Source organism: Flavonifractor sp. An82 (assembly GCF_002159265.1).
Lineage (GTDB): Bacteria > Bacillota > Clostridia > Oscillospirales > Oscillospiraceae > Flavonifractor.
In genome coordinates, this window is the sequence record NZ_NFHG01000012.1 from 56,552 (window position 1) to 105,192 (window position 48,641).

Annotated in this window: 53 protein-coding genes and 3 tRNA genes (1 of these 56 cut by a window edge); 23 read left to right on the top strand and 33 right to left on the bottom strand. The window is 61.4% G+C overall.

Annotation, left to right across the window (positions count from 1 at the left end):
- Positions 1-1,089: the 3' portion of a cation:proton antiporter gene (locus B5G34_RS12235; protein WP_087337823.1), read on the top strand. It extends 90 nt beyond the left edge of the window; 1,089 of the gene's 1,179 nt are visible here — the last part of the coding sequence; its start codon lies beyond the left edge, outside the window; it ends in the stop codon at positions 1,087-1,089.
- A gap of 40 nt (positions 1,090-1,129) precedes the next feature.
- On the opposite strand, the gene B5G34_RS12240 is transcribed toward B5G34_RS12235, so the two are convergent.
- Entirely contained in the window at positions 1,130-1,336 is a 207-nt protein-coding gene (locus tag B5G34_RS12240; protein WP_087337826.1) for a DUF896 domain-containing protein, read from the bottom strand.
- A complete protein-coding gene (locus B5G34_RS12245) occupies positions 1,336-2,127 on the bottom strand; it encodes a YlmH/Sll1252 family protein (protein WP_087337829.1) in 792 nt (263 codons plus the stop codon). The genes B5G34_RS12240 and B5G34_RS12245 overlap by 1 nt, the downstream gene beginning before the upstream one ends.
- Positions 2,128-2,241: 114 nt before the next feature.
- Here B5G34_RS12245 and B5G34_RS12250 point away from each other — a divergent pair, with 114 nt between their 5' ends.
- The 4 genes from B5G34_RS12250 (at position 2,242) to B5G34_RS12265 (ending at position 4,764) form a co-directional block, all read left to right on the top strand.
- Entirely contained in the window at positions 2,242-2,886 is a 645-nt protein-coding gene (locus B5G34_RS12250; protein ID WP_242957026.1) for a hypothetical protein, read from the top strand.
- Positions 2,880-3,158, top strand: coding sequence for a DUF1294 domain-containing protein (locus tag B5G34_RS12255; protein ID WP_343286573.1), 279 nt, complete (start codon positions 2,880-2,882; stop codon positions 3,156-3,158). Before B5G34_RS12250 ends, B5G34_RS12255 begins: the two co-directional genes overlap by 7 nt.
- 113 nt (positions 3,159-3,271) lie before the next feature.
- Entirely contained in the window at positions 3,272-3,760 is a 489-nt protein-coding gene (locus B5G34_RS12260; RefSeq protein WP_087337832.1) for an RNA polymerase sigma factor, read from the top strand.
- On the top strand, positions 3,757-4,764 hold the full coding sequence (locus tag B5G34_RS12265; protein WP_087337836.1) for a DUF4179 domain-containing protein: 1,008 nt from the start codon (positions 3,757-3,759) through the stop codon (positions 4,762-4,764). The genes B5G34_RS12260 and B5G34_RS12265 overlap by 4 nt, the downstream gene beginning before the upstream one ends.
- Before the next feature lie 36 nt (positions 4,765-4,800).
- On the opposite strand, the gene obgE is transcribed toward B5G34_RS12265, so the two are convergent.
- The 10 genes from obgE to B5G34_RS12315 form a co-directional block, all read right to left on the bottom strand.
- Complete coding sequence (gene obgE / locus B5G34_RS12270) at positions 4,801-6,081, bottom strand: GTPase ObgE (protein WP_087337838.1); 1,281 nt, start codon at positions 6,079-6,081, stop codon at positions 4,801-4,803.
- Positions 6,082-6,340: 259 nt separating this feature from the next.
- A complete protein-coding gene (rpmA, locus tag B5G34_RS12275) occupies positions 6,341-6,625 on the bottom strand; it encodes a 50S ribosomal protein L27 (protein ID WP_087330657.1) in 285 nt (94 codons plus the stop codon).
- A 51-nt stretch (positions 6,626-6,676) separates the two neighbouring features.
- Positions 6,677-7,009, bottom strand: coding sequence for a ribosomal-processing cysteine protease Prp (locus B5G34_RS12280; RefSeq protein WP_087337841.1), 333 nt, complete (start codon positions 7,007-7,009; stop codon positions 6,677-6,679).
- 1 nt (position 7,010) lies between these two features.
- Positions 7,011-7,322, bottom strand: coding sequence for a 50S ribosomal protein L21 (rplU, locus tag B5G34_RS12285; RefSeq protein WP_087337843.1), 312 nt, complete (start codon positions 7,320-7,322; stop codon positions 7,011-7,013).
- Between the two features lie 165 nt (positions 7,323-7,487).
- Positions 7,488-8,510, bottom strand: a complete 1,023-nt coding sequence (locus tag B5G34_RS12290; protein WP_087337846.1) for a putative glycoside hydrolase — start codon at positions 8,508-8,510, stop codon at positions 7,488-7,490.
- Between the two features lie 31 nt (positions 8,511-8,541).
- Positions 8,542-8,982: a MarR family transcriptional regulator gene (locus B5G34_RS12295; RefSeq protein WP_087337849.1), complete on the bottom strand. Its 441-nt coding sequence runs from the start codon at positions 8,980-8,982 to the stop codon at positions 8,542-8,544.
- A gap of 43 nt (positions 8,983-9,025) precedes the next feature.
- Entirely contained in the window at positions 9,026-9,640 is a 615-nt protein-coding gene (locus B5G34_RS12300) for an S-layer homology domain-containing protein (RefSeq protein WP_087337852.1), read from the bottom strand.
- A gap of 254 nt (positions 9,641-9,894) precedes the next feature.
- A complete protein-coding gene (locus tag B5G34_RS12305; protein ID WP_087337855.1) occupies positions 9,895-10,164 on the bottom strand; it encodes a pro-sigmaK processing inhibitor BofA family protein in 270 nt (89 codons plus the stop codon).
- Positions 10,165-10,219: 55 nt separating this feature from the next.
- On the bottom strand, positions 10,220-10,474 hold the full coding sequence (locus B5G34_RS12310) for a DUF2508 family protein (RefSeq protein WP_087337858.1): 255 nt from the start codon (positions 10,472-10,474) through the stop codon (positions 10,220-10,222).
- Positions 10,475-10,792: 318 nt separating this feature from the next.
- Positions 10,793-13,423, bottom strand: a complete 2,631-nt coding sequence (locus B5G34_RS12315) for a cation-translocating P-type ATPase (protein ID WP_087337862.1) — start codon at positions 13,421-13,423, stop codon at positions 10,793-10,795.
- A 335-nt stretch (positions 13,424-13,758) separates the two neighbouring features.
- Here B5G34_RS12315 and B5G34_RS12320 point away from each other — a divergent pair, with 335 nt between their 5' ends.
- Both B5G34_RS12320 and B5G34_RS12325 read left to right on the top strand, forming a co-directional pair.
- Positions 13,759-14,202: a hypothetical protein gene (locus B5G34_RS12320; protein ID WP_204245949.1), complete on the top strand. Its 444-nt coding sequence runs from the start codon at positions 13,759-13,761 to the stop codon at positions 14,200-14,202.
- The gene (locus B5G34_RS12325; protein WP_087337865.1) at positions 14,195-14,947 is read left to right on the top strand and encodes a 4Fe-4S binding protein; all 753 of its coding nucleotides are present in this window, start codon (positions 14,195-14,197) and stop codon (positions 14,945-14,947) included. The genes B5G34_RS12320 and B5G34_RS12325 overlap by 8 nt, the downstream gene beginning before the upstream one ends.
- A gap of 61 nt (positions 14,948-15,008) precedes the next feature.
- Here B5G34_RS12325 and B5G34_RS12330 read toward each other — a convergent pair whose 3' ends face one another.
- The 5 genes from B5G34_RS12330 to B5G34_RS12350 all read right to left on the bottom strand — a co-directional run bounded on the left by B5G34_RS12330 (position 15,009) and on the right by B5G34_RS12350 (position 17,964).
- Entirely contained in the window at positions 15,009-15,761 is a 753-nt protein-coding gene (locus tag B5G34_RS12330) for an exodeoxyribonuclease III (protein WP_087337868.1), read from the bottom strand.
- Positions 15,758-15,997 carry a permease of phosphate ABC transporter gene (locus B5G34_RS12335; RefSeq protein WP_087337871.1) on the bottom strand — a complete coding sequence of 80 codons (240 nt, stop codon included), beginning with the start codon at positions 15,995-15,997 and terminating at the stop codon, positions 15,758-15,760. Before B5G34_RS12335 ends, B5G34_RS12330 begins: the two co-directional genes overlap by 4 nt.
- Positions 15,994-16,449, bottom strand: coding sequence for a methylated-DNA--[protein]-cysteine S-methyltransferase (locus tag B5G34_RS12340; RefSeq protein WP_087337874.1), 456 nt, complete (start codon positions 16,447-16,449; stop codon positions 15,994-15,996). The genes B5G34_RS12335 and B5G34_RS12340 overlap by 4 nt, the downstream gene beginning before the upstream one ends.
- A gap of 1 nt (position 16,450) precedes the next feature.
- Positions 16,451-17,050: a transcriptional repressor LexA gene (gene lexA, locus B5G34_RS12345; RefSeq protein WP_087337877.1), complete on the bottom strand. Its 600-nt coding sequence runs from the start codon at positions 17,048-17,050 to the stop codon at positions 16,451-16,453.
- A gap of 83 nt (positions 17,051-17,133) precedes the next feature.
- Positions 17,134-17,964 carry a MerR family transcriptional regulator gene (locus tag B5G34_RS12350; RefSeq protein ID WP_087337880.1) on the bottom strand — a complete coding sequence of 277 codons (831 nt, stop codon included), beginning with the start codon at positions 17,962-17,964 and terminating at the stop codon, positions 17,134-17,136.
- Between the two features lie 93 nt (positions 17,965-18,057).
- Here B5G34_RS12350 and B5G34_RS12355 point away from each other — a divergent pair, with 93 nt between their 5' ends.
- On the top strand, positions 18,058-19,398 hold the full coding sequence (locus B5G34_RS12355; protein ID WP_087337881.1) for an MATE family efflux transporter: 1,341 nt from the start codon (positions 18,058-18,060) through the stop codon (positions 19,396-19,398).
- A gap of 45 nt (positions 19,399-19,443) precedes the next feature.
- Here B5G34_RS12355 and B5G34_RS12360 read toward each other — a convergent pair whose 3' ends face one another.
- The 3 genes from B5G34_RS12360 to B5G34_RS12370 are packed head-to-tail and all read right to left on the bottom strand — an operon-like array spanning position 19,444 to position 22,981.
- Positions 19,444-21,039 carry an MBL fold metallo-hydrolase gene (locus B5G34_RS12360; RefSeq protein WP_087337884.1) on the bottom strand — a complete coding sequence of 532 codons (1,596 nt, stop codon included), beginning with the start codon at positions 21,037-21,039 and terminating at the stop codon, positions 19,444-19,446.
- Positions 21,036-22,628, bottom strand: coding sequence for a recombinase family protein (locus B5G34_RS12365; protein WP_087337887.1), 1,593 nt, complete (start codon positions 22,626-22,628; stop codon positions 21,036-21,038). The genes B5G34_RS12360 and B5G34_RS12365 overlap by 4 nt, the downstream gene beginning before the upstream one ends.
- Complete coding sequence (locus tag B5G34_RS12370; RefSeq protein WP_087337890.1) at positions 22,625-22,981, bottom strand: helix-turn-helix transcriptional regulator; 357 nt, start codon at positions 22,979-22,981, stop codon at positions 22,625-22,627. Before B5G34_RS12370 ends, B5G34_RS12365 begins: the two co-directional genes overlap by 4 nt.
- Positions 22,982-23,603: 622 nt before the next feature.
- On the opposite strand from B5G34_RS12370, the gene B5G34_RS12375 reads away from it, so the two are divergent.
- Positions 23,604-24,824, top strand: a complete 1,221-nt coding sequence (locus B5G34_RS12375) for an S-layer homology domain-containing protein (protein ID WP_087337892.1) — start codon at positions 23,604-23,606, stop codon at positions 24,822-24,824.
- Here the strand turns inward: B5G34_RS12375 and B5G34_RS18800 are convergent.
- Positions 24,821-24,997, bottom strand: coding sequence for a hypothetical protein (locus B5G34_RS18800; protein ID WP_162609483.1), 177 nt, complete (start codon positions 24,995-24,997; stop codon positions 24,821-24,823). The two genes, B5G34_RS12375 and B5G34_RS18800, sit on opposite strands and share 4 nt — an antisense overlap.
- A 441-nt stretch (positions 24,998-25,438) precedes the next feature.
- On the opposite strand from B5G34_RS18800, the gene B5G34_RS12385 reads away from it, so the two are divergent.
- The 5 genes from B5G34_RS12385 (at position 25,439) to B5G34_RS18940 (ending at position 29,078) form a co-directional block, all read left to right on the top strand.
- On the top strand, positions 25,439-25,837 hold the full coding sequence (locus tag B5G34_RS12385; protein ID WP_087337898.1) for a hypothetical protein: 399 nt from the start codon (positions 25,439-25,441) through the stop codon (positions 25,835-25,837).
- Complete coding sequence (locus B5G34_RS12390) at positions 25,834-27,189, top strand: hypothetical protein (RefSeq protein ID WP_087337901.1); 1,356 nt, start codon at positions 25,834-25,836, stop codon at positions 27,187-27,189. Before B5G34_RS12385 ends, B5G34_RS12390 begins: the two co-directional genes overlap by 4 nt.
- 74 nt (positions 27,190-27,263) lie before the next feature.
- Positions 27,264-28,481: a replication initiation factor domain-containing protein gene (locus B5G34_RS12395; protein WP_087337904.1), complete on the top strand. Its 1,218-nt coding sequence runs from the start codon at positions 27,264-27,266 to the stop codon at positions 28,479-28,481.
- 12 nt (positions 28,482-28,493) lie between these two features.
- The gene (locus B5G34_RS12400; RefSeq protein ID WP_087337907.1) at positions 28,494-28,862 is read left to right on the top strand and encodes a DUF4313 domain-containing protein; all 369 of its coding nucleotides are present in this window, start codon (positions 28,494-28,496) and stop codon (positions 28,860-28,862) included.
- A gap of 39 nt (positions 28,863-28,901) precedes the next feature.
- Entirely contained in the window at positions 28,902-29,078 is a 177-nt protein-coding gene (locus B5G34_RS18940) for a hypothetical protein (protein ID WP_204245950.1), read from the top strand.
- A 122-nt stretch (positions 29,079-29,200) separates the two neighbouring features.
- Here B5G34_RS18940 and B5G34_RS12405 read toward each other — a convergent pair.
- The 4 genes from B5G34_RS12405 to vanR all read right to left on the bottom strand — a co-directional run bounded on the left by B5G34_RS12405 (position 29,201) and on the right by vanR (position 30,291).
- Positions 29,201-29,276 (bottom strand) — tRNA-Val (locus B5G34_RS12405).
- A 4-nt stretch (positions 29,277-29,280) separates the two neighbouring features.
- Positions 29,281-29,355: transfer RNA gene (locus tag B5G34_RS12410), tRNA-Glu, on the bottom strand.
- A gap of 69 nt (positions 29,356-29,424) precedes the next feature.
- Positions 29,425-29,501 (bottom strand) — tRNA-Met (locus tag B5G34_RS12415).
- Between the two features lie 97 nt (positions 29,502-29,598).
- Entirely contained in the window at positions 29,599-30,291 is a 693-nt protein-coding gene (gene vanR / locus B5G34_RS12420) for a VanR-ABDEGLN family response regulator transcription factor (RefSeq protein WP_087337910.1), read from the bottom strand.
- 179 nt (positions 30,292-30,470) lie between these two features.
- On the opposite strand from vanR, the gene B5G34_RS12425 reads away from it, so the two are divergent.
- The 4 genes from B5G34_RS12425 to B5G34_RS12440 are packed head-to-tail and all read left to right on the top strand — an operon-like array spanning position 30,471 to position 33,866.
- Positions 30,471-30,956, top strand: a complete 486-nt coding sequence (locus B5G34_RS12425; protein WP_087337913.1) for a SprT-like domain-containing protein — start codon at positions 30,471-30,473, stop codon at positions 30,954-30,956.
- Positions 30,957-30,964: 8 nt separating this feature from the next.
- The gene (locus B5G34_RS12430) at positions 30,965-32,029 is read left to right on the top strand and encodes a lysylphosphatidylglycerol synthase transmembrane domain-containing protein (protein ID WP_087337916.1); all 1,065 of its coding nucleotides are present in this window, start codon (positions 30,965-30,967) and stop codon (positions 32,027-32,029) included.
- Positions 32,026-33,165 carry a HAMP domain-containing sensor histidine kinase gene (locus B5G34_RS19415; RefSeq protein WP_275532298.1) on the top strand — a complete coding sequence of 380 codons (1,140 nt, stop codon included), beginning with the start codon at positions 32,026-32,028 and terminating at the stop codon, positions 33,163-33,165. The genes B5G34_RS12430 and B5G34_RS19415 overlap by 4 nt, the downstream gene beginning before the upstream one ends.
- Positions 33,162-33,866: a GNAT family N-acetyltransferase gene (locus B5G34_RS12440; protein ID WP_087337919.1), complete on the top strand. Its 705-nt coding sequence runs from the start codon at positions 33,162-33,164 to the stop codon at positions 33,864-33,866. Before B5G34_RS19415 ends, B5G34_RS12440 begins: the two co-directional genes overlap by 4 nt.
- Before the next feature lie 56 nt (positions 33,867-33,922).
- On the opposite strand, the gene lepB (B5G34_RS12445) is transcribed toward B5G34_RS12440, so the two are convergent.
- From lepB (B5G34_RS12445) to B5G34_RS12465, 5 genes are all read right to left on the bottom strand, one after another.
- Positions 33,923-34,486: a signal peptidase I gene (gene lepB / locus B5G34_RS12445; RefSeq protein WP_242957027.1), complete on the bottom strand. Its 564-nt coding sequence runs from the start codon at positions 34,484-34,486 to the stop codon at positions 33,923-33,925.
- A 120-nt stretch (positions 34,487-34,606) separates the two neighbouring features.
- Positions 34,607-35,194, bottom strand: a complete 588-nt coding sequence (gene lepB, locus B5G34_RS12450; protein ID WP_087337921.1) for a signal peptidase I — start codon at positions 35,192-35,194, stop codon at positions 34,607-34,609.
- Between the two features lie 74 nt (positions 35,195-35,268).
- Entirely contained in the window at positions 35,269-37,473 is a 2,205-nt protein-coding gene (locus B5G34_RS19420) for an AAA family ATPase (protein ID WP_087337925.1), read from the bottom strand.
- Positions 37,470-38,552 carry a DNA repair exonuclease gene (locus tag B5G34_RS12460; protein ID WP_087337928.1) on the bottom strand — a complete coding sequence of 361 codons (1,083 nt, stop codon included), beginning with the start codon at positions 38,550-38,552 and terminating at the stop codon, positions 37,470-37,472. Before B5G34_RS12460 ends, B5G34_RS19420 begins: the two co-directional genes overlap by 4 nt.
- Before the next feature lie 42 nt (positions 38,553-38,594).
- Positions 38,595-39,377, bottom strand: a complete 783-nt coding sequence (locus B5G34_RS12465) for a TIGR00282 family metallophosphoesterase (protein ID WP_087337931.1) — start codon at positions 39,375-39,377, stop codon at positions 38,595-38,597.
- Positions 39,378-39,550: 173 nt separating this feature from the next.
- Here B5G34_RS12465 and B5G34_RS12470 point away from each other — a divergent pair, with 173 nt between their 5' ends.
- Positions 39,551-40,795: a serine hydrolase domain-containing protein gene (locus B5G34_RS12470; protein ID WP_140397251.1), complete on the top strand. Its 1,245-nt coding sequence runs from the start codon at positions 39,551-39,553 to the stop codon at positions 40,793-40,795.
- 12 nt (positions 40,796-40,807) lie between these two features.
- Positions 40,808-42,019 (top strand): CapA family protein, encoded by a 1,212-nt coding sequence (locus B5G34_RS12475; RefSeq protein ID WP_087337937.1) that lies wholly within the window; start codon positions 40,808-40,810, stop codon positions 42,017-42,019.
- A gap of 41 nt (positions 42,020-42,060) precedes the next feature.
- Here B5G34_RS12475 and B5G34_RS12480 read toward each other — a convergent pair whose 3' ends face one another.
- The gene (locus B5G34_RS12480; protein ID WP_087337940.1) at positions 42,061-43,218 is read right to left on the bottom strand and encodes a stage II sporulation protein P; all 1,158 of its coding nucleotides are present in this window, start codon (positions 43,216-43,218) and stop codon (positions 42,061-42,063) included.
- A gap of 195 nt (positions 43,219-43,413) precedes the next feature.
- On the opposite strand from B5G34_RS12480, the gene B5G34_RS12485 reads away from it, so the two are divergent.
- The 3 genes from B5G34_RS12485 (at position 43,414) to B5G34_RS12495 (ending at position 46,307) form a co-directional block, all read left to right on the top strand.
- Positions 43,414-43,896 (top strand): MarR family winged helix-turn-helix transcriptional regulator, encoded by a 483-nt coding sequence (locus tag B5G34_RS12485; protein ID WP_087337943.1) that lies wholly within the window; start codon positions 43,414-43,416, stop codon positions 43,894-43,896.
- Positions 43,897-43,904: 8 nt separating this feature from the next.
- Positions 43,905-44,774: a DegV family protein gene (locus B5G34_RS12490; RefSeq protein ID WP_087337946.1), complete on the top strand. Its 870-nt coding sequence runs from the start codon at positions 43,905-43,907 to the stop codon at positions 44,772-44,774.
- Positions 44,775-44,978: 204 nt separating this feature from the next.
- A complete protein-coding gene (locus B5G34_RS12495; RefSeq protein ID WP_087337949.1) occupies positions 44,979-46,307 on the top strand; it encodes a trypsin-like peptidase domain-containing protein in 1,329 nt (442 codons plus the stop codon).
- A 115-nt stretch (positions 46,308-46,422) separates the two neighbouring features.
- On the opposite strand, the gene B5G34_RS12500 is transcribed toward B5G34_RS12495, so the two are convergent.
- Together B5G34_RS12500 and B5G34_RS18945 are read right to left on the bottom strand one after the other, a co-directional pair.
- Positions 46,423-48,147: a peptide ABC transporter substrate-binding protein gene (locus tag B5G34_RS12500; protein WP_087337952.1), complete on the bottom strand. Its 1,725-nt coding sequence runs from the start codon at positions 48,145-48,147 to the stop codon at positions 46,423-46,425.
- 189 nt (positions 48,148-48,336) lie between these two features.
- A partial coding sequence (locus B5G34_RS18945) for a hypothetical protein (RefSeq protein ID WP_204245951.1) occupies positions 48,337-48,641 on the bottom strand: 305 nt, incomplete at its 5' end.

Genomic DNA, 48,641 nt, shown 5'->3' on the forward strand with positions numbered 1-48,641 from the left:
CTGCTGGCAGGCATCCTGCTGGGACCCTGTGTGCTCAATGTGCTCTCCCCCAGCCTGCTGGACATCTCCGCCGACCTGCGGCAGCTGGCTCTGGTCATCATCCTCACCCGGGCGGGCCTGAGTCTGGATGTGGACGATCTGCGCCGGGCGGGACGGCCCGCCATTCTCATGTGCTTCCTGCCCGCCACCTTTGAGATGCTGGGCATGGTGATCCTGGCCCCCCGGCTGCTGGGGGTGAGCACCCTGGACGCCGCCATCATGGGGGCAGTGGTGGGGGCGGTATCCCCCGCCGTTATCGTACCCCGGATGCTGAAATTGATGGAGGAGGGCTACGGCACCGCCAAGGGCATTCCCCAGATGGTGCTGGCTGGCGCCTCGGTGGACGACGTGTTCGTCATCGTCCTCTTCACCTCCTTCACCGGCATGGCCCAGGGCGGCTCCTTCTCCCCCGCCGCTCTGGCAGGAGTGCCGGTGTCCATCGTGCTGGGAGCCGCCTTCGGCCTGCTCATCGGCTTTGTGCTGGCCAGGTTTTTTGAAAGGTTCCATATGCGGGACTCGGTGAAGGTGGTCATCCTGCTGGCCCTGGCCTTCCTGCTGGTGGCCCTGGAGGATGTGATCCCGGTGCCCTTCTCCGGCCTGCTGGCAGTGCTGGGGGCCGGCCTGGGCCTGCGGCGCTGGCGGCTGGTGGTGGCCCAGCGGCTCACCGCCAAGTTCGGCAAGCTGTGGGTGGCCGCTGAGATCATCCTCTTCGTACTGGTGGGCGCGGAAGTGGATCTCCACTATGCCGCCGCTGCCGGTCTGGCCGCCCTGGCCACCGTACTGGGGGTGCTGTGCTTCCGGGCCCTGGGTGTGCTGCTCTGCGTGGCAGGCAGCAAACTCACCCGTTCTGAGCGGTTCTTTGCCGTGCTGGCCTACCTGCCCAAGGCCACCGTCCAGGCTGCCATTGGCGGCGTGCCCCTGGCCATGGGCCTGGGCTGCGGCCAGATCGTGCTCACCGTGGCGGTCATCGCCATTCTGGTTACCGCACCCCTGGGGGCCTTCGCCATTGACTTCTCCTATAAAAAGCTGCTTACCAAAGAAACACGATAACACCCAAAGAAAAACGCCTGCCCTTCCGGCAGGCGTTTTTTCAGGGCTTCTTGCCCAGCTTGTGCTTGGTACCGTCGGGCTCCACCACGTAGGTGTTCTCCAGCTGAGCCACCAGGTTGTTCCGGTAGGCGGCAATATACTCCTGCCGCAGCAGGTCCCGCTCCACCATCTCCTCGGGGGTCAGCCCCTCCTCGCTTTTGGCCTTTTTGGCCAGCTCGTTGATACGGGCAATCTTTTTCTCATCCATTATACATATCGCTCCAGTAAAATCATGATTCGCCCCTTTTTGGACGGGCCGCCCACCTCTTTGAGGACACATTTGCCCAGACCCCGGCAGCTCATTACATCCCCTGACCCCACGGGGCGGTCTGGCTTGAGGCACTCCCGGTGGTTGAGCTGGAATCTCCCCGAGGCGATCAGGTCGGCGGCTTTGCCCCGGGACAGGGAAAACCCGGCGGCGGCCACCGCATCCAGCCGCAGGGAGCTGACGGTGTCCCGAATGGGTTTCACCTTCACCTCCGGGGGTTTCAGGTCGGCCAGCTCCATGGCCGATGTTTTCAGCCGCACCCGGCCCGCCTGGTCCAGGTTCAGTACCAGAAAGTCGGCCACGTCCGCCAGGGCCAGGATGTGGCACTCCCCCTCCCCCACCAGCAGGTCCCCGATCTTCTCCCGGTCCAGACCCAGGCCCAGGATGGAGCCCAGAAAGTCCCGGTGACTCAGGGTGCCGTTAGACCAGGTACAGCGGACGGCCCGGATGGGGCAGTCGCTCTCCAGCCACAGGTCCTCCTCCTGCCAGTCGGGGAGAAAGGCGCACACCGTCCGCTCCGCTCCCTCAAACCCGCCGAAAAACAGGTGCCGGGGGTGTCCGCTGGCATTGAGCAGGTTTTCCACACTGACTCGCTCCTGTGGGGATAAAAAGCCGGTATGGCCGGGGACCGACCGGTTGCGGGCCAGCTCCAGCTTATCCATGGCCCGGGCCAGCAGCCGCCGCTCCTCCCCGTCCCGGGCCAGCTTGTTCAGCAGTTCGGTTTTGGTCATATCCTTCCTCCTGTTGTCCTCTCAGGATAACACAGTTTTTCCCCTCTGGCAACTGCCGCCCGCTTGACAATGATGCTATACTGATACTAATCGTTGTAAAAGGGAGGTGGGTCCATGCCCACACAGATTCTCCACCCGGAGCGGCTGGACCTGACCGGCCCCGGCGGGACCCTGTGCCACGGGGCGGACCAGGACTGGTTCCCCGATCCCTGGCAGCGGCGGGCGGGGTGCGGCCCCACCACCGCATCCCTCATCTTCCACTATCTTGCCCGGCAGCGCTCCGAGTTTTCCCCACTCCGGCCTGAGATGGGGACAGAGTGGACGGATTTTCTGGAGCATATGTGCCGGGTGTGGGAGTACGTCACCCCCCGGAGCCACGGTCTTAACCGTCCGGAGTACATGGTGGAGGGCATGGCGGCCTACGGCAAGGCCGTGGGGGTGCCGCTGACCCCCACCCTCTTCTCCTTCCCCTCCGCCCGCACCAAGCGCCCCCCCTGGGAGGGGCTGCGGGCCTTTGTGGCCGCCGGGCTGGAGACTGACTGCCCCATGGCCTTCCTCAACCTGGACAACGGCAAGATCAAACAGCTGGACCGTTGGCACTGGGTCACCCTCATCGGCCTGGAGGGGGACACCGCCTCCATCGTGGACAACGGCAACACCTTCACCATGGACCTCAGGCTGTGGTACGCCACCACCAAGACCCGTGGCGGCTTTGTGTGCGCCCTGGGGGCGGGAGAGGAGTTTGCATCATCATGCTGAAATGGTTGGCTTTATGGGTCCTCTTCTGGAGCATTCTGGACTATGTGCTCATGGGAATCGACAAGTGGAAGGCAAGGCGGGAGCGCTGGCGGGTCCCCGAGAAGACCTTCTTCCTGGTGGACCTGCTGGGGGGCACTTTGGGGGCCATTCTGGGTATGTACGCCTTCCACCACAAGACCCGCCACTGGTACTTCAAGTGGGGCCTGCCCGCCATCCTCGTGGCCCAGATCGCCCTGGGCGGGTGGCTGTACTGGCACTTTTTCCTGGCATAACATACGGGAGCCTCCGGCTTCCGTATTTTTTTGCCCGAATGAAGAATCCGGCGTTCCTCAATCGTATTCTGGTTGAAAGCGCTTTTCAATCCCACGGAAAGGACGTGACAGCCATGCCACCCATACCGGACCGGGCGGAGGCCCAGCGGCTGGTGGATACCTATTCCGATCTGATCCTCCGGCTGAGCTACACCTATCTGGGCAGCACTGCCGACGCCCAGGACATCTGCCAGACTGTATTTCTCAAGCTGCTCCAGGCCCCCCGGGCCTTTGACAGCTTGGAGCATGAGCGGGCCTTCCTCATCCGCACCGCCGTCAACCTGTGCAAAGACCAGCTGAAAAGCCGGTGGCGGCGCACTACGGTGACCCTGGACGCGGCGGAGCACGTGCCCGCTCCCCAGCCGGAGGAGGGCACCCTGCTGGCAGCTCTGGAACTGCTGCCCCCCAAATACCGCACGGTCATCTACCTCTATTATTACGAGGGCTACTCCGCCAGGGAGATCGCTGCTCTGATGGGGGAAAAGCCGGCCACCGTCTTTACCCGGCTGGACCGGGGGCGGCAGAAGCTGCGGACCTATCTGGAACAGGAGGAACTGACATGAAGCAGTATAAAGATACCATGGACGAACTCCGGTTCACCCCGGAGCAGAAGGCCCATATGGTGGACCGGCTGATGGAGTGTGCTCAGGCCTCTCCCCGGCGGCCCCACACCTTCCGCCGTGTAGCGGTGGTGGGGGAGCGCTTCTCCGCCCTCTTCGGCCCCGCTACCCAGACCGAGGTCATCGACCAGATCGGCTACCCCATCGGGGCCTCGGCCACCAACCACGGCATCACCATCACCGCCGACGCCATTGTTGGAGACACCTACTCCTATGCCATCGTCTATTCCATCTCCCGGGAGGACGGGCAGCCCCTGGTGAGCCAGGAGACGCTGGACGGCAGCGAGGAATATGAGGGCCGCCTGCCTCTCTCCTTTGAGGACTACGACCTGCGGCCCACCGGCCCCCTGGCCTTCCTGTCCTCCGGAGGGGGCGGAGGCTTCTCCCACTTCTACGACGCCGACCCCGCCGACAACACCATCCAGTTTGTGACCTTCTGGACCTCCGACACCCCCATCCGCTCGGGCAAGGTGAGCACCACCTTCCGGGGGCTCTATGACACCACCGACAGCTATGCCAACAAGACCCTGCTGGCGGAGGGCCCCTGGACCCTGGACTTTACCATGGACTTTGAGGACTCCTCCATCGCCCTCCCCGCCGGGCAGGCGATCCAGGTGAGCGGCATGGACGCCACCCTGGACAGCGTTACCCTCTCCCCCCTGTCCATCATGGTGGAGTACACCGTCCATCAGGAGGTGCCGGAGACGGCGCGGAAAAGCGGCCAGACGGACAAGACAAATGATCCCTACGCCGCCTTCCGGGACCTGCCGGTAACCATCTCCTACACCGACGGCTCCACCCTGGAGGTCAAGAGCGCCACTACCAGCGTGGGCTCGGGCAGCGGCCAGGCTAAATGCACCATAGGTATGATTTTCGACTCCATCCGCCCCCTGGATGAGGTGGCCTCGGTCACCGTGGGGGATGTGGTCATCCCTGTCAGCCAATAAGCAAAACCGGGTCCACCCAAGGCGGACCCGGTTTCTTTATCGCTGGTACTCGAACTCCAGGTTGTACAGGGACACGATATCCCCGTCGTGGATGCCCATTTCCTCCAGCCGGTCGAAGAGGCCGGACTGGCGGAGCATCTTGTCGAACCAGTTGCGGGACTCGTAGTCCCCGAAGTTGACGTTGGCCATGAGCCGCTGGAGCCAGGGGCCCTCCACGATCCAGGTGTCGTCCTCGTGGATGATGTTGAGGGGCTCGGACATATCCACCTCCAGGGGCCGCTCCACATAGGTGGGCTCGTACACCGTGATGGGGGGCAGGTGCTCCAGCTCCCGGGCGGCGGCGAACATGAGCTCCCGGGTGCCCAGCTGGGCGGCGGCGGAGATCTCATAGAAGGGCATGCCCAGCCCCTCCACGTGGGCCTTCAGGGCCTCCAGACCGGTGCGGTCAGCGGCGATATCCACCTTGTTGCCCGCCACGATCATGGGCCGGGAGGCCAGATCGGGGCCGTACTGCTTCAGCTCCTCCTGGATGGCCTTGAAATCCTCCACCGGGTCACGGCCCTCGCAGCCGGACACGTCCACCACATGGATGAGCAGGCGGCAGCGGTCAATGTGCCGCAAAAAGTCGTGGCCCAGACCGGCGCCGTCGGAGGCACCCTCAATGATGCCGGGGATGTCGGCCAGCACGAAGGACACGCCTTCGTCCACGTACACCACGCCCAGGTTGGGGAAGAGGGTGGTGAAGTGGTAGTTGGCGATCTTGGGCCGGGCCTTGGATACTACGGAGAGCAGGGTGGACTTGCCCACGTTGGGGAAGCCCACCAGGCCCACGTCGGCCAGCAGCTTCAGCTCCAGGATGACCTGCCGCTCCTGGCCGGGCAGGCCCGCCTTGGCGAAGCGGGGCACCTGACGGGTGGGGGTGGCAAAGTGCTTGTTGCCCCAGCCGCCGTTGCCGCCCTTGGCCAGCACGAAGCGGTCGGTCTCCGACATGTCGCAGATGATCTCCTGGGTCTCGGCGTCCCGCACCACGGTGCCCCGGGGCACCTTGATGATCATATCCTCGCCGTCCTTGCCGGAGCAGCGCTTGCCCTGGCCATCCATCCCGTTGCCCGCCACATACTTGCGCTTGTAGCGGAAGTCCATCAGGGTGGACATGTGGGGGTTGATCTCCAGGATCACGTTGCCCCCCCGGCCGCCGTCGCCGCCGTCCGGTCCGCCGGCGGCCACGTACTTCTCCCGGTGGAAGGCCACCGCGCCGTTGCCGCCGTTGCCCGCCTTGACGGTGATGCGGGCGGTATCTACAAAGGGTGCTGCCATAAAAACCTCCTTCGTCTGGCCTTGCGGCCCATCATCTTTCCAATAGAAAAGCCTCGAACGGGTTCCCGTCCGAGGCTTATGATACCCATAATTACTGGGCGATCTCCACGATAACACGCCTGGCCAAAGCTTTGCTTTGGCGGAAAGGCATCGCCTTTCCTACAGGCGTTGCCTGTGGGGCGTGTTGTCGCAACGCTGGTGCTCGCCGTCATACGGCGAGCTACACGGCGCTGCCGTGGGCAGTAAACTGCCCCGCAGTTTACTGCTCCAGCGTTACGATAGAGACCTGCTTGCGGTCCTTGCCCAGGCGCTCAAACTTCACGCGGCCGCTCTTGAGGGCGAACAGGGTGTCGTCGCTGCCCTTGCCCACGTTGACGCCGGGATGGATATGGGTGCCCCGCTGGCGAACCAGGATGTTGCCGGCCAGAACGAACTGACCGTCGCCCCGCTTCACGCCCAGACGCTTGGCCTCGGAATCGCGGCCGTTACGGGTGGAGCCCACGCCCTTCTTATGGGCGAAGAACTGAATACCGATGTTCAGCATGGTGTCACACCTCCAAACTTGTGTGTTAAAAAGGTTCGCCGTACCGGGAGGTCAGTCCTCCTCCAGTACGAGAATATTTTCAGGATATTCCTCATGCAGGCTGGCAAAATGGACCATGAGGGCGGTCAGAAGAGTCTGACAGGTGCTCTCGGTGGTCTCGCTGAGCCCGCCGGGGATGCGCAGGGTGATGGACGCGTCGTGCTCCTTCACCTTTACCGAGGCGCCCAGGCCCAGTACGTCGTTGACGGCGCACTCGGTCAGGCGGACGGCACTGGTGACGGCGGCGCAGACGATGTCGCTCCCCGCTTCGGCGTAACCGCTGTGGCCCTTCACGGTGAAGCCCACGATGCGGTCCCCCTCCATGTGAAAAGAGACGGTAGTCATCTTACAGGGAGATGGCGCCGATGGTCACCTTGGTGTAGGGCTGACGATGGCCCTGACGCTTGCGGTAACCCTTCTTGGGCTTGTACTTGAAGACCAGGATCTTCTTGCCCTTGCCGTTCTTCACCACGGAAGCGGCCACCTTGGCGCCCTCCACCACGGGAGTGCCCACGGTGATCTTGTCCCCGTCGATGACAGCCAGCACCTTGTCAAAGGTCACGTTGTCGCCGGCCTCGTTGGGCAGCTTCTCGATGAAGAGGGTATCGCCCTCGGCCACCTTATACTGCTTACCGCCGGTCTCGATGATTGCGTGCATTACGTTTTCAACTCCTTCATTACGGGCTCGCTGTCGGGGGAGGGCCGAAGCGTGACGTCACATCAGTCACGTCGGTCACTTGGGTTCCCATTCAAAGCGGCTCTAGTAGTATATCAGTCAACATTTTGAAAGTCAAGGCTTTTTTGAACTTTTTTCGTCGTTTTCTCAGCTCAGTACCGCCCAACTGCCGGTATCCGTCCCCTGGGCCACAATGGGCACGATCTCCAGGCCCTCGATGGTGGGAATTGTCTCCCCCTCGGGCACCTGGACATAGACCTTGTCGGCATACTGCTTCAGCAGGTCCAGGGTGAGGCCGCTGCCGTCGGAGCCGCCGTTCAGCACACTGAGGCTGGTCACCACCGACACCTTCACCGCCGGGTACTGCTCCATGGTCTGGTCCAGGGTCTGGAAGAAGGTCTCCATGGTCTGGGTCAGGGTATCGGGATCATAGTTGCTGTCGCTCTTGATATAGCTGACGGTGCCCCGGGTGGGGAAGCCGCAGTTGTCCAGCAGAAGCTCGTCAAAGCCCAGCCCGGCCAGCTCGCCGCACACCTGAGCCACATAGGTCCGCACCGATTCCACCGCCGGGCTGCTCCAGCGGATGCTCTCGTCGTCCCGCCAGTTGCCCGAATTGCTGTGGATGCCCAGCGCCCGGTTGTTCCAGGGCAGGGTGTTGTCCCGGAAGCAGGAGAGCCAGGCCACGGTGTACAGCTCGCCCCCGTTAAGGGTCTGGATGGCCTCGTTGATACCCTCCTGCTCCGAGGAGGTGTCCAGGGTGGTCTGGGACTGGTAGCCCAGAGCGCCGTCCGTTCCCTTCATGGAGAAGATGGCGGCGGTACCGCCGTTGCTGTCCACCTGGCTCTGGGCGGTACCGTCGGTGAGGGCAGCAGCAGGCAGCAGCACGCCCCGGAAGTCCGCCTCCGGCTCAGGGGTATTGGTGGGACTGGGAGAGGGCGTGGTAAGTTGGAGGGGGGTGGTATCCTCCGGCGGGTCGGGCTCCTCCCCCTTGCCCTGGAAGAAGGGCAGTTCCACCCGCACGCCGTCGGATGTATAGTGGATGTAGGGCTCCAGAAACAGCAGGGCCGCCACCGCCAGCACCAGCAGGCACAGCAGTACCCCGATGAGAATTTTCAGCGCGGTCCGGCCGCGGCTGCGCCCATGATAGGGGTCGTAACCATACCTCCTCACAGCAGGACACCTCTCCTCTTCCTTATCATTGTCAGTTTCCCTTCTCTTCCTCCACTCGGCTCAGGGCCTCGTCCAGCTTCTGCAGGGCGGTGGCCACCAGCTTCCGGTCCTCCTCCGTCATATGCTCCATCAGGGTGGAGAAGTAGCTGCGCACATCGGTGGCGGCCTTGTCCCGCAGGGCGGTATACTTCTCGGTGGCGCTGACGTAGATCACCCGCCGGTCGGTCTCGCTGCGCTGGCGCTTGGCCAGCCCCAGCTTCTCCAGCCGGTCCACAATGCCGGACACCGTGCTGTTGGCGCTGCCGGTGCGCTCGGCCAGGGTACTGATGGGCACCGGCCCATCCTCCCCCAGCACCGTGAGCACCATGGCCTGGGGGAAGGTCAGATCCATCCGGCCGTAATGGCTGCGAAACTGCTGGGACACGTGCTGGGTGACCCGGAGGTAGGATACGAAGAGGTTGCCTTTTTCCATGTGGGGGTTCTCCTTTCTATAGCCCGCGCCGGAAACGGCCCGGTCAACCCATGGCCTGGGTATTCATCCGCTGCAAAATCACCGCCAGCTGGGCCCGGGTGGTGGTGCCCTTGGGGGAGAGCTTGCCGTCGGCGCCCTCCAGCCAGCCCATGCCGATGGCGTGGGCCACGCCCTCCTTGGCCCAGGATGCCACCTGGTCGGCGTCGCTGTACAGATTCAGGGACCCCTCCGCCAGGGTCTGGCCCTTGTATTCATCGTAGCGGGTGAGGATCACCGCCAGCTCCTGCCGGGTCACCACGCCGTCACTGAAGGTCCCCTTGTCGGTGCCGTTGATGATCTTGGCCTCGCAGGCCCAGTCGGCAGCCTCGCCGTACCAGCTGTCGGCGGGCACATCGGGGAAGTGGCCCCGCTGGGCTGGGGCGGGCTGGCCCTCCATCCGCCACAGCACCACGGCCACGGTGGAACGAGTGACGGTGGTGTTGGGGGCAAAGAGGGTATCGCTGACGCCGGTCATCAGGCCCTGGTCCACCACTTCCTGTACCGCCGATTCATACCAGGAGCCCTGGGCCACATCGGTAAATTCCGCCGCGGAGGCGGGCAGCGCCAGTCCGGCGCACAAGGTCAAGGCGCAGAGCAGCGCCGCGCAGTTGCGTTTCAAATCAGGTCCACTCCTTACTGTTTCTCTATGGGCCGCTGCCGGGCCTATGCTGCCGGCAGATGTTTTTATGGAATTGGGCGGCTGACGCCGCAGGAATAAATCGCATCGCGGTTTATTCAGCAGGCATTATTTTACGATACGTATTTTAAAAAACTATGAACACAAATGGACCCAATTACAAATTATTCCCCACGCGCCCCCTTTTTCCCCACAAAAAAGGAGCGCCGCCCCTGGGGGCGGCGCTCCTCGGCGTCCTATACGGCCAGCATCCACTCCAGGGCCACCAGCAGGCCGAAGCCCGGCGCGCCCAGCACCCCCAGCACCAGGGCGTTGGTCAGGTTGACCCCCAAATGGAGCCCCAGGGCGCCCCCTGCCCAGCTCAGGACGTAGAGCACCCCCAGGCCCACGCCGGTCCGGGCCGCCAGACGGCCCAGCCAGCCCAGGGGCCTGCGCAGCACCGCCAGCAGCAGCACCAAAAATAATCCCCCCGCCACCCAGGGCAGGGCATTGAGCAGTGGTTCCACCGCCGCCACCTCCTTGTTCCTGTGCCAGAACCTTGGCGGCGGGGTCTGTGCCCCCTTATCCGGTGCGGGCGGTCTCCTCCCCGTCCAGCTCCTTCACCTGCCGCAGCAGGTAGGTATAGCGGGACTGGAGGGCGTTGATCTCAAAGACAAAGGATTCAATGAGATCCGGGTCACAGGCATCGTTAAATCCCTGATAGGCCTGGGCGATGAGGGCGCGGGTCTGGGACAGTCCCTCCAGCAGCACGCTGCGGGTCCTCTCCCGTTCCCCGGCCCGCCGGCGCAGGCTGAAGCGCTTGACGGCTTCCGGCATATGCTCTCCTCCTTGCTCCGGACTCTTTCCGGTTTTATCCTATGTCCAGTTTGGGCAGGTATGCCTGATTTTATACCGGTTTTTTCCTGACATAGGGCACACAGGGAGGGACATACTAGAAGCGGACCGGATGTCCGATTGGTTCCGCATCTCCTTTTAAGCCGGTGCCGGGTGAGCTCACCCTCTGGCGAAAGGCGAAAGGAGCGGGAACTATGAGACCCCCGATCCTGCAAGGGGCGCGGTGGAAACACCGCGCCCCGGTTTTATGCGCAAAAAACGGGCGTGCCGCAGCAGGCACGCCCGTTTTTGCATGGGAAATCAATCCTTGCCCTTTTTCAGGTCGGCAATAATCTTGACAACCTGGATTACCAGGGTAGGCAGGAAGGCCAGGCCCACGATCTGCCCCAGATTGATCAGGCCAAAGGCGGGGGAGACCATGAACAGGTTCTTGAGACCGGGGGTGAAGAGCACCAGCATCAGCAGCACCACACCGGCAAAGAAGGCGCCGACGGAGGCCTTGTTGGTGGAGAACTTCAGCTTGAAAATGGACTGGTCGCCCCGGCAGTTGAAGCCGTGGAAGAGACGGGCCAGGGTGAGGGTGGCGAAGGCCATGGTAGAGGCCAGCATGGCGTCGCCCCCCTGGTAGCCCAGGTAGAAGGCGGTCATGGTAGCGATGGCGATGAGCAGACCCTGTCCGCCGATGCGGGAGAGCAGGGACTTGTTGAGGATGGGCTCCTTGGGGTCTCTGGGCTTCTGGTCCAGCAGGCCCTTGCGGGCAGGCTCCACGCCGATGGCGATGGCGGGCAGGGAGTCGGTGAGCAGGTTGATGAACAGCAGGTGCACCGGCTGGAAGGGCACCGGCAGAGCCAGCAGGGAGGCATACAGCACGCAGAAGATACCGGCGGTATTGCCGGAGAGCAAGAACTGGATGGCGTTTCTGATGTTGGCGTACACGCTGCGGCCGTTGACCACCGCCCGGACGATGGTGGCAAAGTTGTCGTCGGCCAGAATCATGGAGGCGGCGTCCTTGGACACCTCGGTACCGGTGATGCCCATAGCCACGCCGATGTCCGCTTTCTTCAGGGCGGGGGCGTCATTGACGCCGTCGCCGGTCATGGACACGATATTGCCCCTCCGCTGCCAGGCGTTGACGATGCGGATCTTGTGCTCGGGAGACACCCGGGCGTACACCGAGATTTTAGCCAGCCGCTGGTCCAGGTCGGCGTCGGTCATCTGGTCCAGCTCCAGGCCGGACACCGCCTCGTCCCCGTCCTGGAAGATGCCCAGCTGGCGGGCGATGGCGGAGGCGGTGACCTTGTGGTCGCCGGTAATCATGATGGTGCGGATGCCGCCCCGCTTGGCGTCGGCCACCGCCTGGATGGCCTCGGGCCGGGGCGGGTCGATCATGGAAATGAGGCCGATGAAGGTGAAGTCCTTCTCATCCTCCAGGGTGAGGGGCCGGACAGCGTCCATCTCCCGGTAGGCAAAGGCCAGCACCCGCAGGCCCTCCATGGACAGCTCCATGTTGACCCGGGCGATCTCCTCCTTGCGCTCGGGGGTCATCTCCACCTTGCCCTGGCGGGTGAGCAGCCACTTGGATCGATCCAGCAGCACGTCGATGGCGCCCTTGGTGAAGAGGGTGGGGGTGCCGTCGATGTCATGGAGGGTACTCATCAGCTTGCGGTCGGAGTCAAAGGCCAGTTCTCCCAGCCGGGGATGCTGGGAGCGGTAGGCTTCCTCGTCCACGCCGAATTTCTCGCCCAGCATGACCAGGGCCACCTCGGTGGGGTCGCCAATGGCAGAGCCGGTCTCCTCGTTGTTGGTGGCATCGCTGGCCAGCAGGGCGGCCTTCAGCAGCAGCCGCTGCACGTCGTTGACCAGCTCCAGGTCGTCTCCCTCCAGCAGGGAGCCGTCGGCGTACACCTTCTGGGGGGTCATCTTGTTCTGGGTCAGGGTGCCCGTCTTATCCGAGCAGATGACGGAAACGCTTCCCAGGCTCTCCACCGCCTTCAGGTCCTTAATGATGGCGTTCTGTTTGGCCATCTTCTGGGTGCCCATAGCCAGCACGATGGTGACGATGGAGGAGAGGGCCTCGGGGATGGCGGCCACCGCCAGGGCCACGGCGAACATCAGGGAGTCCAGTATCTCCATGCCGGTGCGGAACACCGACAGGGCGAACACCACGGCGCAGATGGCCATAATCACGATGGCCAGCTTGGCGGAGAAGCTGTCCAGGCTCTGCTGCAGGGGGGTCTTGCGCTGCTGGGTCTGGTTCATGAGGGAGGCGATCTTGCCCAGCTCGGTATTCATGCCGGTGGCGGTGACCAGCACGGTGGCTCGTCCGTAGGTCACCAGGGAGCCGGAGAACACCATGTTTTTCTGGTCGCCCAGGGCCACCTGGTCGGCGTCGATGACGTCGGCGGTCTTGTCTACCCCCTCGCTCTCGCCGGTGAGGGAGGACTCATTGACCTTGAGGGAGAAGTTCTCCAGTACCCGGCCGTCGGCCACCACCATGTCGCCGGCCTCCAGCAGCACGATGTCGCCGGGGACCACGTCGGCGGAGGGGATCTCCAGCCGCACACCGCCCCGCAGCACCTTGGCGGAGGGGGAGGACATGGCCTTCAGACTCTCCAGGGACTTTTCCGCCTTCAGGTACTGGACGGTACCCAGCACGGCGTTCAGGATAAGCACGGCGAAAATAACGATGGTGCTCTCCACATTCTCCGACAGGGCGGAGATGACAGCGGCCACGATCAGGATGATCACCAGCAGATCCTTAAACTGCTCGGCAAACACCTGGGCCACCGACTTCTTCTTACCCTCGGAGAGCTTGTTGGGGCCGTACTGCTCCCGCCGGCGGCCGGCCTCCCGGTCGCTGAGGCCTTCCATCCCGGCCTGCTGGGCATCCAGCGCCTGCCGGACCGTTTTTCGGTAATAAGACTCTGTCATAATCGTTCCTTCCCTTCCAGTTTACATTCCGGCGAAGGGTAAAAGAAAAAAGACCCTTCGCCAACCGCCGGAAATTCCTCGGCAGTTGTCGAAAAGTCTTGTTACCCATGGGGTGCATACCGCCAGGCCGGCAGACCGGACCGTGATGTTGACGGTATGGCTTTGAACTACTCCCTTTTCAACTGCGGCCATCATAGCACAGTTTGACCGGCAAGTCAATCTCATTTTGGTAGCATATCCAAATTCTCCGGGGTCTATGCATGGGCGGCGTTGACGCAGGCAGGGCAATCCGTTATAATTTGTGCAGATTACCATTTGGAAAGGGGCTGCCCCATATGAAAGGGAGCGTCGTCAAATTTCTCCTCAAGTCCGCCTGGGTCCTGGAGATGCTCATCGCTCTGTTCATCCTGCTGGTCACCGTGGTACAGATGGTGCTGACCGCAAACGACTCCCTCCACTATCTGTCTCTGGGGGAATTTAGTCTCAATGAGTTCTTCGCCAGCACGCTGAACATCGTGGTGGGTCTGGAGTTTATCAAGATGCTGGTGCTCCACACCCCCCGGGCCGTTACCGACGTGCTCCTCTTCGCCATCGCCCGTCAGCTGGTGGTGACCCACTCCACCTCTATGGACACCCTGCTGGGCGTGGCGGCAGTGGCCCTCATTTTCGTCATCAAGAAGTTCCTGCTCTCCAAGGAGGACTGCACCCCGCCGCCGGACATTCTGGGCCGTTTTTTGGGCGGGCACAGTGCGCAAAAGGAGGAAACACACCATGAATGAGCCCCATTGGATCTCCGCCGTCTTCAGTCCCACCGGCGGCACCGCCGCTGTGGCCAAGGCCGTCACCGGCGGCATGGGACAGGTGGTGGACCTGTCCCATCCTGTTCCGGAGACTCCCGTACCTGACAATGCCGTTCTGCTGGCCGCCGCCCCGGTGTTCGGCGGACGCATCCCCGCCGTAGCCCTGGAGCGACTGGCCGCCCTGAAGGGCTCCGGCCCCGCGGTGGTCCTGGCGGTCTACGGCAACCGGGCCTGGGAGGACGCCCTGCTGGAGCTGAAGGACGCCCTGACCGCCGGCGGCTTCCAGGTGGTGGCCGCCGCCGCCTTTGTGGCACAGCACTCCATCGCCCCCACCATCGCCCAGGGCCGCCCGGACAGCGCCGACCTGGAGCAGGCCGCCGCCTTTGGCAGGGCGGTGCTGGACAAGCTGGCCGGACCTGATTCCTTGTCTCCAGTGAGTGTGCCGGGGAATGTCCCCTACAAGGACTGGAAGGGGGTCCCCTTCCACCCCGCCGCCGGGGAAAGCTGCATCTCCTGCGCCGTATGCGCCGCCCGGTGCCCGGTGGGGGCCATCCCCACAGGGCAGCCCAACCAGACCGACCCGGACCGGTGCATCACCTGTATGCGCTGTGTATCGGTGTGCCCCCGGGGTGCCCGGACCATCCCCGCTCCCGCCCTCCAGGCCACCACCGCCATGCTGGAGGAGAAGGCGGGCACCCCCCGTCAGCCCGAGCTGTTTCTCTGAAAACCAGAAAACTCCCCGTATTTTCCGCTCAGAAAATACGGGGAGTTTTTTATTTTGGGCTTTACGCCAAGTCCAGCTCCACCGGGCAGTGGTCACTGCCGGTGACGTCGGCATGGATGATCTGATCCTTTACCCGGGGCATCAGCCGCTCCGACACGATAAAGTAGTCGATGCGCCACCCCGCGTTGTTCTTCCGGGCGTTGAAGCGGTAGCTCCACCAGGTATAGGCCCCGGTCTTGTCCGGGTAGAGGACCCGGAAGCTGTCGGCAAAACCACTGCCCAGCAGGGCGGTCATTTTCTCCCGCTCCTGGTCGGAGAAGCCGGCGTTGCCCCGGTTGCTCTTGGGGTTTTTCAGGTCGATCTCCTCATGGGCCACGTTCAGATCGCCGCACAGCACCACCGGCTTCTTCTGATCCAGGGCCATCAGGTAGGCGCGGAAGTCGTCCTCCCACTGCATCCGGTAGTCGATGCGGGCCAGCTCGTTCTGGGCGTTGGGGGTATAGCAGCACACCAGATAGAAGTCCTCATACTCCGCCGTGATGACCCGGCCCTCGGTGTCGTGCTCCGGGATGCCCAGGCCGCAGGTCACAGACAGGGGCTCGGTTTTGGTGATGAGGGCGGTACCGGAGTAGCCCTTCTTCTCGGCACTGTTCCAGTAGATGTGGTAGCCGGGCAGGTCCAGCTCGATCTGGTGGGGCTGGAGCTTAGTCTCCTGCAGGCAGAAGGCATCGGCGTCCATGGCGTTGAAAAAGTCCAGGAAGCCCTTGCCCAGACAGGCCCGCAGGCCGTTGACGTTCCAGGTGATCAGCTTCATGCGTCAGTCTCCTCTTTCCCCCAGGAAATGAGATGGGGGAGAAATTTCAGCATAATGGGTATATAGGTGGCCACAAAGACGGCCACCGCCCCCAGGGCGGCCCACTTCCGCACCCGTTTTGGGGCGGCCAGACCCAGCATAATGCCGGCGGCACACAGGCACAGCTTCACCAGGGCCATATCCTTCCAGTTCATCCTGGCGATATAGGAGTCGGCGGCGGAAAACAGCTTTTTCATACGATTCCCTCCAGTCGCAGCAGCCACTCTTTTAATTCCAGCCCGCCCCCGTAGCCGGTGAGGGTCCCGTTGGCCCCCACCACCCGGTGGCAGGGCAGCAGAATGGGCAGGGGATTGCGGTGATTGGCCTGGCCCACCGCCCGGCTCCCCTTGGGGCAGCCCACCCGGCGGGCCAGTTCGCCATAGGTGATGGTCTGGCCGTAGGGGATATCCGAGAGGGCGGACCACACCTTCCGCTGAAAGGGGGTACCCACAGGGACCAGGGGCAGGTCAAAGGTCTGCCGCTTTCCCTCAAAATATTCCAGCAGTTCCTTCCGGCCCCGGGTCAGCAGCGGGGTTTCCTTCCCCGCAGGCTTCATGGGGCAGTTGGGCAGGTACAGGGCGGTGAGGCCCTCTTCCGTCCCCTCCAGGGCCATGGGCCCCACTGGGGTGTCAAAGACGATGCGGTCCATCTCAGTACCGCCGTACCACGGCGGTGACCTTGCCCAGGATGGCGCAGCCCTCACCGTCGATGGGCTCGTAGTCCGGATTCTCCGGCATGAGCCACACATGGCCGTCCTTCCGGCGGAGGGTCTTCACCGTGGCCTCGTCCTCAAAGAGGGCCACCACGATGTCCCCGTTGTTGGCATCGCTCTGCTGGTGGACCACCACCAGGTCCCCGGGCAGGATACCGGCATACTTCATGGACTCTCCCCGGACCTGAAGGGCAAAATACTCCCCGGCCCGGCCGCCGGTATCAAAGGTCAGATAGTCCTCGATGCACTCCTGGGCCAGAATGGGAGAGCCGGCGGCCACGCTGCCCACCACCGGCACCTTGTCCTCCGGCGGGGCCGGTGGCTCGGTCTGGGCCACGGTGATGGACCGGGTCTTGCCCTCCGCCTTGGTGATGAGGCCGGCAGACTCCAGCCCCTTCAGGTGGAAATGGACGGTGGAGGGGGACTTCAGCCCCACATGGGCCCCGATCTCCCGGACAGAGGGGGGATAGCCGTGCTCGGCCGAGAAGGCAATGATGTAGTCATAGATCTGCTGCTGCTTGGGCGAGAGCGTTTTCATGGCAGACCCTCCTTAATCCAGTCTTATATGAGCATAGTATACCATAATCCCCCCGCTATTGCAAACATTTGTTCTAAATTTTGTTAAAAATCCTGGCCCTCAATGGCGGCTGACAGCCGCAGCAGATACTGGTCGTACCCCTTGCCCGCCAGCTCGTCCAACAGCACATCCTCCCAGAAATGGGGCCCCAGGGTAAGCCCCTTCTCCTCCGCCCACGCCAGCAGGCGGCGATAGCCCTCCCGCACCGTGTCAAAGCTGCCGGCGTGGAAATAGGTCAGGTAGGGCCCCGCCGGGGCGGTGAGCAACCGTACCCCCCGGATGGGTTTGTCCACCTGGGTGTAGCAGAGGGTGTAGCCCTCCCAGTTTCCCCGCCGGGCGGCCTCCACCGGCAGGATGGCTCCCAGGGCGTAGGGGCTGACCACCTGGTGGGCCTCGCAGTACTCCAGATGGCGGGCCAGAATGTGGACATACTTCCCCTCATCGGTGATGCCGGGGGCGTCGGTGGCCACGTACCACCGCTGGGGCCATGTCTCCACCGTCACCTGTCCGGGGCGCACCGCCATGGCCTGGCGGGTCAGCTCCGCCTTTCGCGCAATGAGGGCTCGCAGCCTCCGCAGGCGGGCGATCTTCTCCTTCAGCGCCGTCCCCTCCCGCTCCAGCAGGTCCAGCAGATGCTCCGGACTACGCCGGTCCAGATAGGCCCGGATCTCGGCCAGGGGCATGCCCAGCTCCTTGAGCACCGCGATGACCTGAAAGACCTCGATCTGCGCCGGGGCGTAGTAGCGGTAACCGTTCTCCCCCCGGATGGCGGGGGAGAAAATACCAATCTCATCATAGTGAAACAGGGTGTGCTTGGTGACGCCGCACAAGGCAGCAAACTCCCCGGTGGTAAAGCGCATATCGTTTTGAGCCATGGGTCCAACCTCTCTCTTGACTATCGGGTTACCCGATAGCTTATCATGGTCAGTGCTGCTTGTAAATACTTGATCAAAAAGGAGGCACAGGCCATGAAAAACCGGTTGGATCAGGACTTTACCCTGGGCGGGCTGCTCCGCTTTGCCCTGCCCACCACCATCATGATGCTGGTGACCTCCCTGTACACCATTGTGGACGGGGTGCTCACCTCCCGGCTGGTGGGAGAAAACGCTCTGGCCGCCATCAACATCGCCTATCCCGCCGTCAGCATCGTGCTGGCCGCGGGCATCATGCTGGGCACCGGCGGCAGCGCCGTGGTATCCCACCGGATGGGGACGGGAGACCTGGAGGGCGCCCGGCGCACCTTCGGCTTTCTGGCGGTAACGGCAGTGTGCGCCGGCGTATGTTTTGCCCTGCTGGCCGCCTTCGGGGCGGAGCCTCTGGCACGGCTGCTGGGGGCCAGCGACCTGCTGCTGGCGGACACGGTCTGTTATCTGCGCATCCTGCTGATGTTTACCCCCATGGCCATGCTCCAGCTGCTCTTTGAGAGCTTCTTTGTGGCGGCAGGCAAGCCCGGCCTGGGTCTGGGGCTCACCATTGCCGCCGGTGTGACCAACGGGGTGCTGGACTGGCTGTACATGGGGCCCCTGCAAATGGGCATTGCCGGTGCCGCCATAGCCACCGTCACCGGCTACTGCATCCCGGCAGTGTGCGGCGTGGTCTTTTTCCTCACCCGGAAGGAGGGCTTGCGCTTCGGCCGTCCCCGGCTGGACTGGCGGCTGCTGGGCCGGGCCTGCTTCAACGGCTCCTCCGAGATGGTGACCAATCTGTCCACCGCCGTCACCACCTTCTTCTTCAACGCCATCATGATGGAGCTGCTGGGGGAGCCGGGGGTGGCCGCCATCACCATCGTGCTCTACGCCCAGTTCCTGCTGGTGGCCCTGTTCCTGGGCTTCTCCATGGGGGTGGCCCCGGTGTTCAGCTTCAACCAGGGGGCGGAGCGGTACGACCGGCTGCGCGCTACCTTCCGCCACTGTGCCCGGTTCATCCTGTGCGCCGCCGTGGGTATTCTGGCGGCCGCCCTGGTGCCGGCCCCCGTCATCGTGGGGGTGTTCTCCCCGGCGGGCACCCAGGTCCACGCCCTGGCGCTGGAGGGCTTCCACCTCTTTGCCCCCACCTTTCTCTTTGCCGGGGTGAACATCTTTGCCTCCGCCCTCTTCACCGCCCTGTCCGACGGGCGGACCTCCGCCCTCATCTCCTTCGCCCGCACCTTCGGCTTCCTGATGGCCGGGCTGCTCCTGCTGCCCCGGATCATGGGGGTCACCGGGGTATGGATCGCAGTACCGGTGGCGGAGGCCGTCTCCTGCCTGCTGTCCATCGGTTTTCTGTGGCATTACCGGGCCAAATTCGGCTACGGAGCAGTCCTCTCATAATCCAAAAAGGCCGCCCATCCGGGCGGCCTTTTTCTATGGCAGATATCAGCGGTCCCACTTTTCGATGAGGGCACGCAGCTGGTCGGCAAACTTGCCCAGATCCTTGTTGGTACCACCCTTGTTGTGGGCAATGACCTCCATCAGCTTGCGGCCCACCTCCTCCAGCCGCTGGTAGGCGGGAGAGGCGCCGGGGGTAACCACCGGCCGCTGCTCCGGCGGCAGGCCGGGGGAGAGCATCTTGTTGGCCAACAGGTCATAGACCTCCTCATAGTTGGGGGCGTGGGCGGCCAGGCCCCGCTGGCGCAGGGTGTCGGCGTAGATCTCCGTAACCTCCGCGTCGCCGTGGACCACGAAGACCTGCTTGGGGTGGGGATTGTAGCTCTCGATCCACCGCAGCAGACCGTCCCGGTCGGCATGGGAGGACAGGCCGTGGAAGTTGACGATCTTGGCCCGAACGGCGATCTCCTCCCCGAAGAGTTTCACCGACGTGACCCCGTTGATGAGCCGCCGGCCCAGGCTGCCCTCGGCCTGGAAGCCCACGAAGACCACAGTACACTCCGGCCGCCACAGGTTGTGCTTCAGGTGGTGGCGGATGCGGCCGGCGTCACACATGCCGGAGGCGGAGATGATGATGCGGGGGGTCTTGTCCGCATTGAGGGCACGGGACTCCTCGCTGGACTCGGTGATGGTAAGGCCGGGGAACTGGAAGAGGGCGCCCCCCTTGAGGGCGGCGATGGCCTCCTCGTCCAGATAGCCATGGAGGTCGCCGGAGAAGATACGGGTGGCCTCGCCCGCCAGGGGGGAGTCCACCACCACCTGGAAGTTGGGCACGCTCTTCACCAGCCCCTGCTCCTTCATCTCCCGCATGAAGTACAAAAGCTCCTGGGTGCGGCCCACGGCGAAGGAGGGGATGATGACGTTGCCTCCCTTGCCCAGGGTCTCGTCAATGATGGCGGCCAGGTCCCCGGTGTAGTCCGGCTTCTGGCTCATGTCATGGAGCCGGTCGCCGTAGGTGGACTCGGTGAGGACGTAATCGGCCTCCTTGATGTACTGGGGATCCCGGATGATGGGCTGGTCCCGGTTGCCGATGTCGCCGGAGAAGACCACCTTGCGGGTCTGGTCCCCCTCGGTAAGCCACATCTCCACGCTGGCCGAGCCCAGCAGATGGCCCGCGTCCACAAAGCGGATGCGCACCCCGTCCTCGATCTGGAGGCGGGTGCCGTACTCGCAGGTGACGATGTGCTTGATGGCCTCCTCGGCGTCGGCCACGGTGTACAGGGGCTCCACCGGCTCAGCTCCGGAGCGTTTGCCCTTCTGGTTGGCCCACTGGGCGTCGCTCTCCTGAATGTGGGCGGAGTCCCGCAGCATGATGGACAGCAGCTGCCCCGTGAGACGGGTGCAGTAGATGTTGCCTTCAAAGCCCTGCTTCACCAGCAGGGGGATACGGCCGGAGTGGTCGATGTGGGCATGGGTGACCACCACCGCGTCGATGTACCCGGCGTTGAAGTCCAGCTCCTGGTTGTCCCGCTCGTCCCTGCCCTGCTGCAGGCCGCAGTCCACCAGAATCTTCTTCCCGCCGCACTCCACACAGTGACAGCTGCCGGTAACGGCACGGGCTGCGCCGAAAAAGGTCAGTTTCATGGGGCACCTCCTTGTGCAGTTTTACAAGAACATTGTACCTCCAAAACTGCCCGGTGTAAATAGCCCGATGGCGGGACCTGTTTCGACAAAACAAAAAAGGACATCCAAACGGATGTCCTTTTTGTTGGTGGACCAGAGGCTTCCAAATCCGAACTATCTATATCGTTGAGACCGACTGTCTTTGTGCCGCCTTTGTAATTAAAAATCAAAATGATTTTATCCTCATAGACATATACGGCATTTACAAAGCTGTCAATCAGTCGTTGCCGCTGTTCCTCGTCGTTCACATCTGTTTGCTGGAACTGGTCGAGGAAAAAGGCAATTTGTTCACGGGTCAAGGACGGGTGCTGGATTTGATTTTCTGTAATGCGTTCTTCAAGGTCTCTCTTTGATTGCTCCAAATCGGCAAGCCTCTGTTTGGTGGATTCCGTGATAATACCCGCTTGGATGGCGTTGAGCATATTTTCTATGCCCTTTTCCACCTCGGAAAGCTGCTGTTCCAGCAAGCGCAAGTCGTGGTTTTCTTCACCCTGTAAGTTCAGCAGTTTGTCTGTAATGCGTTCCATCAGCGGCTTGTCCATGACCATCATCATAGTTTGTTGCACTACTAAATTTTCAATCCATTCCTTTTTCACGGGTTTTTTGGTACAGCCCTTTTTGTTCTTGGCGCTGTGGCACTTATAATAACGGTAAATCTTTCCACCTGTCCCTGTGCCGCTTTCCCCGGCCATCATACGCCCGCACTCACCGCAAAATAGCTTAGTGGTAAGCAGATACCGCTCCGTTGCCTTTGCTGCCGCCGGGGTCTGCTTATTCTTTTCCATACGGGCCTGCACCCGATTAAATACATCTTCTGATACAAGGGCAGGAACGCCGCCGGGAATGACCACATCTTGATATTTGTATTCCCCAATATATTTACGGTTTGTTAAGACTGTGTGAAAGGTGGAATATCGGAACGAATAGCCCTTGTTGGTTTTCAAACCGCGGTTATTGAAATCATTTTTGATATTGGCAATCGTATCACCTGCCGCATAGCGTTGAAAAATCTCCTGTACGATGGGGGCCGTTATGGGATTGACCTCTAAATGCTGGGTTTCCTTGTTGAGAATGTAGCCGAGGGGAACGGTGCCGCCGTTATTCTTACCTTTCAATGCGTTTTCTTTTTGACCCCGATGGATTTTTTCAGAAAGTTCGGCGGAGTAGTATTCGGCCATACCCTCTAACATAGATTCAAGGATAATGCCCTCCGGGCCGTCTGTGATGTTCTCTGTGGCAGACACGACTTTGACGCCGTTCTTTTTCAACAGATTCTTATAATGGGCGCTGTCGTAGCGGCTCCGGGCAAAGCGATCCAGTTTCCACACCAACACAATATCAAACAAGTGCTTGTTACTGTCCCGTATCATCCGAAGAAAGTTTTCCCGCTTCTCCGTGTCCTTGGACGCCGATTTTGCCCGGTCAATATAGGTGTTTATGATGGTAATGCCCTGCCGCTGTGCGTATTCGGTGCACTCTCTAATCTGGCCCTCAATGGATTCTTCTCTTTGCCTGTCAGAAGAAAATCGGGCGTAAATGACGGCTTTCATTTTTGGCTGGCCTCCATCATTTGAAATAGTGCTTCTTTGAGTTTGTCATTATAAGGGGATGAAGGGTCGAAGCACATTTCTATAAACTGTCTCATATCTTTGTCACTGTATTTCAACTGTGGTTTACACTCGTATAGCTTTCCTTGCGGCTGGTCGGTGCGGCAGCACAAATAATCCATGGAAATGTCAAAGTAATCTGCATACCATACAAGGAGTTTGACAGATGGGGATGTCAATCCTTTTTCCATTTTTCCAATCGTGCTTTGATTGCTTCCGCACAACTTGGCAATTTCAGATTGTGATAGGTGAATGCTTTCCCGTAATGCCCGCATACGCTGGCCTATCTGATTCATAATATCGCCCCTTTCTAACGTCTATTATAGATTATATTTGATTAAAAATCAAGTCTAAAACAGAATAAACAAAACTCTAAAAATCTCATGCTCGCAGGCATCAGAGCGACGGATTATCCCGGCGGGATAATCCACGGAGCGTACCAACCTCTGACCCCGCCTTGCTGCGGATCACGAAACGCACCCCGGCCCCACTAGTGGCGGGCTACCCAACTGCCGACGCCACACACAGCCACCCTCTGAACAACAAAAAACGGCCCTTTTCGGACCGTTTCAAATGACCTTGCAATCTTTCCAGTTATGGAGTAAAATAGTGCTATCGAGATAAATAGAGGCAGGGTATAAGGGGTTGCCGCCCCTCATACCCCTATGCAGGAGACAGACCCTCCCACACAATAGCATTTCGCTACGCCTTTTCCCATTATAGCCGCTTTGTTCTCATTTTACAAGGCGGTTGTGGTGGGCTTTGTGTCGTACCTCAATGCGGTGTAGGGATTGATTTACCCTGCACCGCTTTTATTTATCTCGACGGGGCCCCCTGGGGGGCGGGGACAATCCTGCTCCCCAACGGGTTTACCCTGTCGGGAACACAGTATACAATTACCATTTGGGAGGAGAGAAAATGAAAAGACAGTATCGGATCATTAGTGCACTGCTGGCAGCAATCATGTGTCTGTGTCTAATCACTCCGGCATTTGCTGCTGACACCGGTGCGCTCAACGGCGAGAGCGGCAAGTGGTCTCAGTTCGATGAGACCGTCTACGACACTGTCGGCTTCATCAGCGACGTGAAGAACGACAAGTTCGATTGGCCGTCCAGCGGAACTGTTCTTCTGAAAGAGTCCAGTTCCACCTACACCCTCACCGGCAGCAGCCCCAACTGCATCGGTATCACTATCCCCGCCGGTCTGAAAGTGGATATCTACAAGTATTATCAGACCGCTGGTATGTCAGAAATGGGCTATAAACTACTCGGTCACTTCGATACAACCGACGGCAAGTCTATCACCATTGGAAAAGACACCGGTTCCACCAGCAATTCTGGGAATACGTCTACCAATAAGCCCAACAATTCTGGTACTTCCAGCAGCGTAAACGGCATTGCCGAAGACTGGGGTAAAGTCGAACATGTTTATACCCCCGGCACTCCGTCTACCAGTTACAGCAATTCTTACACTGATGTTCCTACGACCTATTGGGCTTATCATCCCATTATGACCCTGACCGAAGGCGGACTGCTCGCCGGCTACGGAAACGGCAAGTTCGGCCCCAATGACACGCTCACCAAGGAGCAGGTCAGCATCATCTACACTCGTATGATTGGTAACACGCCCTATCCCAACGGTAATCAGGAAGTCGCCTCTCGTGCCTATGCCGCCATTTGGTTCACTGGACGGGCATTGACTGGTGGCGTACACGTCATGACCAATTACGAAACCCAGTTGGCCAAGGACTGCGGCAATCTCATTGTTCGTATTTCCTCTGATGGCACTATTGGCAGTATGCAGAGAGGCGTTTATGACTGCTGGCGTGCCAACCTCGCTGCCGGCAGAACCATCAACTACATCGACTCTGTCGATGAACTGCCCGACGCTGACGAAATCCACGCATGGATTGACGCCAATTGGCAGGAAATGAGAGGCGTTCTGCTGCTGACCGGTGCTTACACGAAAGAGCAGATTGTCGACGCTTGCGAACAGTCCATCTGCTGGGCATACAATCTGGGACTGGTTGGCGGCGTGGACAGCAAGGGTACGTTCGCACCCGGCTCTCCCCTGACCCGTGGTCAGTTGGCTCAGATTTTGTACAACATGGGCTGGACTTACGAAGGCGTCATGGCCTAATCGTCACTTCCCAGCACACCCCCCGCTCCGGTCTCCGGAGCGGGGATTTTTTTGTTGTTATTTTCCACAATTTTTTCCTTGGGTGGCGGTCGAAATCCACCTTGTCCCGCTTCATCGCCCAGCACACCGTCCACGCACCCAAAAATGGGAATTTCAGGAATTTTCTGAGGCATACGATAAATCGCCCCTTTCGAACATCGCTATTTTGCGATAGCATAAATCAGGCTTTTTTAAGACATTTCTATTTCTAACTTATCGCTATAAAAAGTCACGAAAAATCGACGAAACAACATTATACAGGCGCTTTACAGCAAAAAATATTTGTGATACGATACAGAGCGAAAGGAGGAAAGGCCAATGGAAAGCTCTATAATACCCGAGCGTACCGCCCGCACCCTGCGCGCTATACGGCAGACCGCCTATAATGTTTTGACCGGATATACGCAGCAGACCGACAAGCCGGTTTTTGACGCAAGGAACAGCATCTACCATTGGCGGACGCTGTGGGGGATGATTTGGGCTATGTCATACGAGGGATTGGGCGAGAACTTACCAGACCCACCCCCGTGGCCCAAAGATGACAATGAAATTTTGACAGAAAGGGGGGAAATATCATGTTGAACGCATCACCATATATTAAGACCCTCATTGATTGGGAGGGCATGGACAAGGATTGGGGCGGCTCTTATACATTTGTCAGCCAACGTCCATATAAGGGCAAGCCCGAGGCCGGTCTGGCCCCTGGTGCAACCGTCACCTTGCAGATTATGCAGGACGCCCACGACCACGGCGTGGACAAATCCGGGCGGCCCCGCGATAACAACACCTTGGAAACCTTTTCGGCTACCATTGTGGGCTGTCCCTACCCTCTGCCTTTTGCTAAAGGCGATAAAGTCAGGTTGAGCGGTTTTATGGCCGATTCGAGCTATTTTATCGACTACTCTCTGATTCTGCGGTTTTCGAGCATTGAGAAGGCGCAGCAGCCCGCACCGGGTGCAGGGCCCAAGGGATGAAACGACGCGACACCCGAAGCCGGTATGTGATAATCTGGCTTGCCGTCATGCTGTCAGCGGGGCTTGCAGGCTGGCTCCTGCGGGGGCCGGTCAGCACCGCTCTTGCTGGCTGGGATGCAGCCCGCGTCTGTACCCGGATCGGACTGTTTTGCTTCCTGCTGGCGGATGTCTTGCTGGCCAGTGGCGCAGTGTGGTGGGCTGTTGCCCATCACCTGCGCCAGGGCGCAAAGTATGCCCTGCGTCACTGGCAGTTGTTACATTCAATCAAGCGGGCTATGCTGGAAGCTGGGTATGGTATACCGATTGGTGAGCAGTATTATCGGCTCCCACGGGTCAAGATACGCTTTGATGACCGCACCTTGACCGCTGGGCTGGTGGAAGTCCAAAACCACATTAAATCTGATTCCAGCTTGGCGGCGGTCAATCTGTCCTCGGCCCTTGGCGTGTATGTGGTGGACGCGCAGTATATCTCGGACGATAACAATTACTACTGCTACGAGATTTCAGACAGCCGTATTGACCGGCAATTACAGTTTGACAGCTATACAGCCCTGTCTGACTACGCCCGCAAGCATACGGGCAAATATGGCCCGTATACGCTTTTCGCGGATGGCCGCAACGAGGGTATCAAAATCCGCTCCCTGCTGCTGGTCGGCATCACCGGCGCGGGCAAGTCCTATGCTCTGATGGGGCTGATAGCACAACTTCAAAACTGGCCGATTCCGCCTGTCGTATACTATGCTGACCCCAAAGGCAGCGATATAGCGGTGTTAGGCGGCTCGCTGGTCCCGGAGCGCACAGCGGACGATATTGACGGCATTATTGACTTGCTCCATGCCTTTTACGCCGCCATGATGGAGCGGAAAGAGGAAATGCGGGGCAAGTTAAGCGGCAAACTCGGTGCAGATTATACGGAGTTTCAGCTTCCGGCGTATGTCTTTTTATTCGATGAATTTGCGGCGTTTCAGGCAAGCATCAGCCGGGACAAGAAGCGGCGTGACGAGGTGGAGGAATTGATGCGAAATGTGGTCTTGATAGGGCGACAACTCGGCTTTTTCGCATGGATTTCCATGCAAAAGTCCGATTCCGGCGACATTCCCACGGCAATTCGTGATAATCTTCCACTTAAAATCTGCCTGGGTAACGCGCCCAGCACCACAATGATGACGATTTTTGGCCATACTTCCGACCTGCCATCCCGGCATTGGGGCAAAGGGCGGGGGCTAATTTACTGTGACGGTATCACTGCCGCGCCCCGCCCCGTGTCGTTTCCGACACTTAATTTTGACATTTTCGCGGAGCTGACAAAGCCTAAACAAGATAGCCAATCCGAGGGTGTAAACCGCGCGTAGCGCGTAAACCCGGAACCCCCGTGATGTAATCACGGGGGTTCCACGAACAAAACACAATAAGGGGGGTGGTAAAATTGCCCTCTCTGTCTGTTGGCGTTGATGAGTTCACCCTTATTTTGCAACCAACAAATAAGGTTATAGTTATAGATTGGCCAGATACGATGAATGAGATAATAGATGTGTTTGTAGCTAAATCACGGCTCATGGACTTGTTTGGAGAGATGGCATTTGCCGAGAAAGTCCCGGCTGGCTATACAAATGGGGTGACTTTTGCTTGTCGGCCGTGGTATCTGGTGATAAGCTGGCACGATGATTTCCCGAGCATGGGAGTTTGTGTCCGCTTTTCCGCTCACGCATACGCCACATATAAGCAAGAGTTCAAGGAGAGGTTTCAATCCGATATAAATATCGCTGTATTCCTCAATATGGTGCAGGATGGTGCATATACCACCCGTCTATCACGCATTGACCTGACGGCGGATTATTACGACTATATGGATGATTTGCTTCCTGACAGGTTGCTTTCCCCTGATTTGATTTATAGTCGCTTAAAAGATGGCTCATATTCAATTAAAAACTGGAAAGACCGTCAATCCGTCCGAAATATGTCCGGTTTAGATAAAAATGGTGCCTATGAGACATTTTATATAGGGTCACGGGCAGGAAAAACAAACGGCTTTCTGAGAGTGTACAATAAAAAGCAAGAACAGATACAGACGATGGGCTACCGTTATGACGAGGCTCTACAATACAAAGGCTGGGTACGATTTGAGTCATCATTTTTGCACGACTACGCCCACCAGATGACAGAACAGTTGTTGTCCGGGTACATGACACTCCAAGACTTGCAACAGTGGATTGCAAAGCATATCAGTGATAGATACCGTTTTGTTGATACGAGTACAAATGAGGTAACAGCGTTTACCGATGATTTGATAGGGATTTCTGTCGGGACAAATGCCGCTGCATTGATCGCACCGAGCCCGCGAGATAATACCTTCCGGCAATCCCTGGAGCATTTGCGCGTTGGCTCTGGCCTGTACCCCGCACTATATAAAGCATTCAGTATGTGGGGTGATGGTGCTGATAGGCAGCTTATCGAGTATCTGTATGACGATTATGTATATGATTTTAAAATGAGATTACTGACGGGTAAAGACGAATATAAAATGCGTGAAATGCGGCTCTGGCTCCAAAAGCACGGAATGGAAACCGCTAAATATCCGCTCGAAAGTTATCTTGAACGCTCTAAACATGAGAATATTAGTACTTTAGAACAATATGAAGATTAGAGGTGACAAGTTATGTATCGAAAGCAACTCCCATTTGAGTATTTGGGAACAACAACTATGGTTGTGCTCCATGTCGGGCATTATGAACCGAGTGGGCGGTTAGCAATCGAATTACTGCAAGAAGGTCTATACGGATTTGAACCGATTGCAAGGATGACTGTCAATCTGCCAGCCGCTGCGCCCCTGGAAGCAAATGAAGCCTTTATTGATAATGCCCTTGTCGGTGACGATATTTTGCGGTTTATCAAAGAAAATTCGTTGGGCAAGGAATTGTCCGTGCCATATGAGGGCTATAAAGCTGTGGCGTTTGATTTGAAACGGCTTTATGAATATGACCCTGACGGCGTGACCAAGTTTATGCTGCTGCAGTTTCGGCCTTAAACTCTGTCCCCGTAGCTACCAAACAGGCGGTGATGTCCTATGAATGAGTATCGCGGCCTCGATAATGTGGCCGGAGAGCTGGAAGAAACAGTGATTCCCGACTTTGAGATTGAAGCATTGGCCCGCTGTCTACTTCCCAAGATTCAAGCGTATTTTGAAAGCCCGGAAGGAAAAGCGGCGTTTGAAAAATGGAAACAACAGCATAGCGATACATAAAAAACGGCCCTTATCTGTTGTAGCAGATAAAGGGCCATTCTTGGTTATGTGGCTAAATCAGCTATGAAAACAACAAACCCGAACCCGTCCCCGATGGGGAACAAGTTCGGATTATGTTGCTTTGGTGGAGACGACAGAACTCGAATCTGTGACCCCTTGCGTGTGAAGCAAGTGCTCTACCGGCTGAGCTACGCCTCCATATTGGTGACCCGTACGAGACTCGAACTCGTGTTACCGCCGTGAAAGGGCGGTGTCTTAACCACTTGACCAACGGGCCGTGTTGCCCAAGCGGGCCGAACGCTCGGAAAGGGAGTCCCAAAAGACGGCACGTGCCGTCTTTTGGGTCTGGTAGCGGCACCTGGATTTGAACCGGGGACACTACGGGTATGAACCGTATGCTCTAGCCAACTGAGCTATGCCGCCATCTGTGCCCGGACGAACAGGGCAAGAGATAGTATATCCGAAGTGTCCCCATTTGTCAACGCTTTTTTCGCAAATTTTTCAAAAATATTTTTGGGCCTCAGTCGATCTTATAGCCCACGCCCCAGACCGTCTTAATAAATCTGGGGTTGCGGGACGGCTCGCCCATCTTCTCCCGCAGGCGGCGGATATGGACCATGACGGTATTGTTCCGGTCCAGGTACTTCTCACCCCACACGCTCTCAAAGAGCCGCTCGGCCGAGATCACCTGGCCCCGGTTCTCCGCCAGCATCCACAGGATGTCAAACTCGATGGGGGTGAGATTGAGCTCCTTGTCGTACAGGATGCACTCGTGGGTGGCCCGGTTGATGACCAGGCCGTTGAAGTCCAGGATATCCTTGCTCTCCCCCTTGTCCGCCTCGTTGTAGCGGGTATAGCGGCGCAGCTGGGCCTTTACCCGGGCCATCAGCTCCAGGGGATTGAAGGGCTTGGTGAGGTAGTCGTCCGCCCCGATGGTGAGCCCGGTGATCTTGTCCATGTCGTCGGCCTTGGCAGTGAGCATGAGCACCGGGAAATGGTGGTCCTTGCGGATCTCCCCACACAAGGTAAAGCCGCTGATATCGGGGAGCATTACATCCAGAATGGCCAGGTCCAGCGCCCGGCTGTTCACCACCGCCAGAGCCTGGGTGCCGGTGTTGCACTTGTAGACGGTACAGCCCTCACTCTGTAAATAGACCTCCACCAGATCGGCGATCTCGGGCTCGTCATCCACCACCAGAATGTTGGCCTCCATAGCCATCCCCTCCTTTTGCCACGATTATACCGGTCCCGTCGTATTTTCGTCAAGCGGGAGGAAAAAATGTAATAAAAACATAAGATGGCCGTTCCGCCCCTCCGGTGGTGACTTTTGGTCCTGTTGGTGATACAATATTTCTATTGCAAATCATTCCTTGTGAGAAAGAGGGCTGTTCCATGCACGACGCAGACGCATTACTGGCCCGGGTGGTCGCCCAGGCCAGGGCATTGAACATCCCGGTCTCCTCCCATATCCTGCCCCAGGTGCGGATCAACCGCCGGGCGGTGACCCGGTTCGGCTGCTGCATCCACCAGCGGGACGGCAGCTGCCTGATCGAGCTGTCCGCCCGCCTGCTGGAGGCCTCTGAGCAGGCCTGCCTCCAGACCCTGGCCCACGAGGTGCTCCACACCTGCCCCGGCTGCCGCAACCACGGCCCCCGTTGGAAGGCCTACGCTGCCCGGATGAACGCCGCCTACGGCTATGAGATTGCCCGGACGGACACCTGCCAGAGGCTGGGGGTGGAGGACACCCGTACCATCCGCCATCTGGTGGTGTGCACCAGGTGCGGGCGGCAGTTCCCCCGCACCCGTCTCTCCCCCCTGGTGGCCCACCCGGAGCGCTACCGCTGCGCCTGCGGCGGCACCCTGCGCCGGGCCTATTAGAAACGGAAGTGACTGTTACGAAGAAGCATAGCAAGGCCGCCCTGTTCAACCGCATCTTCTCCATCGCGGGTCTGAGCATCGGCGGCGTGATCCTGATCTACCTGCTGGTCTATGTGAAGCGCACCATGGACCTGCGGGCCCTGGTGGCCCAGGTACAGCCCGGCTGGCTGCTGCTGGCCGGACTGTGCATTCCCTTCAGCGAGAGCGTGGACGCGCTGCTGTTCTACGCCATGGGCCGCTCCGCCGGCTGCCCCATGAAGCTGACCGGCTGCTTTGACGCGGCCTATATCGGAGAGTTTTACTACAAGCTGGGCCCCGCCGGAGCCCCGGTGCAGCTCAAGCTGATGTACGACGCCGGCATGTCCGCCACCTACACCGCCTCCATCTACACCTGGAAGGCGGTGGCCAACACCATGGTATACACCGTCTACGCCGTGGCCGCCCTGCTCTATGAGGTGTTCTGGCGGCAGGAGAGTTTGGGGGCCGCTGTGGCGGGAGCCGGGGTGCTCATCGCCCTCTACCTCTTCCTGTGCGGTCTGGCGGTGTTCACCGCTCTCCGGCCCGCCCCCATCCAGCGGCTCATCCGCCGCATCCTCACCTTTTTGTCCCGCCACTGGAAGGTGATGGCCAGGGAGGGCATGGTGGACAAGGGCATGAGCAAGGTGGAGGAGTTCTGTCGCCAGCTGCGGGCCTTCCAGGACAACAAGAAGATGCTGGTATGGCTATACGCCGGTATGTTCCTTGAGCTCACCGCCCTCTTTGCCATCCCCTACTTCCTCTACCGGGGCCTGGGGCTGGCCGGGGTGTCCTTCTGGGAGCTGGTGATGGTCCAGTGTCTGGTGATGGTGCTCTCCCGCATCATCATGCTGCCGGGCAACGCCGGAGGGGCAGAAGGCAGCTTCTATCTGTTCATGAGCCCCATTTTCGGGGAGCATCTGGCGGTGGGCCTGGTGCTGTGGCGGTTTGCCTCCTTTTTGGAGGTGCTGCTGCTGGGCGGGGCCTGGTCGGTGGGCCGGTTCGCCAAGCGCTCCGCCGCCCGACACCACCCCCACGGGAAGGAGGAGACCGCGTGAAGGGAAAATATACCCGTCTGAAACTGAAAATGCTGCTGCTGGTTGTGCTGGGCACCATTATCGCCGGAGCGGTGGGCATTTTCCTGCTGGAGGTGGTCATCGACGGGGTGCTCCAGGACCCCTTTGCCCGGTTTTTCCTGTGGGCCGCCCAGACCCTCTTTGGCCAGAGCCGGGAGGAGGCCCTCAACCTCTATCAGCTCTATATCCGCAATAATAAGCCGGAGATCCTCACCGTCTGCATCATGGTGCTCATGCTCATCGCCTTCTATCTGGTCCTGGGGCGGCTGACCCACTGGCTGGAGGACATCCGGACGGCCACCCGCCGGCTGGTGGAGGCGCAAGAGGACCCGGTGGTGCTGCCCCGGGAGCTCTCCCCCATCCAGGACGACCTGAACGCCATCCGCGTCCAGCTGGCGGCCCGGGAGCGCTCCTCCAAGGAGGCCGAGCAGCGCAAGGGGGATCTGGTGGCCTTCCTGGCCCACGACCTCAAGACCCCCCTGACCTCGGTGGTGGGCTATCTCACCCTGCTCCACGACGACCCCGGCCTGGACCCGGCGCAGCGGGCCAAATTCACCGGCATCGCCCTGGACAAGGCCCTGCGGCTGGAGGAACTGCTGGGAGAGTTCTTCGACATCACCAAAATGGATCTGGACAGCGAGGCGGGGGAGAAGGTGCCCATCCAGCTGTCCATGTTGCTGGAGCAGCTCTCCGACGAGTTCTATCCCCTCTTTGCGGAGAAGAACCTGACCTGCGCCCCCGACATCCAGCCCCATCTGGTGGTGCGGGGGGACCCGGACAAGCTGGCCCGGGTGTTTGACAACGTGCTGCGCAACGCGGTAAGCTACTCCATCCCCGGCGGCACGGTGGACGTGTGGGCCAAGGCCGTGGGCAGCCGGGCGGAGATCACCATTCAGGACGAGGGTCTGGAGATCCCCGAGGGGGAGCTGGCCAACATCTTTGAGAAATTCTACCGGCTGGACGCCGCCCGCTCCTCCCGCACCGGCGGGGCGGGACTGGGTCTGGCCATTGCCAAGGAGATCGTGGAGCTCCACGGCGGCTCCATCCGCTGCGAGAGCAACGGCAAGCTGACCAGCTTCATCATCTCCCTGCCGCTGTACCGAGGAGGAAAGACATGACACCGAAAGAGACCGCCCTTGCCCGGCTGACGGGCAACCGGCTTTTGTACATCGACATGCTGGAGGTGCTCCGCCGTGGGACCGCCCAGGTCCGCCGGGCGGGGCCCGACGGGGTGCTGCTCTACGATCCCCCCAGCGAGGTGTGGTTTGTGGATGCGGAAACCCCCGCTGTGCTGGAGGAGATGCTCCCCATGATGGAGGGGTGCACCATCCTGACCGGCCATCAGATGTGGTACAAGGACGCCCTGGCCGCCCGCTTCGGCTTCCAAACGGAGCAGATCTGCCACCAGTCTGCCTGGATGGCAGACCAGCCGCCGGAGGTGCCCGACTTCGGCGGGGAGATTCTGCGGCTGGACCGCAGCTGGGCAGAGTGGACGGAGGCCCACTACAGCCACTCCTTCGGCGGGGTAGCCTACATGGAGGAGGCCATTGACCGGGGGATGCTGGGGGCCTTTGTGGCGGGAAAACCCGCCGGGTTCATCGCTACCCACATTGAGGGGTCCATGGGCATGCTGGAGGTGCTGCCCCAGTACCGCCGTAAGGGCATCGGCGAGGCCCTGCTGCTGGCCATGACCTCCTTCTGCCTGGAGCAGGGGAAGTATCCCTACGGCCAGGTCTTCACTGACAACGGCCCCTCTCTGGCCCTCCAGCGCAAGGTTGGAATGACCGTGTCGGAGGAGCTGCTGTTCTGGCTGTTCTGAGAGGTTCCCAACGCAACAGACACAAAAAGGCCGCAGACAAATGTCTGCGGCCTTTTTTATGCCTCGCCGTTGGAGATGGCACCGAAATTCCCGAAGGGGAAAATCACCCCCAGGGCACGGCCCAGCAGATACCGCTCATCCACCGCGCCCAGCGTGACATTGCGGCCGTCGGAGGAGTGGTTGCGGTTGTCCCCCATGACGAAGATGGAGCCCTCGGGCACCAGAATATCCGTGATAGACTCCTCCGGGGGCCGCACCATGGCCTCCTTGATGTAGGGCTCGTCCAGCACCTGGTCGTCCACGGTGACGGTACCGGCGTCGTAGTCGATGGCCACATGCTGGCCGCCGGTGGCGATGACCCGCTTGACGATGGGGCCGTCGGCGTCCTCAAACTTCTTGGTGAGCACCACCACGTCCCCCTGTTTGGGGGTATAGCCCACACTCTGAAGGAGCAGCAGGTCCCCGTGGTAGAGGGTGGGCTCCATGGAGGCACCATCCACCACAATGATGCGCCCCACGAAGGTAAAGATCAGGATGAGGGCCGTCAGCACCGCCACCAGGGCCTGCAGCCAGAAGTAGAGATCAGTTTTCCAGCTGTTCTGCTTGGTTTCCTCTGCCAATGTCATCAGCTCCATCTGTCCGAATGATGCAACATTATACCGTCCTTCTCCCGCCGCCGCAAGGGATTTCCCGGTAAAAAAGAACGCAAGCCCCAAAACAGGGTTTGCGTTCCTTTTTTGTCAGGTCTCCGCGCCGTGGACGATGGCGCCGAAATTCTGGAAGGGCAGCAGCACCCACAGGGCACGGCCCAGCACATACCGCTCGTCCACCGTGCCCAAAGTCACGTTGCGGCTGTCGGAGGAGTGGTTGCGGTTGTCTCCCATGACGAAGATGGAGCCCTCGGGCACCACCACGTCGTGGATGCTGTCCATGCCGGGGTCCACCATGACCTCGTTGATATAGGGCTCGTCCAGCACCTCGCCGTCCACGATGACGGTGCCGGCGTCGTAGTCAATGACCACGTGCTGGCCGCCGGTGGCGATGACCCGCTTGACGATGGGGCCGTCGGCGGCGTCAAACTCCTTGGTGAGCACCACCACGTCCCCCTGCTTGGGGGTATAGCCAATGCTCTGGAGGAGCAGCAGGTCGCCGTCATGGAGGGTGGGATACATGGAGGAGCCCACCACGCCGATGATGCGCCCCACAAAGGTAAAGATGAGGATCAGGGCCACCAGCACCATGACCAGGGCCTGCAGCCAGAAATAGAGGTCCACCTTCAGGGCGTCCTTCCCCTCCAGCTCCTTTTCCTGGGTCTTTTCATTTGCCAATGCTATCAGCTCCGTACGCTTGGAATATCCCACATTATAGTCTCATTTCCCCCCGATTGCAAGGGAAAGGGGGATTATCTCCCCTGCTGCCAGGCTTTTTCCCGGCTGTGGCAGGTGAAGAGCAGGATCTGCCGCTCCTCCCCCAGCTCGCTCAGGCAGTCCAGTGCCTGGGCCATGCGGCTGTCGTCAAAGTTGGCCAGGGCGTCGTCCAGCACCAGGGGGCAGGGCTCCTCCTGGGGCAGCACCAGCCGGCAGGCCGCCAGCCGCACCGCCAGGTAGAGCTGGTCCGCCGTCCCCTGGGACAGGGCCAGGGCACGCCGTGGCTGAAGGCCTCCCGCCTCCTCGGCCAGGGCCTCAAACTGCCGGGTGAGGGACACCTTGTCGTACCTGCCGCCGGTGAGCTTGGCCAGATATTCCCCGGCCAGATGGTTGAGGGAGGGGGAGAACCGGGCCTGAAGGCCGGTGTGGGCGGCGTCCAGGGCGTTGAGGGCGATCTCCAGGGCGGCGTACTCGGTCTGCCGCCGCTCCAGCTCCTCCCTGGCCTCCTCCTGCCGGGTGGCCAGCTCCGCCAGATCTCCCATGCTTTTCAGCTCTCCGAGAGCCATGGCCAGGCCGCTGCGCAGCCGGGAGAGCTCCCCCTCCGCCGCGTTGAGCCGGGCCGCCGTCTCGGCGGGCTCAAACCGGGGCTCCACCCCGGGATCGGCCGCCACCGGCTCGGGCCGGGGCAGGCTGTCGGCCAGCTTCTCCGCCCCCTCCAGCTTCACCCTGGCGGTGGCCAGCTTCTCCTCCAGCTGGAGGGCCCGGGAAATGGCCGCCGACACCCCGAAGGTATCCTTCACCGTGGGGGCAAAGGGGTGGACCAGCTCCAGCAGGGCCTTGCGGGTAGTTTCGTCCTGGGCCAGCAGGGCGTCCAGCTCCTTCTGGGCGCTCTCCCGTGCCTTGACGGCCTGCTCGGCCACCGCACAGGCCTCCCGGTAGGCGCTGGCCCGGGCCAGAATGTCCTCGGGGCTCTCCGCCCCGTAGCGCTCCAGCAGCTCCTGGGCCAGGGCCCCGGCTTTCTTCTTCCGCAGGGCGGCGGCCACAAACAGGCCCACGCCCGCCACGGCCAGCACGCCGCAGGCCGCCCAGCCCATCCAGGGGGCGGGCAGCAGCCCGGTAAAGCTGACCACCAGAGACCCGGCAGCCAGCACCAGGCAGGCGGCACCCGCCCCGTACAGTCCGCCGCAGCGGGGCACCTCCCCCGCCGCCTGGGCGTCGTCGTTGGCCTGCTCCCAGGCCTGGTCGGGGGTCATGTCGGGGAACAGGGGATCCACCGCCCCGGCGGCAGCCCGCTCCTGGGCGGCTTTGGCCTCCTCCAGGCGCTCCTCCGCCTGCTGGCGGCTGGTGTGGAGGGAATTGAGCCGGTTCAGCTCCCCCTGGGCCTGCTGCAGGGTGGCCTTGTCGGGGGGCGTTCCGTAGCGGTTGAGCTCTCCCTCCACGGTCTCCACCTGCCCTCTGGCCTCCTCCAGGGCGTGCTGGGCCTCCTCCCACCGCTGGCGGCGGGCGGCCATGGCCCGGGCCAAGTGGGCGTCCCGCTCGGCCTCCAGCCGCTTATGCTCGGTCTGGAGCTTCTCCAGCTCCCGCTTGGCCTCCTGGGCCAGCCGGAAGGCCTTGGCCTGACGGCCCTCCACCTCGTCGTTTTGGGCCAGCTCCTCCTCCAGCTTGGGGATGAGGCCGGTCTTGTTGTGCCTGCGGCGGTTGAGCCAGTCCCGCAGGCGGCGCTCCACCTGGGAGTAGGACACGTCCTCCTCCCCGCTGGAGGCCAGGGCGGCAATGCGGGCCTCCAGGGCGGGGGCGCCGTCGATGGCCGCCCCTCCCTGGCCCACAAAGGCCGACCGTTCAAAGACCTCCCGGGGGGCCCCGATGAGGGTCTCTCCCACGTTGTCGGCGGTAAGGAAGCCCACCGGCTCCCCGGTGTCGGTATACACCGCCTCAAACTTGCCGAAGGGGGTGTTTCCCTTGGGGCCCCGGCGGAGGGTGATCTTCTCCCCCTTCCACTCCAGTTCCAGCACCCCCTCCATGGCGGCGCCGCTCCAGGGCTGGTAGCGGTTCTTTTCGGCGATGTAGCCCTGCTTGTCCCGCTCCTTGGTGTTGATGCCGTAGAGCATGGCCCGCAGGAAGGCCGACCAGGTGGACTTGCCCCCCTCGTTGGGGGCCTGGATGATATTCAGCCCCTCCTTCAGCGTCAGCTCCCGGTGGTCCAGGCCGCCGAAGGTGGCTTTCATTCTGATGATCTTCATGGGCAGGGATCCTCCCCGTTTTCCAGCGCCGCCAGGGCAAAGCGGGCGGCCAGCTCGGCCTCCGGCCCGCCCCGGGCCTTCAGCTCTCGCAGGACCAGGCCGGTGAGGGAGTCCTCCCCCGCCCGCTCCCACAGGTCCCGCAGCTCTCTGGTCTGGTCCCGAAGGGTGACGCTGTAGTAGTATGGCTGGGCCTGGGCGGTGAGGGCCGCCAGGTCGGGCGGCCCAAAGGACCGCTGGCCGGTGAGCACAATGCGGCAACAGTCGCCGCAGGGCTGGGCGGGCAGAACGGCCTCCAGGGCCTCAGCGGCGCTGTCCGCCCCGGTGACGTCGGCTTCCACGATCTCGTACCGGCGGCCGGCCAGGGGGACGAACTGGGCGGTGACGTCGCCGGGGTTGTCCCCCACGGTGACGGCCAGCACGCCCTTGTCCCCCGTCTCGTCAAAGCCCCGGCCCTCAGGGCAGCCGGGGTAGGCCCACCAGGTATCCCCCGCCTTCTGCAATCCGGAGCAGGCGTGGATGTGGCCCAGGGCCAGATAGGTCAGGCCGCTGGCGGCGATGTCGGCAGGGTCGATAGGACCGTAGCGGCCCTTGCCCTCCACGTCGCCGTGGAGCACCATCAGGTGGACCTGTCCGTCCCGGGGGGCGGTAAAGCCCATCAGGGGGGAGCGGTCGGCCTGGGGGGTGGTGAAGGCCGCCCCGTGGACGGTGCAGCCCAGTTCGGGCAGCTCCACCGATTCCACCCCCACGGTGGAAAAGATGTGTACGTTGTCGGGCCACACCGTGTTGGCGTACACCGACCGGGGACCGTAGCAGTCGTGGTTGCCCGGGGCGATGAACACCGGAGCGTGGATCTGGCCCAGGGTGCGGGCCAGGGACTCCACCGTCTCCTGGTAGGTCTGGCTGGAGTCCAGCAGGTCGCCGGACAGCAGCACCAGGTCGGCCTGCCGCTCCTCGGCCAGGTCGGCCAGCTTGTCCAGCAGGGCCCGCTGCTCCTCCCGCCGCTGCCGGGCCTTGTCAGGGGGCAGGGCGGCAAAGGGGGCGTCCAGATGGAAGTCCGCCCCGTGAAGAATGGTTAGCATAAAGGATGTTCCTTTCCGACAGGATTCCAGAAGGGGGCAGGCTTAATCCCGGACGTCCACCCGCTCCACCCCCACGCACTTGCGGGTGTCGGTGTCGATGGAGAAGAGGACACTCTCCAGCTTGCAGGGACCCTCCGCCTGCTCAAACCGCCGGGGCAGGCCCCCCAGGAAGCGGTTGATGGCCTGCTCGGGGCGTATCCCCAGCACGCTGCGGGCGGGGCCGGTCATGCCCAGGTCGGTCACAAAGCCCAGGCCCTTGGGGAGCACCTGGCCGTCGGCGGTGGGCACGTGGGTGTGGGTGCCCCACAGGGCCTGGACCCGTCCGTCCAGGTAGTAGCCCATGGCTCCCTTCTCGCTGGTGGCCTCGGCGTGGAAATCCACCAGCACCACGTCCGTCCCCTCCATCCGCTTTAATACCCGGTCGGCGGTGGTGAAGGGGTTTTCAAAATTGCTGTCCATCTCGCACCGGCCGATGAGGTTCATGACCCCGATGCGCAGGCCCTTGGGTCCGTCGTACACCCCCCAGCCCCGGCCGGGCACCCGGTTGGTATAGTTGGCCGGCCGCAGGGTGTACCGGTCATCCTCCAGAAAGTCGGCGATCTGGATCCGGTTCCAGGTGTGGTTGCCCAGGGTGATCACGTCGGCCCCGGCGTCAAAGATATCCCGGGCCTGCCGGGGCAGGATGCCCACCCCGGAGGCGTTCTCTCCGTTGACCACGGTAAAGTGGACGTCATGGAGCTTTTTCAGACTGCGGAGATGGCGGGACAGGTACTCCACACCGCTCTCCCCCACCACATCGCCTACCGCCAGCACGTTTAAAATCATAGTCTGCCTCCCTCTGTCTGTTTCCGCATGGTCTCTATTATATGTGATTTTGCCAAAAAGGGCAATTCCCGATTATCTCCCCCAGGGGCGGCCTTTCTTTCTGACAGCAGCTATGGTATCATCATAGGAAAGGAGGGAATATTTTGTTGAAAGAGAAGAGAATGATACTTTTTTTGTCGATATTTCTGATTGCTGCTCTGGCGGGCTGCCAGGCCGCCGGCGGGTCTGAGGCCCAGGTGCAGGCCCTGTCCGCCCCTTCTCCCGCCATATCCGCCGTCTCCACGCCGGAGCCCACCCCCACACCGGAGCCCACACCTACCCCCATCCCCGCCATCACCCAGGCCCAGCTGGAACAGGCGGTGGCCCAGGCCGGGGCGGACTACGGCGCCGTGGGCATCCAGGCCGCCGTCATCCAGGACGGAGCGGTGGCCATGGAGACCGGTTGGGGCTGGGCGGTCAAAAACAGCGTGGCCCTCACCCCCCAGCATAAGCTGCGCTGCGCCTCCCTGACCAAGGTGGCGGTGGGGCTGTCCACCGCTCTGCTGCTGGACCAGGGGACCATCGACCCGGAGGCTGACATCGGGCAGTACTGGAATACTACGGTATATAATCCCTATTACCCGGATATCCCCATTACCATAAACACCCTCATCACCCACACCTCCTCCCTCACCGACGCAGGCGGTCTGGCCGCCCTGAAGGGGACCGCCGCCCGGCAGCGGCTGGCGGGCAGCGGCTACCAGTCTGTGCGTCCCGGGGACCCCGCCGGATGGAGCTACAACAACTACGGCTTCGCGGTGCTGGGCATGACCCTGGAGCTGGCCGCCGACCAACCTCTGGACCAGGTGCTGGGGGAGGGCATGCTCCAGCCCATGGGCATCGACGCCGCCTTTGAGGCGGGCAGCGTGGAACACACCGAGCTGCTGGCCCCCCTGTATCAGGGCGGCTACATCAGCCGCTCGGTGTCTGAGATGCTGGGCTATGTCTGCAACCCCACCCCGGGCTACCGGGGCAACTTCTTTGCCGGCGGCTTCACCTGCAGCGCCGGGGACTACGCCCGGCTCATCGCCGTGCTGGCCAACGACGGCCTGTATGAGGGCCAGGCCCTCCTCTCGGAGGAGGCGGTGGCCTATATGGAGAGCCCTCTGGAGGAGCCCATCACCGACGAGGAGCGGGGCATCACCTTCCTCCAGTGCCGTCCCCTCCGGTATCAGGAGGACATGTACGGCCGGGAGGGCCTGTACTACCACACCGGCTCGGCCTACGGCTTCTACGGCCTGCTGTCCTACGACCCCGAGACCCGGGACGGCCTGGTGGTCTTCACCACCGGAGCTGTGGGCTCTCTGGACGACTACGGCGTGTACGCCGTCTGCGGCGAGATCGCCCAGGCGGTGTACGACCCCGCATCACGCACATAAGGAGGCTGTACTATGGCCCGCTTTCCCCTGATCCTTCTGACCGCTGCCGCCGCCCTTGTCCTCACCGGCTGCCAGGGCGGCCCCGCCGCCGTGCCCACATCCACGCCGGAGGCCGCGGTTACTTCCACTCCCACACCCACGCCAACCCCCACTCCGGAGCCCCCCACCACCGCCACCCTGGCAGTGTGCGGCGACGTGATGAGCCACATGCCGGTGACCAACGACGCCTGGGACGAGACCACCGGAAGCTACGACTACACCCCCATCTTCGAGGCCGCCCGGCCCTATGTGGAGGGGGCGGACTACGCCGTGGCCAATCTGGAGACCACCCTGTCCACCCAGGGGCCCTACTCGGGCTATCCCGCCTTCAAGTCTCCCGCCGCTCTGGCAAGTGACCTGAAGGAGCTGGGCTTTGACCTGATGCTCACCGCCAACAACCACTGTCTGGATCGGGGCTATTACGGTCTGGTGTCCACCCTGGACCAGCTGGACCAGGCGGGGCTGGCCCATGTGGGCACCGCCCGCTCAGAGGAGGAGGCCGGGACCGCCAACATCCAGGTGGCCGACGTGGGGGGCATCTCGGTGGCCTTTCTGGGCTACACCTACGGCACCAACGGCATCCCCCTGCCCAGCGGGAAGGACTACGCCGTCAACCTGTTCAACACCGACTACATGACCACCCTGTCCACCCCGGACACTGCACGGCTGGAGGCCGATCTGGCCGCCGCCCGGGCCATGGACACCGACCTGATCGCCGTGATGATCCACTGGGGCATTGAGTATCAGACCACCCAGAACAGCTATCAGGAGCAGCTGGCCGATCTGCTCATCGCCAACGGGGCCGACCTGGTGCTGGGAGGTCACTCCCATGTGCCTCAGCCCATCGAGATGCGGACGGTAACTGCCGACGACGGTACCACCCGCACCGGCTTTGTGTGCTACTCCCTGGGCAACTTCATCTCCTCCCAGGTGGACCCCCTCACCGACACCACGGCGGTACTCACCCTGGAGCTCACCCTGGACCATGAGTCCGGCGAGGCGGGGGTCACCGGCTGGTCCTATGCCCCCATGCTGATGGTGCGGCGGGACGGGGCCGATCAGGTCTTTACCCTTACCGACGCCTCCACCATTCCCACCGGGGCCTCCGATTCCCTGGTCCAGAAGCTGGAGCAGGCAGTTTCCGACTGCGCCTCCATCCTGGGGCCCACCCCCTCGGCTCCTTAACCGGATTGACAGAAAAAAGCACGCCTTGCGGCGTGCTTTTTTCATGCTTTCAGCCCCAGCAGCACCTGTCCGGCGGCACGGGCAAAGAGCCGGGCCCCCGCCAGAGCCTCCTGGAGGGTGTTGCCGTGGGTGCCCACCTCCACCAGCAGGGAGCCGGTGGACAGCTCCTGGTTGTAGCTGGAGGCCCGGAAGGCCATAGGCCGGGCCAGGGTGGGGTAGAGGGTGTTCATGCCGGTCTGCAGCTTGCAGGCCAGGGTCAGGTTCTCCATCCAGTGGGGGTTGCTGCCGTCCTGGCCGTGGCCGATGACCAGCATCACCTGGGCGGTGTCCACCCCATCGATGCGGGTCACCGCCTTGTACACCGTACCGTCCTCCCCCACCAGGGCGTCCCGGTGGACATCCAGCACGATCTTGATGGAGGGGTACTGGGCCAGATAGTCCTGCACCGTCTGGGCGGAACGGGTGTAAGCCCCGTTGTACTGGGGGTAGTCGTGGAGGGTGCGGTCGTGGACCACGCTCAGGCCCATTTCAGTGAACACCCGCTCCATCTCATCCCCCACCCGCAGCATGTTGTCCTCCTCCTCCAGGGTGCGGGACTGGTCGCTGGCGGTGTACACGTCGGTGCCGTCGGGGGTGTAGGCCTCGGTGGTATGGGTATGGACAATGAGGATCTGGGGCCCTTCCGCCGGCAGGGTGATATTCACCGCCGCCTCAGCGGCCGCGGCCAGATTCACGCTCTCCCCGGTGCGGTTGTAGAGATACAGCCCCCCGGCCACGTCATAGCCCTGGGGACTGGTGGGGATCAGGGTACGGGCGATGATGTCCGACGGCGCGGCGGTGACCTCCGGCTCCTCCCCCATATCGTCATGGTCCTGAGCGGGCTGTCCGGCGGGCAGCTGGAGTTCCTCCTCACCCACCTTGCCCAGGTAGCCGGCCACCGCGTCCTGACTGGCGGACAGCAGCCGGGACTGTCCCACCGCCAGCCGGTCCCAGCCGTCCAGCGTCCCCAGCAGTCCCGCGCTTCCGGTCCCTCCCAGTTCCGCCGCCAGGGCGGTGGCCACAAAGGTCCCGTTTTCCCCCAGACTTTCCAGGGCCCCCGTGGCCCCGCCGCACAGGATCAGCAGCCACACCGCCAGGGTGGCCAAAAACAGGGCTCCGCACCGGCGGAGCAGCCGCTTCCAAATAATCGGACCTTTCATGTCGCACCATCCTCATCTGTATTCCCGGACAGACCCGGGTCCCTTCTACCCTATGCGCCGTTCCGGCCCGGTATGACTTGTCCCATTGGATGTTCCGGCCGGAAATAGTTTGACTGTCAAAATATTTCCTTGACTTTTTCCTGCAATCCGGTATAATGCACTTGCTGACGCAGGTCATGCGGGAAGGAGGCGTCCGTGGAACATCAAAGCGAAATACTCCATCAATTCCTCTCCGACGTGTTTGGTGACATCCAGAAGCGGGAAGAGGACAGCCTGGCTGCCGGGGACCTGTCCCTGCGGGAGGTCCAGCTCATCGACGCGGTGTGCCGCACGGTGGATCAGGGCGGGGACAACCGCTCCACCGCCATTGCCGCCGCCCGCCGGATGGCGGCGGGCACCCTGACCTCTGCGGTGGATCTGCTGGTCAAAAAGGGCTACCTGATCCGCCTGCGGGACGGCAAGGACCGGCGGGTGGTGCGGCTGATGCCCACCCAGCAGGGCCGGGACGCCAGTGAGCGGCACCGGGCCTTCCACCGCCGGATGACGGACAGCCTTCTGTCCGTGCTCTCCGATCAGGAGGCCTCTGCCCTGATGCGGGGGATGGAGAAACTCACCGATTTCTTCCGGGGCGGATGGCAGGCCCCGGCCAATCAGACCATAACAGTGCAGACAAAGTGAGGTTATTTATGAGTAAGATCGCCATTGCCACTGACAGCAACAGCGGCATCACCCAGGCTCAAGGCAAGGAGCTGGGCATTTTTGTACTGCCCATGCCCTTCTACATCAACGACGAGCTCTTCCTGGAGGACATCACCCTGTCCCAGGAGCAGTTTTATAAGCGGCTGGAGGAGGGGGCCGACGTGAAGACCACCCAGCCCTCCCCCGGCGACGTCACCGACCTGTGGGACAAGATCCTCCAGGAGTACGACCAGATCGTGTACATCCCCATGTCCAGCGGCCTGAGCAGCTCCTGCGAGACCGCCATGATGCTGGCCCAGGAATATGAGGGCAAGGTATTCGTGGTCAACAACCAGCGCATCTCGGTGACCCAGCGCCAGGCGGTGCTGGACGCCCAGGTCATGGCCCAGGCGGGCAAGTCCGCCCAGGAGATCCACGACTATCTGGAGCGCACCAAGTTTGACTCCGACATCTACATCACTGTGGACACCCTGAAATACCTGAAGAAGGGCGGCCGCTGCACCCCCGCCGCCGCTGCGCTGGGCGCTGTGCTGGGCATCAAGCCGGTGCTGCGTATCAAGGGGGAGAAGCTGGACTCCTTCGCCAAGGTCCGGGGCTGGAAGGCCGCCAAGAAGACCATGGTGGACGCCATCCGCAACACCATGGACACCGACTTTGCCGGCCTGTCCGGTCCGGAGCAGCTCCACATCGCCGCCGCCTACACCGGCCAGCGCTCCGACGCGGAGGAGTGGCTGAAGGAGCTGGAGGAGACCTTCCCCGGCTATCCCATCCACATGGATCCCCTGTCTCTGTCGGTTGCCTGCCACATCGGTCCCGGCGCACTGGCCGTCACCGTGACCAAGGCACTGGAAAAATAACGAATACGAACAAAAACGGGCGCAGAAGCGCCCGTTTTTGTTATATTGGGCGGAATTTCACCTGCCTGATGCCCCTTTTTGTCGATGCTGGGAATTATTTAAAAATCATGCATACTTTCTTCACATTTCATCCACAATTACCGGTTATGCTAAGACACGTTCAAAGGAAACAACCAAATCCGTTGTCAAAGGAGAGACCCGTTTATGTATTACAGCGACTACAACCGGCCCCCCGAGGATCGGGAGCCTATCATAGAGACCGATCAGTTCCACATCCACGATGAAGAGCCCCCCAAGCCCAGGAAGAAAGGCGGCCCGGGCAAGCTGATTGCTTTGGGCCTGTGCTGCGCCATCATCGGCGGCGCGGTGGGAGGCGGCGGGGTGTGGGCCGCCGGCCGGCTGGGCAACACCGCCACCATCTACGAGGGCAACCGTCCCACCGCCGTATCTCTGGCCAACGTGGACGGCAAGACCGTCCTCTCCGCCGAGGAGGTGTACGCCTCCAACCTGGAGTCGGTGGTGGGCGTCAACGGCAATGTGACCACCAACGTCTGGGGCCAGACCATCAAAAATGCCGTGTCCGGCTCCGGCTTCGTCATCAGCTCCAATGACACCAGCAGCTACATCCTCACCAACTACCATGTGATCAACGGCGTCAGCGACATCAAGGTTTTCTTCTCCGATGGCAAGAGCTACGACGCCACCCTGGTGGGCGGCGAGGAGGAGAACGACATCGCCGTTCTGAAGATCGAGCAGGGCGGCCTGCGGCCGGTGGTGCTGGGCGACTCGGACGCCATCAACGTGGGCGAGGACGTGTACGCCATCGGCAACCCTCTGGGTGAGCTGACCTTCACCTTCACCGGCGGCTATGTATCCGCCAAGGACCGCTCGGTCACCATGAGCGACGGCACCGTCATGAATATGATCCAGACCGACACCGCCATCAACTCCGGCAACTCCGGCGGTCCCCTGTTTGACAAGTACGGCCAGGTGGTGGGCATCGTGTCCGCCAAGCTGTCCTCCAGCAATTCCAGCTCGAAGGCCTCTGTGGAGGGTCTGGGCTTTGCAATCCCCATCAACGACGTGAAGGACATGGTTGCCTCCATCATGGAGAACGGCTACGTCACCGGCAAGCCCAACGTGGGCGTGCTCATTGACGCCGTGGATGAGAACGTCCAGCGCTACGGCGTGCCCGCCGGTGTGGAGATCATGGCCATTCTGGACGGCTCCTGCGCCCAGAAGGCCGGCCTGCAGGTGGGTGACATCGTCACCGCCGTGGGCGATACCCAGGTAACCTCCGAGACCGAACTCCAGAACGCTGTGAAGAACTACAAGGCGGGGGACACCGTCGCCTTTACCATCTACCGGGACGGCAGCACCTCCACCGTCAACGTGACGCTGGACGAGGATAACCAGACCCGTCAGGACGCCATGGATCAGCTGAGCCAGGAGTACAACCAGCAGCAGCAGTCCCAGTCTCAGTCCCAGCAGGGCGGCAATTACTACTACAACTTCCCCTTCGGCGGCTGGTAAACAAACAAATAGAGAACCAAACAGGGCGCGCTGCCTGAGCAGCGCGCCCTGTGTTTTTTTCTGGCATTAAAAACGGGCGGAGCCATCTGGCTCCGCCCGTTTGTCAGGCTGAAAATCAGCCCTGAGTGCAGTGGTCAAAGAAGAAGTAGCCCAGGGGGCAGTAGTACATGCCCTGAACATCGCTGGCCAGCATGTAGGACTGGGTGTAGAAGTACAGGGGGTTGACGACCCAATCCTGCTCCAGCAGGATATCCTCGGCCTCGTGCATCAGCTGCATACGGGTAGCAGCGTCGGAAGTGCCCTTAGCCTCCTGAATCTTGGCGTCGTACTCGGGGTTGGAGTACTGAGCGTCGTTGTTGCCGCCGCCGGTCAGCCACATATCCAGGAAGGTCATGGGATCGTTGTAGTCAGCGATCCAGCCGTTACGGGCGATGGAGTAATCGCCGTCCTTACGGGTCTGCAGGAAGGTGCCCCACTCCTGGTTGGTCAGGGTGACGGTCACGCCCAGCTCGGTCTGCCACATGTTCTGCAGAGCCTCGGCAACAGCCTTGTGGTTGTCGTCGGTGTTGTACAGGTACTCAACAACGGGGAAGCCCTCGCCGTTGGGATAGCCAGCCTCGGCCAGCAGCTCACGGGCCTTCTCGCAGTTGGCCTCGTAGGACTCCTTGTAAGGATCGTAGTAGTCGCCGCCGGTGGTGCGGAAGTCGTCGCCGGTGGCGCCGGCAGCGTCGTACACGCCGGCGGGCACGTAGCCGCCAGCCTCGACCTGGCCGGTCTGGGTGATCTCGGAGACGATGTAGTTACGGTCAACAGCCAGAGTGAAGGCCTGACGGACCTTGGGATCGTCGAAGGGAGCCTTCTGGGTCTGGTAGCAGACATAGTAGGTGCCGATGTAGTCGACGACCTTCATCTCGCCGGAAGCCAGCAGGCCGGCAACCTCGTCAACGGGAACGGACTCGATGAAGTCCAGCTCGCCGGTCTTGAAGCCGTTGAGCATGGCGTTCTGGTCGTCCATCAGCTTGAAGGTGATCTTCTGGGGACCCAGGGAGTCAACACCGTAGTAATACTCGTTGGGCTCCATGACGATCTGAGAGTTGGTCTCACGGATGGTCATCTTGTAGGCGCCGTTGGAGATGTAGGTGTCGGGGGAGTAGGTCCACTGAGCGTTGCTCACCACGTCCTCACGCACGGGGAAGGTGGCGGGGAAGGCGCAGATCTCGGTGAAGTAGGGCAGGTCGGAGGTGATGGTGACCTCGAAGGTCTTGTCATCAACAGCCTTGACGCCCAGCTCGCTGGGATCCTTCTCGCCGTTCATGATCTCGTTGGCGTTGACCACGGAGTCGATCATGTAGCTGTAGTCAGCGGCGGTCTCGGGGTTGACCAGGCGCTGCCAGGAGAACACGAAGTCCTGAGCGGTAACGTCCTTGCCGTCGGACCACTTGATGCCGTCGCGCAGGTGGAAGGTGTAGGTGACAGTGCCGTCCTCGTTGGCGACCTTGTCATAGCTCTCGGCCTGGCCGTAGCCCAGCACAGCGTTGGTGCAGGTGCCGTTGGAGCCCTTGGTCTCAGCGCCGGAATCCTCCCAGCGCATCAGGCCCTCGAACATGTGGTTGATCATGATGGCGCCGTCGACCGCGCTGTTCAGAGCGGGATCGATGGTCTGGGGCTCAGAAGCGATGCTCATGCTGATCTCAAAAGCGCCGCCCTCATTGCCGCCGGCCTGGCTGTTCTGAGCGTCAGGGGTTTCGTTGTTGGTCTGGGTGCCGCCGCCGCAGCCGGCCAGCAGACCGAACACGAGGGCCCCGGACATAAGCAGAGAGACAAGCTTTCTCTTTTTCATGGTTGGACCTCCATCTTTCTCATTTTTGTATCGAATCGCCGAAACGGCGTGATACACCGGCATGGATACCAGGTGCATCGGCGTCCGCTGTGCGGACGCCGAAAGGCCATGGCCTTTCGCACGGTAAAGTAACGTAAAGACATTATACCACAGGTCAGGTACAGGTGTAAAGAAAATGTTTCAAAATTGTTACGAACTCTTCAGTTTATTCTTTTTTGCTTCCGAAAAAAGGCGGCAAATTGCCGCCTTTTTCCATTTTTTTAGCCCAGCAGGTGACAAGCGGCATAATGCCCCGGCGCGTGCCTTCCCACCCGGCAGGCCGGGCGGGAGCCCTTTTGTCTTTTCATCTGCCGGGGCGAAGTGAATTCGCCCGGCATCAAGGTTTTGGGCAACGCCCAAAACGCTTGGACGCCGCTTGCGCGGCGGCTCGCCTGCGCTCGCAGGAGCACGCTTAGCCCAGCAGGTGACAGGCCGCGTAGTGACCCGGCGCGTGC

What these genes read in the sequence shown, in the direction of transcription:
- vanR (WP_087337910.1), bottom strand. Translation starts at nt 30,291, where the DNA reads ATGGAGGCCAACATTCTGGTGGTGGATGACGAGCCCGAGATCGCCGAT.
- B5G34_RS12315 (WP_087337862.1), bottom strand. Translation starts at nt 13,423, where the DNA reads ATGACAGAGTCTTATTACCGAAAAACGGTCCGGCAGGCGCTGGATGCC.
- B5G34_RS12320 (WP_204245949.1), top strand. Translation starts at nt 13,759, where the DNA reads ATGAAAGGGAGCGTCGTCAAATTTCTCCTCAAGTCCGCCTGGGTCCTG.
- B5G34_RS18940 (WP_204245950.1), top strand. Translation starts at nt 28,902, where the DNA reads ATGAATGAGTATCGCGGCCTCGATAATGTGGCCGGAGAGCTGGAAGAA.
- B5G34_RS12325 (WP_087337865.1), top strand. Translation starts at nt 14,195, where the DNA reads ATGAATGAGCCCCATTGGATCTCCGCCGTCTTCAGTCCCACCGGCGGC.
- B5G34_RS12425 (WP_087337913.1), top strand. Translation starts at nt 30,471, where the DNA reads ATGCACGACGCAGACGCATTACTGGCCCGGGTGGTCGCCCAGGCCAGG.
- B5G34_RS12360 (WP_087337884.1), bottom strand. Translation starts at nt 21,039, where the DNA reads ATGAAACTGACCTTTTTCGGCGCAGCCCGTGCCGTTACCGGCAGCTGT.
- lexA (WP_087337877.1), bottom strand. Translation starts at nt 17,050, where the DNA reads ATGAAAACGCTCTCGCCCAAGCAGCAGCAGATCTATGACTACATCATT.
- B5G34_RS12335 (WP_087337871.1), bottom strand. Translation starts at nt 15,997, where the DNA reads ATGAAAAAGCTGTTTTCCGCCGCCGACTCCTATATCGCCAGGATGAAC.
- B5G34_RS12390 (WP_087337901.1), top strand. Translation starts at nt 25,834, where the DNA reads ATGAAACGACGCGACACCCGAAGCCGGTATGTGATAATCTGGCTTGCC.
- B5G34_RS19420 (WP_087337925.1), bottom strand. Translation starts at nt 37,473, where the DNA reads ATGAAGATCATCAGAATGAAAGCCACCTTCGGCGGCCTGGACCACCGG.
- B5G34_RS12495 (WP_087337949.1), top strand. Translation starts at nt 44,979, where the DNA reads ATGTATTACAGCGACTACAACCGGCCCCCCGAGGATCGGGAGCCTATC.
- B5G34_RS12340 (WP_087337874.1), bottom strand. Translation starts at nt 16,449, where the DNA reads ATGGACCGCATCGTCTTTGACACCCCAGTGGGGCCCATGGCCCTGGAG.
- B5G34_RS12255 (WP_343286573.1), top strand. Translation starts at nt 2,880, where the DNA reads ATGCTGAAATGGTTGGCTTTATGGGTCCTCTTCTGGAGCATTCTGGAC.
- B5G34_RS12250 (WP_242957026.1), top strand. Translation starts at nt 2,242, where the DNA reads ATGCCCACACAGATTCTCCACCCGGAGCGGCTGGACCTGACCGGCCCC.
- B5G34_RS12480 (WP_087337940.1), bottom strand. Translation starts at nt 43,218, where the DNA reads ATGAAAGGTCCGATTATTTGGAAGCGGCTGCTCCGCCGGTGCGGAGCC.
- B5G34_RS12385 (WP_087337898.1), top strand. Translation starts at nt 25,439, where the DNA reads ATGTTGAACGCATCACCATATATTAAGACCCTCATTGATTGGGAGGGC.
- B5G34_RS18800 (WP_162609483.1), bottom strand. Translation starts at nt 24,997, where the DNA reads ATGCCTCAGAAAATTCCTGAAATTCCCATTTTTGGGTGCGTGGACGGT.
- B5G34_RS12400 (WP_087337907.1), top strand. Translation starts at nt 28,494, where the DNA reads ATGTATCGAAAGCAACTCCCATTTGAGTATTTGGGAACAACAACTATG.
- B5G34_RS12355 (WP_087337881.1), top strand. Translation starts at nt 18,058, where the DNA reads ATGAAAAACCGGTTGGATCAGGACTTTACCCTGGGCGGGCTGCTCCGC.
- B5G34_RS12500 (WP_087337952.1), bottom strand. Translation starts at nt 48,147, where the DNA reads ATGAAAAAGAGAAAGCTTGTCTCTCTGCTTATGTCCGGGGCCCTCGTG.
- B5G34_RS12280 (WP_087337841.1), bottom strand. Translation starts at nt 7,009, where the DNA reads ATGACTACCGTCTCTTTTCACATGGAGGGGGACCGCATCGTGGGCTTC.
- B5G34_RS12245 (WP_087337829.1), bottom strand. Translation starts at nt 2,127, where the DNA reads ATGACCAAAACCGAACTGCTGAACAAGCTGGCCCGGGACGGGGAGGAG.
- B5G34_RS12475 (WP_087337937.1), top strand. Translation starts at nt 40,808, where the DNA reads ATGGCCCGCTTTCCCCTGATCCTTCTGACCGCTGCCGCCGCCCTTGTC.
- B5G34_RS12310 (WP_087337858.1), bottom strand. Translation starts at nt 10,474, where the DNA reads ATGCCGGAAGCCGTCAAGCGCTTCAGCCTGCGCCGGCGGGCCGGGGAA.
- B5G34_RS12465 (WP_087337931.1), bottom strand. Translation starts at nt 39,377, where the DNA reads ATGATTTTAAACGTGCTGGCGGTAGGCGATGTGGTGGGGGAGAGCGGT.
- B5G34_RS12370 (WP_087337890.1), bottom strand. Translation starts at nt 22,981, where the DNA reads ATGAATCAGATAGGCCAGCGTATGCGGGCATTACGGGAAAGCATTCAC.
- B5G34_RS12375 (WP_087337892.1), top strand. Translation starts at nt 23,604, where the DNA reads ATGAAAAGACAGTATCGGATCATTAGTGCACTGCTGGCAGCAATCATG.
- B5G34_RS12240 (WP_087337826.1), bottom strand. Translation starts at nt 1,336, where the DNA reads ATGGATGAGAAAAAGATTGCCCGTATCAACGAGCTGGCCAAAAAGGCC.
- rpmA (WP_087330657.1), bottom strand. Translation starts at nt 6,625, where the DNA reads ATGCTGAACATCGGTATTCAGTTCTTCGCCCATAAGAAGGGCGTGGGC.
- B5G34_RS12350 (WP_087337880.1), bottom strand. Translation starts at nt 17,964, where the DNA reads ATGGCTCAAAACGATATGCGCTTTACCACCGGGGAGTTTGCTGCCTTG.
- B5G34_RS12330 (WP_087337868.1), bottom strand. Translation starts at nt 15,761, where the DNA reads ATGAAGCTGATCACCTGGAACGTCAACGGCCTGCGGGCCTGTCTGGGC.
- B5G34_RS12295 (WP_087337849.1), bottom strand. Translation starts at nt 8,982, where the DNA reads ATGGAAAAAGGCAACCTCTTCGTATCCTACCTCCGGGTCACCCAGCAC.
- B5G34_RS12490 (WP_087337946.1), top strand. Translation starts at nt 43,905, where the DNA reads ATGAGTAAGATCGCCATTGCCACTGACAGCAACAGCGGCATCACCCAG.
- B5G34_RS12260 (WP_087337832.1), top strand. Translation starts at nt 3,272, where the DNA reads ATGCCACCCATACCGGACCGGGCGGAGGCCCAGCGGCTGGTGGATACC.
- B5G34_RS12460 (WP_087337928.1), bottom strand. Translation starts at nt 38,552, where the DNA reads ATGCTAACCATTCTTCACGGGGCGGACTTCCATCTGGACGCCCCCTTT.
- B5G34_RS12365 (WP_087337887.1), bottom strand. Translation starts at nt 22,628, where the DNA reads ATGAAAGCCGTCATTTACGCCCGATTTTCTTCTGACAGGCAAAGAGAA.
- B5G34_RS12265 (WP_087337836.1), top strand. Translation starts at nt 3,757, where the DNA reads ATGAAGCAGTATAAAGATACCATGGACGAACTCCGGTTCACCCCGGAG.
- B5G34_RS12440 (WP_087337919.1), top strand. Translation starts at nt 33,162, where the DNA reads ATGACACCGAAAGAGACCGCCCTTGCCCGGCTGACGGGCAACCGGCTT.
- rplU (WP_087337843.1), bottom strand. Translation starts at nt 7,322, where the DNA reads ATGCACGCAATCATCGAGACCGGCGGTAAGCAGTATAAGGTGGCCGAG.
- obgE (WP_087337838.1), bottom strand. Translation starts at nt 6,081, where the DNA reads ATGGCAGCACCCTTTGTAGATACCGCCCGCATCACCGTCAAGGCGGGC.